Genomic DNA, 57671 nt, shown 5'->3' with positions numbered 1-57671 from the left:
CTTCGGTCCGCGCTGAACCGACGTCCCCCGGACGTCGAGCGCCCCCCAGGGGGAAGGCGGTTATGATTATTCTAAGTGGTTGTCTTCCTTGAGGGTTCGGATGAAGCCCGGCGCTTTAAGCACCTTCGCGATGCTCATGGGGCCATCCTTAGGCATATTGTAATTCGTGCCGCCGGTAATGCTCTTACAAAATGAAAGGAGTCTTTCTGCCGCGCATTTTGCATTCCAGGTAGTCTCGATCGTTTTATAGGCATTTTTCTGAAGGGCACGTTTTTCTTCGGTTGATAGATTTATGAAATCTGTGAGTTTTTTCCTAAGTTCATTCTCATCGCAGTTATCAAAGGTAAGTCCGTTCACGCCGTCCTCTATGAGGTAGGGCACAGCTCCGGCTTCAGAGGATGCAATAACCGCGCAGGCGCTGTTCATCGCTTCATTTACCACTGCTCCCCAGCCCTCGAGATAATTGCTGCCAAAGATGAATACATGGCTTTTTTCCATGATATCACGCACTTTGTCGGGATTGACAGCTCCGTGCAGGGTGATATTTGTCAAAAGCTCTTTTTGCCGTATTTCTTTCGAAAGGGCTATGGCAAGCGGTCCGTCTCCGACCACATCTATATGGAAATCCAGTCCCTTTTCTCGCAGTATTTCTGCAGCTGTTATCGCAAATTCAGGATGCTTTAACTTGATAAGTCTTGATGCAAGGCAGATCCTAAGCTGATCGCCATCCTTATAAAGCATCTCGTCAAGCTCTTCATCCGTATATTGCCTGAGCGGAGGATAATATCCCCATTTATACATCTTCCCGGGATAAGCACCTATAAGGCTAAAGTCTCCCGAGACATACGCTCCTGCGCAGAGCATATATACCTGCGAATTCTTGTATTTTATATGCTCCTCGTATTTTGCTTTTAAACCTCTTGGGGAAATTGCCTTCCATCTTCCCTCGCGGTAGATTCTTTCACTGACGCGAATCACTGGTTTTCCGGAGTCGAGTCTTTCTTTTATAAGTCTCTCCGTAAGGCTCGCCTTGTCTTGACCGGTCCAACCAAGCATAAGTACATCGCAGTTTTTTATAAGCACTGCGCATGCGGCCTCATCCTCGTATATTCTGTGAACATAAGGGATGCTGTCCGTATCAGAATTCCACCCCAGGTTTCGTCGTCCCTCCTCCATGGGCTGTGTCTCTATGAAAGAGAAACCATCGCCTATGCGGGAGTACATCTCATCACAAAGGGGAATCTGGTGGTGGTTTATGAAGTTTGAGATAAAGGCTATTTTTATTCCAACCATACCCTACTCTATACTACTTATTTCTTTATATATCTCCACGAGCCGCTTGAAGTTGGCGGCGGGATCGTGGGTTATCATCGCGTGCTTGCGGGCGTTATCGCCGTACACAGCTGCAATAACAGGCTCTCGGAACATCTGCCTGATACATTTTGCCAGGTCTTCCGGATTTCCTGCTTCAAACAAAAGTCCGTCCACATTTTTCTCGAGCATATCCGGGATTCCGCCGGTATCGGCAGCAACCACGGGCACTCCGAGAAGCATGGCCTCTGCCATGGAATTGGGCGAGTTTTCCAGAATCGAAGGACAAATAAACAGGTTGCACTTAAGAAGCTGCTCCTTCATCTGCTCTGCAGAGAGCTTGCCCAGCATCACAACCTTACCACCGAGTCTGCCTCTTCTTATAAGTCTCTTTAAGTATTTACCATAGGCTGAAATTCTGATAGCCATGGGATACTTGCTCTTTCCCGAGGAATTCTTCTGCTCGTCGGGAATAGTAACTGTCTTCCTTCGTATCTTGCCGATGACACTGTTTCCCGCAACATATATCTTAGTATCAGGAAACTCCTTAAGTATCTCAGGAACCGCTTCCAACACAAAATGAAATCCCTTCAAGGGATAATCTCCCTGTGACAGAAAGATACTGTGCGGAACCGTATTTACAGCTCTCCAAGCATCCTTATAGAAAGTGGGACGCATCGTTTCATTCATCTTGTGATATTTTGCAGTGGGATTTATTTTCGAAGTTGTCTCTTTATCAAAACCGGTTCTCCCCGTGATATGTCCGGTGAGTTTAATGGCTTCTATCTCGTTTTCCGCGCGCTTTGCAAACTTCTCCTTTTGCTGCAAAAGCGAATCATTTTTGTATTTATCGCGGAAAGTCATATCATTGCAGACACTCTCGGGAAGGTTCGCCATATACACCTTTTCTATCTCACTGCAAAGCCCCTGTATCCCAAGAAGCGTCCTCTCAGGCTTGCCAAAAGCTCTGATCGCAGCAAGGCTGTGCGGGAACTCCGTCCCGAACACATGGATAAGATCAGGCTGAAAGCTCTCATATATCTCCTTAAACCTGTCCTCCAGCTTCTCATCATATATCTCAGGCGCATTAAGGTTTTCGGAAAAGCCATAAAAGCTCACATTTTCAATTTTCACAGCATCCCTGCCCATATCCTCTGCGGGAAATGCCACACCCAGTGTGATGTTGCAATTTTCCTTACCCATAAGGATCTTATCGTAGGCACCTGAGAGCCATCCCTCACGGTCCGACCAAGCAAGTCCTTTCGCCTTTGCAAAAGCAGGGAGCATGATGTTACACACCCATAAAACTTTCATATTTTCCTCATTTAATGCCTTTTAAGCTTATATACCAAACTCTTCACCTTGTTATAAGCTCCTGCCGTTTTCGGGTTTTCCGCAATTTTCGTCCTCAGCGGAGCCAGTGTCAGTTTTCTTATAAGATCAAATTTCTGTATCTGCTTCTTCGGAAGGTAGAGATGAATTATCTGCTGCCTCTCCGTCTCCGAAACCTTCCTGTTCTCTCTTGTCTCGGAAAAGCCGCCTCCCTCGTAATCTGCAATAAGCAGATTCATATAAATAGCCAGCGCCTTCTCAACATAAATGCAGCGAAGGAAATGCTCGTAGTCAGCCCTCACCTTCCAAACAGTATCGAAGGCATATCTGTACATAAGTCTCTCATCGTAGAAGCATGCCTGATGCGACGGAACATTTCTGTAGCAGGCAAAATCATTGATCTTTGGCACCGAAGAAACCCTCTGTGAGGTTTTCATCTCATATATATCACCGTAGTAAATTGAAGGAACAATTGTACCTGAATTCTTCTCATCAAGCTTTATCTTACTGTGAACCTTTTGAAGCACCTTGCTGTTTGAAAAAATATCGCCGCAATTAAGGAAATAGATAAAGCCCGGCTCTGTATCCTTCGCCTTATTTCCTGCTTCCTCCTTAACAGCACTGACCGCAATATTCATGGCATCGTAAATGCCGTGATCCTTCCCCTTTATAAAAAGAGCTCTTCCGCACTTTTCATCATCCGAAAGGAACTCCCTGGCCTTCTCATAAGATCCGTCAGTGGAGCCGCCATCCTTAATGACAATGGAGACGTCCTTGAAGGTCTGCATTTTTATGCTCTTAAGAGTCTTTAACAGGTCCTCGCCTGCATTATATGAAACTACAATTATCGTAAAAAATGATTTTTTCATATCAACCAAATCCTCGCTCTGAAAGCGTTGCGGGCAGTTCATGGAAAAAGATAGTCTCATAGGGAAGAATTCTTACTCCATCATTTGCTGCCCCTCTCATATACATTATAAAATAAAGGACGCATCCAATTACCGTAAGAACCTTAAGTATCTGCCCCGCCTTATATCGTTTGTAATCAGGATCTGCCATAAGCATTTTTAGCAGCGCCGGCACGTATAATATCTGTGTCACCATAAAGTAATAGGTAATCCTCGAAACCGTGGGCAAAAAAGAACAGAATACATACAGCAGCAATGCACCTAGATTCGAATAAAAATAGAAGCTCATTTTCTTATCACTTACGATATTCTTCCCAAGCACAAATACAGCTAAAAACAGCACTGCCACGCATCTTGCTATACCTATAGCACTGGTTCCGCCGGATAAATATTCTGTTCCCTCGTAAGAAGGATACAGCTTCGTCGCCACCACCAGATATACATCCTTAAGAAAAATGCAGGAAAAGCAAAGTGCCGAAAGCACTATATACATCCATCTCTTCCACTTCATCGATGCCAGCGGATAAAGCACCAGCACTACTATCAGCGACTTGTGGAAAAGTGCCCCGCACAGAATCAGAATAATAAATCTCGGCCAGTCTCCGTTTAGACAAAAACGAATCGAATACAGCGCCACAGCCAGCGCCAGATAATATCTGACCGTACTTAAGGACTGGAAATAATATCCGAGCAACATAAACATGATAAAGCTCAGAAAAAAATCCTCAGACTGTCTGTACAGCGCAGAAAGGAAAAAGAAAACCGTCGCTGCGGCAAAAATTGCAAACACGGCCACATAGTTTTCAAATCCCGACAGCGTATAGACAAACTTCGTGAGGTAATTAAACCCGGGCTCCGTCGGAACGTAGGCATTACTGAAGGTCCTGTGCATGAATTCCACATAGTTACTGTAGTCATTTCCGACGTTCAGCCTTATTGCAGACACACCTGTTAAAAGCACAAATAGTGAGAAAAGTCCGATTACATTTCTCACTTGCTTTCTGCTGATTCCGCGATATATGTAATTATACTGACCGCTACCTATGACTGCAGGCCTTACATCTCCGCTTTTTATCAGAAATGCGATCGCCAGAGTCACAAGCGTAAGTGACATATAAACTATCATAACCGCTCCAGTCTTCCCTGTCTGATGCCCTTCTTCATAAGTCTGTAGCACTGCCATACAGATTTTTCCCTGCACATCTCATCTCTGTGCACAAGTAAAAAGCGAAGGCTCATAGCTCCCGCAAGCGCTCCGTATAAAAAGTGATAGAGCACTCCTCTGTCAAAGAAAAACTTATCATTAAATCCCGTAAACCAGGTTGATGGTCTGTCGGACTCCTCATGTCCGATTGAAACACCCGTCCTGTAAATCTTTAATCCCTTTTTCAGACAATCGTGAAGGAACAAAGAATCCTCACCGTTGCTGTACTTTGCTCCGCCTCCGAACAAAACGGAAAATTTTACATTAATCCCTTTAAGGGCAGCTGTTCTTGCCGCTATGGCGTAGGCAGGATATCTTCCGTAATTTTTCCAGGTAACCCTTGCAAAGTCTGTGTTGTGATAGGTCTGTCTCCCCTCCACCGCCTTTACATTAAACAAAAGCATATCCGCTTCGGGGTGAGAATCAAACTCGTTCTCCATGAGGGCTGTATAACCATCATCCAGAACAATATCCTCATCAATAAACTGCAAAAGCTCGTGATCCGCATTTTTGAGAGCAAGATTTCGTGAAAGCCCAACACCTCTCTCAGCCTTGTTAATCGTCTTTATCACATGAGATTTACCCAGTCTGTCGGTATAATCATTTTCCTCAGTAAGATCCCTGTCGCACTGATTCACAATTACCGCATCCGACTGAATATTCATTTTTGACGGAAGCTCTTCCGTATCCTGCTGCACGGCAGCCACAAGCAATTGTATTCTCGACATATCAAAGTCCCAGGTATCTGCTCAAAAACTTCATATCGGCATCAACAACAACAATACCGTATATTTTGCATCCGAGCTTATTTAGAAGTGAAATAAGATGCTCTGTCATAGCACCGTTATGTTCTCCCATTTTTACGGGAATAATTACACCGTCCACGTCTGACAGCTTTTCACGCGATTCGTTATCATTCCCGGGAAGAGGCATGGCATTTACAGAGGGCATCTCTCCCGCAAGTCCGTTTCCTATGACCTCGGTCAGCCTCTCTGCTGCTCGCTTTGCATTATCTATTCCATCTTTATCGTCCGCACTTATGAGTGCAATCTTATTATTCGCTTTAAACTTATCCTTAAATACCAGCAGCAGCTCATTTCTGAAAAACGAAGGCTCTTCCTGTCCCTTTGAACTTAGAACACCCAGAACCGGAAGGGAATATCTCCTCTCGGCGTCCTCGGGAACATATACGGTATCATCCATGGATCTTATGATCAAGAGCCCCAGAGTAGCGATAATAAAGCCGATCAGAGCACCGAGAATTACAGCCACTCCCATTCTGTCAGGAATCAGTTCCATTTTGGTTTCTGTTCTTCCGATTAGCTTAATCTGTGTAAAGGCGTCGTTCAGATCACCGTATTTTACAAGAGCCTCACCCGCTGCAGCAGCAATCGCTCCCGAAAGTTCCTTGTCAGGATTGGATACAGTAAGAATCATCACTCTCACATCTGAGGGGATATCTGCATTTAAGGAATCCTTAACAACCTGCCTTGAAACTCCCGGTACCTCATGATAGCCTGCCTTCTCTAGGTTCTCCATTGTCATATCCAGAATGTTATCTTCTGTTTTGATGGGAAGATCGGTATCCTCATCCTTTACCAGAATATTCCAGGTGTAGGCATTGTAGGCATCCACCTCGCTACCCTTGTTTTCATCGTAGGCAAAGTACAGATAAAGAGTTGACTCTGTCACATAGTTCCTTGCAGGTGCATATACCACATTTGCGAGAAAATATATGATTCCGGCTACAACCGCACCGATTACGGCAAAAAGTGGGAGTATCCAGATCTTACGAAGAAGAGTAAGGTAGAATGCTCGAAGGTTTAGTATTTCGTTGTCGTAGTTTTCTCGTTTTGCGGCCATGGTTCCCTCATCCGGCGATTTGCTTTCCCCTCATCCGGCGCTTCGCGCCACCTTCCCCCAAAGGGGGAAGGCTTTATAAGTGTTCTTCCCCCAAGGGGAAGGCAAGTTATTCCGGTTTCTTAAGTGCGGTTGTTTGTGTCTCCTCCACTCCCTCGGTTGCATCGGGAGTAAACAGTATCTTAAGAGTAAGCAGCATGAGCTTGAAATCAAGCCATACTGAGTAATTTTCTATGTAAGCGAGATCGAGCTTTAATTTATCATAAGGTGTCGTATTGTACTTGCCATACACCTGAGCGTAGCCCGCAAGTCCTGCCTTTACCTTCATTCTGAAGGCAAATTCCGGCATAGTCTCCATGTACTGCTCAATTATCTCAGGTCTCTCGGGACGCGGTCCTATGAAGGACATCTCGCCCTTTAAGATGTTGAAGAGCTGTGGAAGTTCATCAATTCTGCAGGCTCTGATAAATTTACCGATAGGAGTTATTCTTGAATCATTCTTGGTCGCAAGCCTTGCAACACCATCTTTTTCGGCATCGACTCTCATACTCCTGAACTTCATGATCTTGAATTCTTTTTGGTTTATTGTGCAGCGAATCTGTTTATACAGCACAGGGCCGTGATCATAAAGCTTTATAACTATAGCTGTTATCAGCATGATAGGCGATGTGAGGATTATCAGGATAAGCGAGCAGATGATATCCACCAGTCTCTTGATGGCACGCTGCTCTACCTTTAAGTAGTACTCTCTAAGAAGCAGTACAGGTGTATCGAACAGATGCATCTGTGTCGATCCCTTAACCAGCACATCAGTAATCTTAGGCATCATATAAACCCTTATAGAATTTGAGTACAAAAACTTAAGCAGTTTATTTCTGTCCTTGGTGGGAATATCCCAGATTACAACGGCATCATATCGCTCAAGGCACTCCCTTTCTATATTCATGAGGCCTTCGCTGATATTCATGCACTTTACAATATTATATTTATCCTGTCTGGAATTGAATTTTCGAAGGATATCATCCACAGGGTATTCACCGCTCACAAGAAGCATTTGCCTTGCCGGGAAAATAGCCCTGTATAACCAGTTGGTACAGACGGCCCACAAAAATGAAATCACCATCTGCACAATCAGTATTTCAAGCATCGGAAACGCCGGCACAAGCCAGTTTCTCATAAGTGATATCTGAAAATAAGAAATTACATTAACCATGAAAAGGGCAAAGATCTGAGACAGGAAAATATCCATGGATTTCAGATATCCTATCTTCAGGCCCCCGTAGGTATTCGAGAAAAACAGCATCAAAACGAAATAGATTGCAATCACAAGCACATGTCCGCGGAAATACAGCTTAAGACCGGCTCCCAGCTGATATCCGTCCGCGCTTATTCTAGGCGCAGATACCAGCGGGTAATAGGTTTTAATCCAGAAATAGCCATAGACAACAGTCTGCATCAAAAGCCCTATAAGCCCCAGGCATAATACAAATACTCTTTTTATAGATTCAATCTGTTTCATACAATTACCCTTACAGCCGGCGAACAGTCGCTCGAACAGCCCACCCGATAAAATAGTACAGGCTGGCGGCAATAGACAATCCGGCTATTTTTCTGTATAGACCCCAAATTCTTCTGATTGCTGTAAATTTATTTGATGAAAGTGATTTAGCAGGTCTTCTGTAGGTCGCAAGAACCTCATCCAGCCCATAAGCAACCGTTCCCCCTTTTAATATAGTCCACCAGGTTGCCGTATCCTCACTTTCAATCTGAGGCATAAATATTTTTTCCTTATGAAGCACATCCATATCTATCATCACGGTTGTAGTGAAAATAACCGTTCTCGAAAGCGCTTCCTTAAAAGTCAGTGTAGCGGGAGCATGAACAATTCTCCCAGTGGGATTCGCATTTTCATCCCCAAATTCATATGACGTAAAAACAAATGCCGCCTTCTTTTCCTTAAGAAATGAAAGCTCCTTCTCAAGCTTATCCGGTTTCCAGATATCATCTGCATCAAGAAACGCAAGATAACGTCCCGTTGCGGCACTTATTCCGGCATTTCTTGCGGAAGCCGCGCCTCCATTGGAAGCTTTTTTTATAAGCTTTATTCTGTCATCACCGACTGCTGCACTCTCTATGAGCGCCGCGCTATTGTCAGAGGAAGCATCATCTACCAGTATAAGTTCATAGTTCTCATAGGTCTGCTGCCCCACCATGGCAATTGTTTCCGAGATATAGCTTTCAGCATTATATACCGGCACCACAATACTTATGCGGTTTTCAAGGCTGCGGTCGTTTCCCATCAGAGTTCTTCCTTAATGATATAAATAGGTCTGTGCTTAACCTCAAGATAAGTCTTGCTCAGATACTGCCCGACTATTCCCAGGCAGAAAAGCTGAACTCCGCTTACCAGTGAAATAATGCACACAAGAGACGGCCAGCCGCTTGTCGGATCTCCGAAAGCTGCCTTTCTGATGATCGTCACAATTATCAGTATTATCGCAAGGAAACAGAACACTACTCCGAGAATCGATGCAAAAGCAAGCGGTACTGTCGAGAACGCAACTATGCCGTCAAGCGCATATAAAAACAGTTTCCAGAAAGACCACTTGGTCTCGCCCTTTTTTCTCTCGATATTTTCAAATTCAAGCCACTTTGTGGAAAAGCCTACCCATCCGAAAAGTCCCTTCGAGAAACGGTTGTACTCCTCCATGGAGAGAATAGCATCCACAAACTGCCTGGTCATCAATCTGTAATCTCTGGCTCCGTCCACGATCTCCGTCTTGGACATTCTGTTTATGAGACTGTAAAATCTTCTTGCAAAAAAGGATCTGATCGGCGGTTCACCTTTTCTGGTAACCCTTCTCGTAGCAACCGAATCGAAGCCCTCATTAACTATGTAGCCATACATCTCGGGCAGCATAGCCGGCGGATCCTGAAGATCACAGTCAAGCATCACGACATAATCTCCCTTGGATTTCTGAAGTCCCGCATATATTGCGGCTTCCTTTCCGAAGTTCCTCGAGAAATTAATCAGATGTACTCTTTCATCTGTCTCTCTAAGCTTTTTAACCTCTGCTACAGTATTGTCCTTAGAGCCGTCATTCACATAAATGATCTCCATCGAAACGTCATTATTCTTGAAGAAGCTCTCTGTCTTCATGAGTTCATCATAGAAATCCTTTACATTTTCCTCTTCATTGTAGCAGGGTACAATTATGCTTATAAGCTTCATTATTATCTCTCCGCCCTCATGGGGTTGTTCAAAAAGTCATCATATGCAAGTCTTATGCCGTCTTCAAGCTCTGTCTTGTAGGTCCAGCCGAGTGAAGCAGCCTTGGATACATCGAGAAGCTTTCTGGGAGTACCGTTGGGCTTTGTGGTATCCCACTCGATTTCTCCCTCGTAGCCCACAACTCTGGCAACCATCTCCGCCAGCTCTTTTATTGTGAGCTCCTTACCTGTTCCGGCATTTACAGTCTCGTTGCCACTGTAATTATTCATAAGGAATACGCAAAGGTTAGCAAGATCGTCAACATACAAAAATTCACGCAGAGGTGAACCGTCACCCCAGCATACAACCTTCTTTTCTCCGGCTTCCTTAGCCTCATGGAATCTTCTGATAAGTGCAGGAAGAACATGGGAATGAGTCGGATGATAGTTATCATTTGGTCCGTAAAGGTTTGTGGGCATTACCGAGATATAATCTGTTCCATACTGCCTGTTCAGGAACTCGCAGTATTTAAGTCCTGAAATCTTGGCAAGGGCATATGCCTCGTTTGTCTTTTCAAGCTCACTTGTAAGAAGACAGCTCTCCTTCATGGGCTGCGGTGCCATCCTGGGATATATACATGATGATCCGAGGAACTCCAGCTTCTTACAGCCATTTCTCCAGGCTGAATTTATAACATTCATCTCAAGGATCATATTGTCATACATGAAATCCGCAAGTGCACTCTGGTTAGCTTCGATTCCGCCAACCTTAGCAGCTGCAAGGAAAACGTACTCCGGCTTTTCCTTTTCAAAAAACTCCTCAACCGCATCCTGTCTTGTAAGATCAAGCTCTTTATGTGTACGGGTTATGATATTTGTATAACCCTGTTTCTCAAGTTCTCTTACAATTGCAGAGCCAACCATTCCGCGATGGCCCGCAACATAAATCTTCGCATTTTTTTCCATCATGTGTTTCTCCTAAAATTCAAACTACAACACTCTATTTTACTATAATATAGAGTTTTTTTCCATTTTAACGCCCTGCCGGTAAAAAGCCATCCGTAATATCGTTTCCCTCAAGTACAAAACCATCGGGAGCAGGTGTCGAAGGAAAGGCATCGTATCCTGTCCTGTCGCCTTCCAGAGGATAATAAATCACAGCATTTCCGATAACTTTCTGTCCTACTTCATACTTATTGTAATCCTGCTGCGAAAGAAGATACTGAGCTCTGAATCTTGGTACATCATCTTTTATCAGCATTCCGCATTTATAGAACATAAAAACCGCAAACAGTGCTATTACTGCTTTATAGATATATTTCTTCTGTGGCGGATTCACTCTGTTATCAAAAAGAATGACAAACCGTCCCGCAAGAATGGTAACCGGAAGCCACAGATAAACGCATCCGTATCTCACAAGAGGCGCGGTAAAGACAAAATATATCAGCGCAACATAAGAAATTCCTTCAATAAACAAAAAGTCCGAAAGCGCCACTGCTTTTCTCTGACTCAACATAAATATCTTCTGCACATTTCCGCCGACACCGTTTTTCTCCTTTTTTGCAGCTGTCATTTTCGAAATAGCATAATAAATGACGCATCCTATGAAAACCGGCAAGCATACCAGATCCATCACAAACATCATTTTGTTAAATAATGACAGAGCAGAAAACCATGCGGGAAACCACTGACCAAAAGGGGCATTATACATGGCCACATCGGTAAAGCCTCGCCCGTAAGCAGCAATCTCATGGGCATCGCTTATGGCGGTTTCAACCGGAACCTTCCAGGCGAAGTTAAACAAATCAACTCCCGTAAAAGGATAAACCAGCCATCCCGTCATAACAACATTCCTTACAAAATAGGGAAGTGCTATAAAAATGCAAAACAAAACGCATAATAAGATAGGCTTTAACCCTGCTTTCTTCTGCTTTTTAATAATCCTTACAATAGGGTAAATCGCAAGCAAGACAAGCGGTGCCGCCGACAGCTTGATGGTAGTCACCCAGACCGCACAGATTGCAAGCAGCGCATGCGGCAAAAAAGCTCTCTCATGCATAGCATACAGATCAAGCCAATGAATTACTATATAGAATACCATTGTCGCCATGAAATAATCCGACGCCGGTGAAACAATCTCATCAAAGATTGTGAAAAGGTAATAAATAGCAATTACCCTCACAAAATCAGATAATACGATGTGTCCTCTTCTTGCTATGCTCTTAAGATCTGCGCACTGCCACGCCAGAAGAAGTGCAAAATATCCTGCCATTGCATGCAGGGATTTCCCTAAGAAAGCACCACTGTACAGGGCTGATAATGCAAAGGACGCGCTGTTATAGCCAAGCCTTAAATGCAAGTTGCCAAGCCCCTTGACCATACCATACTCCTCAATCCATCTGATTGCCTGGGCATGATAAAGATCCGTATCATAATGCATAAGCCCATGGGAAGTTCCATAGGCCATCAAAAGAAAAATCAGCACATAAAGCCAGAAGCTTCCGGATTCTTTTATCTCCCGGATTCCTTCTGTCAGACTCTCTGCTATTTCCTCCCTGTACTGGGCAAATAAAATAAGACATATAAAGATCAGAAGGATATTGGCAGCGAGAGAAACCCTGCCTATGATGCTGAAAAATTCAGCAAGCAGGTTTACCATCAGAATTCCGGCTATAAGTATACTCTCCCTGTATTTATAGCTGTAGGAGAGCTTTTTTTGCCCCTTCGCAGTGGACATGCAACCGATTGATGATATCCCACGCAAAGTGGCAAAGCCGATTATATATGTAGTTATTAACACATAGAGCCAATTAAGTATTACCGCTAGCATCTAATGAGTTATCCTTATCAAAGAATATCCTTTAAATATCTCTCTATTGCTTCATGCCAGTCCGCAAACATGAAATCTGAAGTGAGTTTAAACATGTAGTTCTCAAGTATTGAATAGGCCGGTCTCGGTGCTGCCTGGGGATTTTTAGCGGAATATTCGGCACTTGTGACATGATTTACTTTTGTACTCTTGCCTGCAAGTCTGAAAATCTCCTCTGTAAAATCAGCCCAGTTTGTATCTCCTTCGCAGGTTCCGTGGAAAAGGCCGTAATTTTCTGTCTCAAGAAGGAAATGAATTGCTTTTGCAAGCTCATAGGTACTTGTAGGTGTACCGAGCTGATCGCATACAACACTTACTTCGTCAAGCTTCTCTGAAAGACCGAGCATTGTCTTTACAAAGTTTTTACCATCACCGTAAAGCCATGCTGTACGTATCGTAAAGTATCTTTTAGCAAACTTTTCAACAAACTGCTCACCAGCCAGCTTAGTTATACCATATTTGCTGACCGGTCCTGTCTTATCGAACTCTGTATAGGGTCTGTTTCCGTCTCCGGCAAATACATAGTCAGTTGAGATATGAACAAGCTTTGCATCTGTTTCGGTAGCTGCTATTGAAAGATTTCTGGGTCCGATTGCGTTGATCTTATAAGCAAGGTCCACATCGCTCTCCTGTGCATCTACCGCTGTATATGCAGCACAGTTGATTATCGCATAAGGCTTAACCTGTCTAGCAAGCTTTGTAACAGCATCAACATTTGTAATATCAAGAGGAGTTATACCATCTCCCTCAAAAACATCAGTATTAACAAGTTCATATTCACCTGTTTTGCCGAGCTCGAGATTAACTGCTCTTCCAAGCTGACCGTTACATCCTGTAACAATTATTTTTTTCATTACGATATCCTTCCTTCTCTAATATGAGTTTACGGACGACATAAATGCCGTCCGTCATATAATTCATATTATTCTCCGAGACCATTTTCTATAGCATTGACCAGGGCTTCCATAGCCTCCGTCTCATCAGGTCCCTCACATTTGAATTCAAGTTCATCGCCGCACTTTATACATGCGCCAAGTACACTTAGTACACTCTTGGCATTAGCCGAATTCTCGCCATACATAAATGTTATGTGTGATTTATAATTCATGGCGACCTTACATAAATTTCCTGCAGGGCGAAGATGCAGCCCTGTTGGATTTTTAATAATCACCTTTTTTGTTATCATACTAATTCCCCTATATTTTTAAGCCGTAGTTCCCCTTTTGAATTACAGCATTACATTCTGAATCAGCTCTGCGAGCTTCTTTGCCTCTTCCTCGATTACTTTCTGGTCCTTGCCCTCTATCATTACACGAACAAGGGGTTCTGTTCCGGATGGTCTGATAAGAACCCTGCCGTCGCCGGCAAACTTCTTATCAAGTTCCTCAATGGCTGTTGCAATCTCGGGATATTCCATATAATGATCTTTCTTATGAGTAGGCACTGTCGCATTGCAAAGAGCTTGCGGCATTACATCCATAATCTGTGCCAGCTCTGAAAGCTTCTTCCCGGTTTCCTTCATAACCTTCAGAAGATGAAGTGCTGAGAGAAGTCCGTCTCCTGTGGTGTTGTCATCAAGGAAGATGATGTGTCCAGACTGCTCTCCTCCAAAGTTTGCGCCAATCTCTTTCATGCGCTCAAGAACGTATCTGTCTCCTACCTTGGTCTTTTCAATCTTGATTCCTTCTCGCTCTCCCATCTTGAAGAATCCAAGATTACTCATAACGGTAGCAACAATTGTGTCCCCTTTAAGTTCACCCTTTTCCTTCATGTGCTTACCGATTATGGCCATAATCTCATCGCCGTTAACAAGCTTTCCATTCTCATCAACTGCCAGGAATCTGTCAGCGTCTCCGTCGAAGGCAAGTCCTATATCCGCCTTCTCGGTAACAACCCTTCCCATAAGCTCTTCCATATGGGTTGATCCGCAATTCGAATTAATATTTGTACCGTCCGGGCTTGTATGAATCGCGATAACCTGAGCGCCTGTCTGTCTGATGGTCTCTACGGATGTGTAGGAGCTTGCGCCCTCGGCGCAGTCCATTACAATCTTCATTCCATCGAGTCTTACATCAACACAGTTAAGGCTATGGTTGATATATTCCTCTCTGGCATCTGTACGGTTTTTAATCTTACCCACTCCTGCTCCGGTGGGCATTTTTACGCCCTCGAGGTTATTCCTGATAAGCTCCTCGATCTCATCCTCCATGGAATCCGGAAGTTTAAAACCGTTTCCGTCAAAGAACTTGATCCCGTTGAATTCCATAGGATTGTGGGATGCTGAAATTACAACACCTGCATCCACACGATACTTCTTTGTGAGGTAAGCAACTGCGGGTGTAGGTAAAATACCTACATTAACAACATTGGCGCCTACCGAGCATGCCCCTGCCATAAGTGCGGCAGCAAGCATATCTCCTGAAAGTCTTGTATCACAGCCAACCATAATTGTCGGTCTGTGTTTGTTTTCTTTTGAAAGCACATATGCTCCGGCTTGTCCAAGCTGCATCGCAAGGCTGGGTGTAAGCTCGTCATTGGCTACGCCTCTCACGCCGTCTGTTCCAAATAATCTTGCCATATATTCCTCCACCTTAATTCTCTTCTAATTTCGTAAGCTTAACGGTAACTTCAACCGTATCGGTGGTTGTCACCCCACCCGGTAGTGAAAGCGATACAGCTGTCCTGTAGGTTCCTGCTGCATCTTCGCCACCCTCGCTAATCTGTGATACGTCAATGATACCGGATACATCCTTTTCACTGATGGCATTCACATTCGCCGAAAGTCCGCTTACTGAAAGTGTAAAGGTCTTATTATCGTCAACTATCTGAGCATCATATCCCTCAGGGATATTCATAAGTTCGATCTGACTGTAGGGGATGCTGAGTGCCTTATCGCTCTTCTTATCAATATATGCAATAACAGTTGCAATACCGTTGAAGTCCTCATCACCAAAGCTTACATTGCCGGGAAGATATGCTGACAGATCTATTGTAGTCGTCAAATCTTCCGTACGCCCCGTCAGATCAAGCGAATCATCAGAAACGGTGATCGTATCAATCTTGTTAAGCACTGACATTCTTCCTGCAAGCAGAACACTGTCTGTATCGGTATCAATCTCTCCGGTAGCAACATATCCTTCAGCCGGAACTCCCGATACCTGATATGTTACAGGAACTCTCTTGGTTGCCAGAATTGTTACACTTACACCCACTGAAGTGCTGCTAAGCTTCAGATTATCCTTCGAAACTTCTCCGCCATCAGCATCATAAAGATGAATCTCTGCATTGGTTCCGATATTCGTGGTATAACCGGTTACTTCGACGTTTACAGAAGCTGTCTTTACACTCTGAACGATTGATTCTGCACCTGTAATTCTGATCTGGTTCTGATCAGTAACGACATCACCTATTATATACCCATCAGTCAAGGTACCCGTCGTAGAGGCAGAAATAGGAAGTGTCTTGGAATCTCTTCCTTCTATATTCAGCTTAACGGAATCTATCGTTCCCGTTATGCTCTGAATCTGATTTACATATTTATTTGTGTTAAGCTGAATTGCAACATAGTATGTGCCATCGATATTAGTGGTATTCTCAAGATCGGCTATGGCAACAACATTATCCCTGCTCAGGGAATCAACTATGGATCTGGGTGCATAAACGGTGACCGTGGATATTACATCACTGTCCTCCAAAACCTGATACACCTGATTGTTATCCGTTATACTGTTTGCATTTCTGAATGTGACCGGAACATTGCTGAATCTCACTGAATCAACAGGGTCACTTATGTTTGTAACCAGGAACCAAAGAAGTGCGGCAAATAAAAGCGAAGCAATCTTCAGCCCCAGATTGGCAGTCAAATTTAGCTTCTTCATTTCGCCTTTCCTTTCACCGTTTTGTTACTTATTATTTTTTTCTTTTTGTCCTTCTTTTCTTTCTTATCTTCAGTAGCCTTATTCTGTATCTGCCTCAGTCTCTCTCGCAGGCGCTCACTGTCGACTGCTCTCTCGAGCTCTCCCATGTAAGCAACACTTATTTTTCCTGTCTCTTCGGAAACAATTATGGTAAGTGAATCTGTAACCTCAGAAACACCGACACCTGCACGATGTCTTGTTCCAAGCTCTTTTCCAAGCTCCATATTGTCGGAAAGAGGAAGATAGCAGGTAGCCGATGTTATTCTGTCACCTCTGATAATAACCGCACCGTCATGGAGAGGTGTATTGTGTTCAAAGATGTTGATAAGAAGCTGGCTTGTTACCATTCCATCAATATCAATACCCGTTCTCTCGTATTCATTAAGAGAAGAAAGCTGCTCAATAACAATAAGCGCACCCGTTCTCACCTTGGCCATCTCCACGCAGGCCCTTATAATCTCATTTATTGTCTTATCTGAAAATCTTCCCTCTTCCGTTGTCTCAGTAAAATTTAGGAGTCCATGGAAAAAGTTTCTTCTGCCTATACCTTCGAGCGCCTTTCTCAGTTCCGGCTGCAAAATAACAACCATAGCCGTTACAGCAATTCCAAATACGTTCCTTACTATCCACAGGATGGTCGACATATTGAATGCTGCGGCAATAACTATAAAGACAACAATAACTACGACCCCTTTTAAAAGGGACCATAGTCTCGTGTTTTTGGCCCAAACCAGAATATGGTAGATCAGGAACGCTATGATCAGCATTTCGATGACATCAAGTGCCCTGACTCTTGGCATATGCAGGCTTGTCAGATTGTTTTCAAGAAAAAATACGATCTGTTGCATCTATCTTACTCGCCTCGGTCTTTACCTCTGTAATCCTTGCCCGCACCGGATACATTTATCTTCTTAACCTTCGGTGCAGGAGTGGAAACCGTAACCTTCGGAACGGCCTTTACGTAATAGTAGTACTCATCGTCTTCAAACTGCACCTTCTCAATTCTCGTATAATCGAGATTAAAGGCAAAGAACTGAAGCACCATGAGCAATAAAATTGAAATAATTGTCTGCACGATAACTCCCAGGAAAGAAAGTCCCGTGCTGTAAATCATGTCGCCCACAAGCAGACATATTATATTTGCAAGAGATCCTGCAATAATAGCTATGGTCCATGCATGATCAACCGACATGCGTCTTATGACATAAACAATTGCAAGCGTAATTGCAAAAGCCACAATGAACACCCACATACGCTTATTGGATAAAAGCTCCGAAATGATAGTCCGGAACTGTACTGCAGATTCCTCTATCTGTGATCCTGTCAATGTAGTAGCGTTCCCGGAAATATAATTCACAAGAAATGCAACTATTATTCCAAAGGACATTGAAACAATTGAAGCAGGTGTTCCCATAAGCCCCAGAGCGATAGGCATCACATAAGGAATGCTCAAATAAAAACACATAGGTGTCAACATTACCGCAATTGTATCTTTCGGTGAAAACCTGAAATAAAGCAGAAACATCAAAAGAAAAACAATGAGTGCAACTACTGCGCAAAACAGAGATAATTTATAAAGATGTGCCAAAATAAATCCGGCAGAAATAAGCACCATAAAATTGGAAGGCATTATGGAACACAATAGTGCAGCCATAAGCAATATGGGCAGTTTTGTCAGATTAGCCTGATAACCGATCTTATTACCGATCATGGTAAACGCGATCAGAGAAAGTAAAAACTTCCAGATATATGTTATGTATAACTCATATTTTAAATAAAAATTCTTGATATATTCTCGTATTTCCAGTAAAGACGTCATTTTCCTTATTCCTTTTCATACATTCTGCCAAGCTTCTTAAGGCAGGAGTAATATGCCCTCATATTCTTTCGCATTTTTCCGTATCGGATAGAATAAACGATGTATGAAATCACTGAATATACAGCTACAAGCGCAATGTAGTAGACCAAATATTTCCGTGCGGTTGCAGCAATATCTGTATTGTATACGTCCTGCAGCACATCAGAAAAATGATACATCACATAGGCAGCGACCAGTATCAGATATACCACTGTGGCACTGATAATAGACCTCAGCACCTGGAATCCGACATAGTCGCTGCGAAAATACGAATTTATAGCGTTATTTTCTTTCCCCTCACGCTGCTCGTAGGCAGCCATCCTGGTCATCAGGATAACTCTCTCCTCGTTTAACATTATAGTCCTCAGGTTTTAAGAAATTTCATTCCGGACGTCGAGCTGGGCTGCTGGGCCTGTTTCTTTGCAAGTTCAGCCGCAAGAGCCTGCTGACGCTGTTTAACGGTATCATTAAGCGCATTAGTAACCGTAGCCTTGCACTTAGCACAAAGCCTACCTGTAGCAATACGCGCTCCACAATTCTCACATGTTATCTGAATCGGAGAATTCTCGGTAAACATAAGTCTCTCTTCAAGGATCCACTTCTTAATCTGCTTTGCTGGACAAGAGCAGTCCTCGGCAATCTGCTTGAGACCGCTTCCGGGATTCTCCTGAATGTACTTCTTTACCTCCTGGAATTTCTCCTCAATCTCCTTCTTGCAAACATCACACAACATCTCGCCGGCAATGTAATTAAACATCTTGCCACATCTTGAACAATTACGAATATTACTCATGATATCCTCCTATTAGCAGTGCATATTTTTCACACCACCTGGCCTATTGCAAGCGTAACAAAGAATATCCTTTCCACCCCGTGTCTTCGGAATTCTCTTGCGAGCTCGTCCATAGTACTGCCGGTCGTGTAAATGTCATCAACAAGGATAATACACTTAAATTTTACATCATTTTGGCTTATATTAAAAGCCTTTTTCAAATTCGAGCGGCGCTCGGAGGAGTCAAGCATCTTCATGGGAACCGTGTCTCTGACCCTTCTTACGATATCATTTCTGACAGGTACTCCAATCCTTTTTCCAAGGGCATCCGCAAATACTTCCGCCTGATTATAGCCTCGTTTTCTCTGCTTTTTGTCATACATCGGCACCGGTATTACGGCATCCGCACGCATCGCTTTCATGGCTTTTCCAAGATATTGCATTGCAGCTTCCCCGTAATAATCGGCATATTCTCTTCTTCCCGAATATTTGAACCTGTATATGGATCCGGAAATGGATCTGTATCTGAAAACACCGAACCCCCTGTCAAAATAATGTCTTGTTTTTTCACAGTCGGGACAATACTCCTTATCCGCATCAGATAAAGGTTTACCGCATTTCATGCAGATAATTTTGCCTGCAGGCTTTATCACCCTTTTACACTCCGGATGTATCAGCCCTTCCTTACGTTTTACAATAGTGTCGCAGACCGGACATCTTCTGGGATACAGAATGGAAATGACCCCCTCGAGAAGTTCCTCAGCCTGCATCCGCCACCTCCAGAATTCTTGTCTTTAATCCCGTATAGCGTCTAAGCTGCTCCTCATTTCCTATCATTGTATCAATAGTCTCTGTATTTCCCAGAACCACAACACATTTCTGAGCCCTTGTCACGGCCGTATACAAAAGGTTCCTGTTAAGAAGCATTCTCGGCCCTCCAAGAAGCGGCAAAATAACCGCCGGATACTCGGAGCCCTGAGACTTGTGTATGGTTATCGCATAGGCATGCTCAAGGTCATCAAGTTCGGAAAAGGGATAGGTCACACATTTTCCCTCATCGAATTCAACCGTCATCTCTTTCATAACGATATTGATATCCTTCACAACACCCATATCACCATTAAAAATGCCGAGTCCCTTTTCGATAGCAATCCCGTTTTTTCCGCATATCTCCCACTCAGCCTGATAGTTGTTGTGAATCTGCATCACGCGGTCTCCCACACGGATAACCCTCTCTCCATGCACATATTCTTTCTTCCCGCTGTCGGCCGGATTCAGATAATTCTGCAAAACGCTGTTAAGTGTCTGCGCCCCGAGAGGTCCTCGCTTCATGGGCGTAAGCACCTGAATATCCTCAGATCCGGCATCAACATAGCCAGGGAGTTTATCTCTGATCAGCTCAATCATATGCTTATAAATGACATCCGCGTTATCTCTTTTAAGGAAAAAGAAGTCCTTGCTCTTATTATCCAGCTTTATAGGATCTCCATCCTTTATATGATGTGCATTCATTACAATATCACTCTGCTGCGCCTGTCTGAAAATCTTTTTAAGTGTAATTGTTGTAAAGCATTCACTTTCTATAAGATCGCGCAGCACCTGCCCCGGGCCGACGCTCGGAAGCTGGGAACTGTCGCCCACCAGAATAAGATGTGTTCCCGGTATAACGGCCTTTAAAAGCGATGCAAAAAGATGCATATCAACCATGGACATCTCATCGATAATTATGGCATCAGCCTCAATCGGATTGTCAGCGTTTTTGTCAAAATGGAGCCTTGTCTTCTCTCCCCGGTCCTCCAGCGGCGCTCCGCCGCCCATTCCGAGTAGTCTGTGGATAGTTGAAGCCTGATAGCCCGTTGCCTCGGTCATTCTTTTCGCCGCACGCCCGGTAGGTGCCGCCAGAACTATCTCCATCTGCTCCTCGGCATAATATTCAATAATCGTATTTATAGTTGTAGTCTTACCTGTTCCGGGACCGCCCGTAATGATAACGACACCGTTTCCGGCACTTGAAGCTGCTGCTTTTCTCTGCAGTTCATCCAGCTCAATACCACGCCTTTTCTCAATCCTTTTTATTCTGTCCTCAAGGCTTTTTTCGCTCTCATGTGAGACCTGCAGATTAAGCTCTCGAAGCATAACAGCTATTGCCTGCTCCTCGTAGTAGTAGGATGCAGCATATACTTCATCATCCCCCTTGTAGATGAGTTTTCGCTCCACCATGAGATTATCCATCTGCATTCCTATGCTGTCCTCAGATACTCCGAGAAGCTCCCCGCTCCTTTTTATGAGTTCGCTCTTTGGAAGAAAACTGTGACCGTCCTGCGCTCCCTCGAGCAGCACATAGAGAATTCCGCTTCTTATTCTGTAATCGGAATCTACGCTGATTCCCACCTTGGACGCAATTTCATCGGCGGTTTTAAAGCCGATTCCCTCAATATCATCAGCAAGCTTATAGGGATTCTCCTTCAGAATCCTGTAAACCTGATTGCCATATTTTTCATAAATCCTGACTGACATGTTGCCCGTGATTCCGTATCCGGACATAAAAACAAAGGCATCTCGCATCTCTCTCTTATCCGCAAGCTGAATGGCGATATCTCTTGCTTTTTTCTCACTGATGCCCTTGATCTCTGCAAGCCTCTCCGGCTCATCCTCTATTATCCTGAAGGTATCCTTACCGAATTTCTTTACAATTCGTCTCGCCATAGTCTCGCCGATTCCCTTGATGGCGCCGGAGCCTAGATATCTCTCCATCGACTCCGTATCATCCGGAGCGGCGATCTTATAGCCGGTCACCTTTATCTGTTCACCGTAGACAGGATGTTCTGTCATCTCTCCCGATATCTCAAGAGTATCCCCCTCATCCACATCTATAAAGCTCCCGACACAGGTGATTTCCTCACCGTCGCTGACAAAAACCATAACTCCATAGCTTCTGTCAGGGCTTCTGTATATAAAATGATCTATATATCCCTTTACTTCCATTTTCCTCCCAAAGGACAAAACTATTCCCTCTTCGTTTAAAAAGAGGGAATAAATAATTGCTTATAATTTATAAATCGTAATTTCTCTTCATGTTCTCATACAGCATCTGGGCCAGTCCCACGCTCTGTTTGTCAGCTCCTGTAGCCGCTATATCCTGAATTGTCAAATCCTTGAAATAGTCAACCATTTTCCCCATGGATCCCGACTCATCCTTGCTGAATACCTTGGCTGTCTTCTCATAGCCCTTGTAGATCTGTTCCATGAAGTATGCCTCAAACTGCTTGCAGGCATCCATGAGCTCTTTATCTACCTGAGCCTTATCCTCCTCCGTCTCGATTCGTCTGACTTTGGAGGCCGCCGAGTTTATCTTCTCGGATGCAGCCTGGCTGCTGGCGTACTGTGAAATTCCCGATAAGCTGTTCATTGAATTCATATCAATAGCCATATCTTATACCCTTATTATCTCTTCAGACCGTTTGCTGTCTGCATCATCTCATCAGTTGTGGTAATTGCTGTAGAGTTCATCTCATAAGCTCTCTGCGCTACGATAAGGTTAACCATCTCAGTCGCAACATTTACATTGGAGCCTTCCAGATATCCCTGAACCACCTGGCTTCTTCTGATACCGGCTGTTGTGGCTTCGGGTAGAGCATTACCGCTCGCCATTGTTGCCATAAAGCTTGTATCTCCGACCCTCTCAAGTCCCTCCGGATTTCTGAACTGGAAGAGAGCAATTGTTCCTATATCCTGTCTGTCCTGGTTCGCATCGAGGTAATAAAGATTACCTTCCTGGTCGCAGGTAATATCTGTAGCCTTAACGGTTTCTGCATTAACAACCAGAGGCTGTCCGTCTATTCCGAGAACCGGATTACCTTCAGAGGTTGTAAGCTCCAGCGTATTCTGCTCTGTAAGCGCCCATACAAAGTTACCGTTTCTGGTGTATCTGAGATTAGCGGCATTCAAATCCTGAGCATCTGTCGAATATACGAAGAATCCGTCTCCCTGAATCGCAAATGCCGAACTGGAATCGTTGTCCTGCATATTTCCCTGTGTAAAGAAGGAATTGATGGATGAAACTCTTACACCAAGACCAACGTCCGAATTAACAGGTGAACCTGTGGTCTGTACCGTCTTGGTTTTCAGCTCCTGATAAAGTAAGGATTTGAATTTTGCGCTCTGCGCTTTATAACCCGCGGAATTGACATTCGCGAGATTGTTTGCGATGGTATCAACGTTTGTCTGCTGAGCATTCATTCCGGATGCTGCTGTCCATAAGCTTCTTACCATATAATACCTCCTGGCAATTTAGAAAAATAACCTTCATCTTGTAATATAGCCATATTCTGCCAATTAATTTATCGACATTTTATCAGGCATACTTAACCTTTATTAAGTAATTCTTCCAAGCTGATTCACTGCTATATCAAGAGTGTCATCCTCTGCCTGCATTGCCTTGGCATTGGTATCGTAATTTCTCTGAATGGTGATAATATTGGTCATCTCATTGACCACACTGATATTGGATGACTCCAGATATCCCTGATTAACCGTAGCATTAGCTGCCTCGGCAGTTGTGGATACCACCTGAGCTCCGCCGTCACCGATGATAAAAGCATTATCCTGATATCTCTGTAAAAACTGCGGAGAGTCAAAGCTTGCCACCTGAACCGTAGCAACGACATTCTGATTCTGGATAATTCTGCCGTCCTGTAAAATTGTAGTATCCGCCAGGGGATCAATCTGAATAGGATTATTGTTGACATCCAGGACATTATTACCCTCGCTGGTGACAAGGTAGCCATCCACTGTAAGGGTAAAATTACCGTCTCTGGTATATTTGATAAGCTGTCCGCCTCCATCCGGATCATCGGAGGCAAAGGAAGTAGCAAAAAATGCATTACCGCCGGCGGTCATGTTGTCATTAACCTGATCGGCATCAACATTCGGAAGCCCGTTATTAAGAGCGAGATCAAATTTCTGCTCAGTATGTCTTAAGGCTCCCTGTTCAAAATTGGTATAGGCCCCGGCAAGTTTAACGCCGGGATTCATAAGGCCGAGTCTCCGCGCTGTCCAGGGTGCATCGGAGTAATCCTTGATCTTCAATCCCAGAAGATCACGGAATGAACGGCTTACCGTACGTTCCTCCTTGAAACCGGTGGAGTTCACATTGGCAAGATTATTGGTCTCGATATCCATGCGACTCTGCTCGTTGATCATACCTGTATACGCGGTGTACAGACCTTTTACCATATTTACCTCACTAAGTGATTACTTGTTAGCCTTCGCGATATCCTGCAAGGAACTCAACATAGCGTCCTGTTCCTATTGCAACCGCAGTCATGGGATCCTCTGCTGTCACGGTATTGATACCTGTCTTGGATGCAATCAGGTCATCAAGTCCGCGAAGAAGGCTGCCGCCACCTGTAAGAACAATTCCTCTGTCTGCGATATCTGCAGCAAGTTCCGGAGGAGTCTTCTCCAATACGCTGTGGATAGCTTCCACGATCTGGGCTGTGGTCTCTCTCAAGGCCTCTTCAGTTTCTTCTGAGGACACCTTAACAGTCTTCGGAAGACCTGTTACAAGGTTACGTCCTCTAACATCCATATAATCAGCTTCTGCTCTGGGATATGCTGCACCAATCTTGATCTTGATATCCTCGGCTGTTCTCTCACCGATAAGAAGATTGTGCTTTTTACGCATATATCTGACAATAGCTTCATCAAAATCGTCGCCCGCAATCTTTACAGATGTGCTGACAACAGTTCCGCCAAGGGAAATAACCGCGATATCGGAAGTACCACCACCTATATCAACGATCATGTTGCCGCAAGGCTTTGTAATATCTATTCCTGCGCCGATTGCTGCTGCAATGGGCTCCTCAATGATACGAACATCTCTGGCACCTGCCATAAGAGTTGCATCCTCAACCGCTTTACGCTCAACCTCTGTAACCCCACTGGGTACACATACTGCTATAAGAGGCTTTCTGAAGGTTCTGTGTCCGATTGCCTTGGTGATGAAGTACTTCATCATCTGCTCGGTAACTTTATAATCTGAAATAACACCCTGTCTGAGCGGTCTTACCGCAACGATATTGCCGGGTGTACGTCCAAGCATCAGTCTCGCATCCTCACCGATAGCCTTGATCTTCTCGGTATCTCTGTCATACGCTACAACCGAGGGTTCCTTCAAAACTACACCCTTACCACGGATGTAAACAAGGATACTTGCTGTTCCTAAATCGATTCCTATATCTGTATACTGCATGTAATCTATTACCCCTTTCTGGAAATAAGGCTCAGAGCGCATAGTCGCTCACAATAACTTTAATAATGATATAATTCATCTGCCATTATAAACCAATGGGGCAAGTTTTTAAACATCTAATCGTATTTTTTATTACTATGTAGTATTTACACACATGGAATAACGCAGTAAAACACCTACACCTAATCAGTATTTTTATCGGCAATACTTTATAAAAACTTTATACTTTTATATAAAAAATTTTTATTTTTTCTCGAGCATCTTTTTGATATAGGCACCTGTATAGGACTGCTTACACTTCGCCACCTGCTCAGGTGTACCCGAAACCACAACGGTTCCGCCGCCGGAGCCGCCCTCGGGGCCCATATCTATGATATAATCTCCGGTTTTGATGACATCAAGGTTGTGTTCAATGACGATAACCGTATTGCCCGCTTCCACCAGCTCATGAAGAATTTTCACAAGTTTTTGTACATCCGCAAAATGAAGTCCTGTCGTAGGCTCATCCAGAATGTAGATGGTCTTACCTGTACTTGCTCTGGAAAGTTCTGTTGCAAGCTTTATTCTCTGAGCCTCACCTCCAGAGAGCTCCGTGGAGGGCTGTCCCAGTTTGACATAGCCAAGTCCCACATCATACAAGGTTTTGATTTTTCTTCTTATGGTCTTTATGTTTTCAAAGAAAGGCAGCGCCTCTTCAACTGTCATATCAAGAACATCGTAGATATTCTTTCCTTTATAATGTACCTCCAGCGTCTCTCTGTTATAGCGCTTTCCACCGCAGACCTCGCAGGGAACATATACATCCGGAAGGAAATGCATCTCGATCTTGATGATTCCGTCTCCTCCGCAAGCTTCGCATCGTCCGCCCTTAACATTGAAGGAAAATCTTCCCTTCTTATAGCCTCGTGTCTTGGCGTCGGGAGTACCCGCAAAGAGATCTCTTATCATATCAAACACACCTGTATAGGTGGCAGGATTGGATCTGGGCGTCCTTCCTATGGGTGACTGGTCAATTGCGATGACCTTATCAAGCTGTTCTATACCCTCGATTCCCTTATGTTTACCCGGAATACATCTTGCTCTGTTAAGGTCTCTCTCCAGGTGCTTATACAGAATCTCATTTACAAGCGAGCTCTTGCCCGATCCGGATACACCGGTAACAATAGTCAGAACGCCGAGAGGAAACTTCACATCTATATTCTTAAGATTGTTCTCCTCTGCACCCTTGACCTTGATCCAACCGGTCGGTTTCCTTCTGTGATCCGGAACCTCTATCTTAAGCTTACCCGAGAGGTACTGTCCTGTGATGGACTCCTTAACCTGCATGATCTCTTCGGCTGTTCCGGCAGCAACAATCTCACCGCCATGCGAGCCCGCACCAGGCCCCACATCCACGATGTAATCAGCTGCCCTCATGGTATCCTCGTCATGTTCGACCACAATGAGAGTATTTCCGAGATCCCTGAGATTCTTAAGTGTATTCAAAAGTTTGTCATTATCTCGCTGGTGAAGACCAATACTGGGCTCATCAAGGATATAGCATACTCCACAAAGCCCTGAACCTATCTGCGTCGCAAGTCTTATGCGCTGTGCCTCCCCACCCGACAGAGTTCCGGTTGCTCTTGAGAGCGACAGATAATCGAGTCCCACATCTATAAGGAATCCGACTCTGGCTCTAATCTCTTTCAAAACCTGAGCTCCTATAAGCTCCTGCTGCTTTGTAAGCTTTAAATTCTCAAGATATTCATGGAGCTCTCCGATTGACATTGAGGTAATCTCAAAAATATTTTTATCGTCAATCGTAACAGCCAGCGAATCAGCCTTAAGTCTCTGACCCTTACATGCAGGGCAGGGAGTGATGCGCATATACTGTTCATACTCCGCCTTCTGATTTTCCGAGTAAGTTTCGCGATATCTCTGCTCCACATTTTTAATGAGTCCGTCAAAGGTGATGGGATATCTTCCCTCACCTCTCTGTCCGGTGTACTCGACCAAAACCTCCCTGTCTGCACCGTGAACCAGCATGTCTCTTACTTTCGCAGGCAGTTTCTCATAGGGTGTATCAAGGCTGAACTTGTAGGACTTTGCCAGTGCTCTAAGCATAGCATTGGTAAAGCTTCCCTCCTTACCCGAGGACTGCCATCCCATAACCTGAAAACAACCTTCGCTTATGGAAAGCGACTTATCGGGAATCATGAGATCCTCATCAAATTCCATCCTGTAACCAAGTCCCGTACACTCGGGACAGGCACCGAAGGGATTATTAAAGGAAAAGCTTCTGGGTTCGATCTCGGAAATACTGATGCCACAGTCCGGGCACGCGAAGCTCTGGCTGAAGTTCATAGGCTTTCCGTCTATGACATCAACCGTAAGAAGCCCCTCCGCAAGATTCAGAGCGCTTTCTATAGAGTCCGTAAGCCTGCCTCTAAGCTCCTCGTTATCAGCTCTTATAACCAGTCTGTCGACTATTATCTCAATATTGTGCTTAATATTTTTATCAAGCTTGATCTCTTCCGAAAGGTCGTACTGGCTGTCATCAATTCTCACACGGACAAAGCCCGCTCTCTTCGCTCTGTCCAGAACCTTGGCATGCTCACCCTTCCTGCCTCGAACGACAGGGGCGAGTATCTGGAATCTTGTACCCTCCTCCAGGGACAATATCTGGTCAGCCATCTCATCGACGGTCTGCCTTCTGATCTCTCTGCCGCAGTTAGGGCAGTGCGGTATACCTATACGGGCATAGAGAAGTCTGAAATGATCGTATATCTCAGTCACCGTACCAACTGTGGATCTCGGGTTCCTGTTTGTTGACTTCTGATCTATGGATATAGTGGGCGAGAGACCCTCTATTTTCTCAACGTCAGGCTTATCCATCTGTCCCAGAAACATTCTCGCATAGGAAGACAGAGACTCCATATATCTTCTCTGCCCTTCCGCAAAAATAGTATCAAAGGCCAGGGAGGATTTTCCCGATCCCGACAGTCCCGTAAATACAGTAAGAGTCTCCCTGGGGATGTTGACCTCCAGGTGCTTTAGGTTGTGTTCGTTTGCTCCGCGAACACGTATGTAGTCGTGTATATCTTCTGATAGTATCTTTTTCGCCATTTTATGCCCTCATCCGGCGCTACGCGCCACCTTCCCCCAGGGGGAAGGCTTTATTTTGTCACCTCTAATAGATGCTTCTTCAGATCAATCATCTGGTCACGCAGCATCGCAGCAGTCTCGAAATCAAGATCGACAGCCGCCTTCTTCATGCGCTTCTCAACATCCTTGATAACCTTCTCGAGTTCCTTCTTATCCATGGACTCGGGATCCTTCTCAAACTGTACCTCCTGCTTCGCAACAGCCTTGGTAACACTGATGAGATCTCTGACTGCCTTCCTGATGGTCTGCGGTGTGATGCCGTGCTCTTCATTGTACTCCTGCTGGATTTTCCTTCTGCGCTCTGTGATCTCTATCGCATTCTTCATGGAATCCGTCATATTATCGGCGTACATAATGACACGTCCGTCCGCATTTCTTGCTGCACGTCCGATGGTCTGTATAAGAGATGTTTCTGAGCGAAGGAATCCCTCCTTATCGGCATCTATGATAGCCACAAGCGCTATCTCCGGAATATCAAGACCCTCCCTAAGCAGGTTGATTCCCACAAGAACATCGAATACATCAAGTCTCATATCCCTGATAATCTCAGACCTCTCCAAAGTATCTATATCAGAGTGCATGTATCTCACCCTGATGCCTGTATCTGCCAGGTACTCTGTGAGATCCTCCGCCATCTTCTTGGTAAGGGTCGTTATAAGCACCTTATTGTTTCTGGCAGTCTCCTTATTGATCTCCGTAATCAGGTCATCAATCTGTCCCTCGACAGGTCTCACCGAGATCTCCGGATCAAGAAGTCCCGTAGGTCTGATAATCTGCTCGGCGCGCAGTAGCTCATGCTCCGCCTCGTAAGGGCCGGGCGTAGCCGAACAGAACAGCATCTGATCAATATGTGTTTCAAACTCCTCGAAATTCAGCGGTCTGTTATCAAGAGCCGAAGGCAGTCTGAAGCCATAGTCCACCAGCGTGGTCTTCCTTGATCTGTCCCCATGGTACATAGCGCCTATCTGCGGAATAGTCATATGGGACTCATCGACAATTATCAAAAACTCTCCATCAAAGAAGTCCATAAGCGTAAGCGGCGGTTCACCCGGCTTTGCAAAATTTAGATGCCTCGAATAATTCTCGATGCCTGAACAAAAACCGGTCTCTCTCATCATCTCAACATCAAAATTCGTTCTCTCAGCGATTCTCTGAGCCTCGATCAGCTTATCCTCGCTCTTGAAAAACTTCACCTGCTCATCAAGCTCGGCTTCGATATTCTGACAGGCCAGATTTATCTTCTCCTGAGGAACTACATAGTGCGATGCGGGATAGATCATAACGTGAGTCAGCTCATTTCTCACAGTGCCCGTCACAGGCTCAACCTCACAGATTCTGTCTATCTCATCTCCGAAAAGCTCAATCCTTATAAGATAATCATCCGCCTGGGCAGGGAAAATCTCTATGGTATCGCCTCTTACTCTGAAATTACATCTGTTAAGATCAAGGTCATTCCTTGTATACTGGATTGCCACCAGGTCCTTGAGTATCTGTTCTCTGCTTCTCTCCATCCCGGGACGAAGCGAAATAGACATCCCCTTGAATTCATCGGGACTTCCAAGACCGTAGATACAGGACACGCTGGCAACAACTATGACATCCTTCCTCTCCGAAAGTGATGCCGTAGCCGAAAGCCTGAGCTTATCAATCTCATCATTTATCGAGGAGTCCTTGGCAATGTAGGTATCCGTCTGAGGAACATAGGCCTCGGGCTGGTAATAATCGTAGTAGGATACAAAATATTCGACCGCGTTATTTGGGAAAAACTCCTTGAATTCACCGTAGAGCTGCCCCGCCAGAGTCTTGTTATGACTTATCACAAGAGTCGGCTTATTCAGTGCCTGAATTACATTTGCCATCGCAAAGGTCTTACCGGATCCGGTAACTCCCTGAAGAGTTTCGAACTGATTCCCCGCTTTAAATCCGTTTACCAGAGCCTCTATCGCCTGCGGCTGATCTCCGGTCGGCTTATATTCTGATTTAAGTTCAAAATGATCCATGATATTACCTCAAGTATTCTTCCGAACACATTTTCGATATATCGCTTATTCTATCATATCATTTATAAAAACTCAATCGTATCAAATGTTCTTACAATATCTACAAAAAGCTCGGGTTCATGCGGCTTTTGAGTAAAATACCCCTCACCTTTTCCGGGCTTTTCCCTGCCAAAAAGCTTCACCAAAATACTCTTCTTTTTCTTCCGGGTTTTTATCATCAGAAGATCTGCCGGTATATCACTGACTCTTGAATATCTTTCGCCGGCAACAGGCGCGCAGCACCTTTTAATTACTCGGCACATCTCATCTCTGAAGGCATCAGATGCATTTGACCTGGAAAGCAAAACCTCCATAGTTCTTCCAAGCTGATAGATATCTGTTGCAAAGCACTCCGGTGAAAGGCCTCCGTATTGCTCGGGCGCTGCGTACCCTTTTGTACCCGCACCTGTAATACTGCTGTTTTCCATAGCCCCTTCTCTCTTATAACCCGCGTAAATCGTCGCTGTTCCGAAATCAATAAGGTAAAGCTTGCCCTCCTTAGAGGTCATGATATTCGAAGGTTTTATATCCCTGTGAATGACAGGTGTCCTAAGTTCATGAAGAGCACCCGTAATTTTGCAGATATCTGTGAAAAGTGCCTTTAACTCATCTTCACTGCTTTCTCCAAGGTCCGCATGTTCAAGCGTAAAACCACCCAGATACTCCATAACCATCTCTCTTTCTGAAAATGATAAAGGCTCTGGGGAATACTTATATCCCGCATTTTTAAGATACCTAAGGACCCGCCATTCATTTTCAAGCTGAAGCAGCGCATTTTTCCCTCTGATTGCCCTTTTGACAACGCAGAATTTGCTTTCTCCCTGCAGAACCCCGAGGTAAACCTCAGAATTACCGCCTCTTCCTATACGCTTTTTTGCTACTACTTCACACATACCGCCGCTGCCGTGACAGGTCTCTTCTCTCCTCTGCTCCATAGCTGGCTCCTTAAGTACTCAATATTTTTTTGCATCTCGTTATTGCCAACGCACATCTGCGGGCAAAGTCTCCTATGAATTTCTGTATCTCTCTGCCTTTCAAAAAATGCACTGTTTGCAGCTATCAAAGTGCTTCCTTCGGGAAGCCTCCCCTCGAGATAATAGTATTGTCCATGCATAATTCCATCATCTTCCTCGAAAAGATCGGTCGCACCAAGCCTTCCGATGCGCATAACCCTGTTGCATCCTCTGTTCATAGCATAGTAATTTATTCCCTTCATCACCAGCACCGTAATGTCGGGCGTACTCTTTCCAAACAGAAAGCCACTATGGCCAAACTTCTTAAACAGCCTCTGAAGAAGTGCCGGTACATCCTTATCATAGCCTTTATGTATCAGCTTTTCGGCATTTCTTATAATCCTGTCGCTTAGTTTCTTATTGGCTCCACAGGAGCTGAGCACCATTACCACCAGATCCGACCTGTCTTTTAAATGTATTCCCTTTATCAAAAGTCCGTCATTATTAAGTTTTTCTCCCGGCTCACGAAGCGTGGCCGCATAGTAATCCATTTACCACACACCCTTTCATAGTTAATTTATTAAAGAATGGAAAATATATCCGCGAATCCGGATACGACTTAGAATTTTAAAAACAGAAGAAACTATATCGCAAAAAAATTTTTTTGTAAAGAATTTTTTTGAACAAAATAAAAAGCGCCCCTGCCCAAATTGGCAGAAGCGCAGTAACATAACGCCAATATAAAATTTTTACGCTGCATCATCAAGTGCAGAGCTCTTGATTTCCTTCTTAATGATCTCAATAGCCTTGTTCAGCTGATTGTCCGTACCATCCTTGTTGTACTTTTCATAATCAAGCGCAATCTCCACATCGGGAGTAATTCCGACACCATTAATATCTGTGCCCTTGGGTGTGAAATAATTACTGATCGTAAGCTTAACGGCAGTCCCGTCGGTGAAGGGGAAAATCCTCTGTACCACACCTTTTCCATAGGTGGTCTCGCCAACGATAGTGCCCTTGCCATAGTCCTTAATAGCTCCGGACAAAATCTCCGATGCACTGGCAGAATAACCGTTTACCATCACAACCAAGGGGATGTCGATTTCATTCTTTCCATCGCACTCATAATCTTCTCTGTTGCCATCTCTATCCACCGTATATACAATATCACCCTGAGGCAGAATCTGTCTTGCGATCTGGCATACAGCGGAAAGACTTCCGCCGGGATTGGAACGAAGATCAAGAATAAGCGCCTTCATTCCTTTTGATCTAAGCTCAGTCATACCCTCTGTAAACTGTCCCGGAGTCACGGAGTCGAATTCCGTAATGCCGAGATATCCTATATCGTCTTCAAGCATCGTGGTATTAACCGTCTGGGTCTCAAGCTTATCTCTTTCAACCTCGAATTCCAGATAATCCGGCTCTCCTTCGCGGTAAATGGTAATCTTTACCTTGGTGCCGATCTCGCCGCGTATAAGCTGTACTACTTCATTCAGAGTCAGTCCCTGTACGTTCTCTCCGGCAACCTTATAGATTACATCATTTGCTTTTATGCCGATCTTTTCGGCAGGTGAATCCTTAATTGTTCCTGTTACTCTCGGAAGATTGGTGTCCTTGTCCATGCTGACATAGGCACCTATACCATAATAAATACCCTCTGTATCCGACATCAGGTCCTCGTACTCGGAAGTGGTATAGTACTCGGAATACGGATCCTGCAGTGACGCAACGACCCCCTTGTAAATAGCATCCGCTTCAGCGGCCCGGTCAACCTCGGTCTTGTAATAGTAATTATTTATTGTATCCTCTATGACCTTAACCTTATTGATGGTATCATCGCTCATAGCGGTATTGGTACTATCCTTTTTCGAACCGAAAATCGAAAAGCCCTTCGCCCTTATCACAGACAGTCCTGCAACTATCAGCACAGCAGACAGAAGAAAACCTGCTGCAAGTCCAATAAAAAGCAGACTGATCTTATTTTCCTTTGGTTCCATAGTGGTACTTCCTTTCAGTCTCAGTCAGCTCCCATCAGAGGAGTGGCTGAATAAAAATGTATCATTTCAGATAATTCCACGGGCTTACATAACTTCCGTTAAGTCTTACTCCGAAATGAAGGTGCGGTCCCGTAGATCTGCCGGTCGAACCGACAGAGCCGATTCTCTGGCCCTTAGTCACCTCAGCTCCTGTTGAAACGCTGAGCGAGGATGCATGCATATAAATCGTATACAGTCCGCTTCCATGGGATATCATAACATAGTTTCCCATTGTCGAATTATAAGCAGCCGCCACAACCTTGCCGTCATAAGCCGCAAGTATAGCAGAACCGCTTGCTGCAGCGAGATCGATGCCGTTATGCATCTTCTGGATTCCCAGTGTGGGATGCATTCTCATACCATAGTTATCCGATATTCTTGTATATGAAGGACAGGGAAAAGTGAACATTCCTCCGTCATACTTTCTTGCATTCTGAGCCGCAAGCTCAGCCTTTTCTGCCTCAACAGCCTTCTCAAGAGCTGCGATTGTGGCATTTTCTTCCGCAATCTGTTTCTCATACTCCGCGATGGCAGCCTCTTTATCCTGAATGTTTGCGGAAAGCTTGGTTACTTCCGTATTCTTCTCAGCGATAAGAGTCTGAAGATTGCCTTCCTCTATGACAACCTCTGCCTTGGCTTCATCAAGAGTTTTCTTTTCCTCCTCAAGGGCCTCTTTTGTAAGAGTGGTGAGTTCTGTCTGTGCTATATACTCATCGAGCTTACCCTTGTCATAGGCTGACAGTTCCTCTATATACTCTACCTTATTAAGCATATCTGAAAAGGTCCCCGTCTCCAGTAAAAGCTGGAAGTAAAGTGTATCTCCCCTCTCATACATGAAACGGATTCGCTTTTTCATAGCTTCATACTGCTCGTTCTGGATTCTGATATCCTCCTCGAGCTCAGCCGTTGTCTCTTCTATATCTTTTTCTTTCTGTTCAATCTTATCACCGAGATCCTGTATCTTCTTCTGAATGTCATCAAGGCTTGCATCCAGCTTGGTGATATAGGAATTCAGATCCGACTTCTCTTTTTCAAGAGATTTCTTAACAGACTGCAAATCGGTGAGAGAGCTCTTCATGGAATCCCTCTCCTTCTTCGCGTCTTTGATCTGTCCCTCTTTTTCCTTTATACTCTCCGCAGTTACAGCGGCGCGCACAGGTGTCCCCGCAAAAGAAACTGTGCCTGCAAGCAGGCACAGAACCAGAACTGACCCTGTTATTCTTTTCCCAAATGTCGTACTAATCAAAATCCGGCAGCCTCCCCATAAACTCCGTTGCTCTTATACATGAAGGTGTTTGCGTACAGTTGTAACACTTCCAAGAAAACCGATCCCCACTCCTATAAGAATTGAAATAGGTGTAAGAGCTTCAAAAATCTTTCCTACCGGAAGAATATCCAGTATTGAATTAAGCATTGAAAATCTGATTGCCAGGAATTCTTTTGCCTTATTGTAGATAAAATAAATTATCACAAGCGGGAAAAGTGAACCTATAAGTCCGATAATAATACCCTCTATGACAAAGGGCGCACGTACGAAAAAGTCCGTGGCACCGATGTACTTCATGATATTTATCTCTTCTTTTCTGACCGAAATTCCTATCGTAACCGTGTTGCTGATAAGGAAAATTGAAACCAGTAAAAGGATTCCGATTATTCCGAGTGATACATATGCTATCAGGCTATTGATTCCGCTCAGCGTGGAAGCCGTAACCTCAGATCTGTTGACCATCCTTACGCATTCTATCGATTCGAGATAGGTTACCAGCGCAGGCTGCATGGACACATCATTTAAGTAAATCTGAAGGTTCGCAGAATCCTCCAGCGGGTTCTCCGTAAAGCCGTCCGCATACTCTCCAAGGTAATCGGTTTTAAATCCCTCCCAGGCATCCAGAGCAGAAATATACTCAACTCTGCTGACCTCAGGTCTCTTTTCAATCAGAGATTTGGTCGCAAGGATTATATCCTCCGTCGTTCCCTCATTGAAAAATACCGTAACGGAAACTCCCTCCTCAGCTGTCTGAACCACATGCTGAAAATTGGTTACTATCGAATAAAATATACCAAAAAGGAACAGGCAGGCACTGATTGTTGCAATTGATGCAAGCGTATACCATCTGTTACGACCAAGGTTCCTAAAGCCCTGTCCTATTGTATAGAAAAAACTACTCATCCTCATCGTGATACTCACCCTCTTCTTCGTCGTGAATCACGACGCCTTTTTTCATAGTAATAACGCGCTTATGCATCGCGTTAACAATCTCCCTGTTGTGTGTAACAACAATTACCGTAGTCCCGTTAAGGTTGATCTGCTCCATGAGTTTCATGATCTCCCAGGTATTACCGGGATCGAGGTTACCCGTAGGCTCATCCGCAAGAAGTATCTCCGGCTTATTTACAATAGCTCTTGCAAGGGCAACTCTCTGCTGCTCTCCGCCTGCAAGCTGAGTTACCTTACTCTTGTATTTTCCTGCAAGTCCCACCATTGCGAGAACCGAAGGAACATTTCTCTTGATATCTCTGTTGGACTTCTGGATTATTCTCTGGGCAAAAGCGACATTTTCATAGACATTTCTGTCCTTCAGAAGTCGGAAATCCTGGAATACTATTCCAAGCTTTCTTCTGAACTTCGGGATGTTTCTGTGTCTCATTCTGCCAAGGTCCTGTCCCATAACGGTGATAGTTCCGTCAGAAGGAACAAGCTCCCTCAGAAGCAGCTTTATCAGGGTGGATTTACCCGATCCGCTGTCTCCTACTATAAAAACAAATTCACCCTTCTTTATGTGAAGGGTGACTCCATTTAAAGCTGGTGCTCCCGTAGAATAAGATTTTGTCACGTTATCGAGCGTGATGATCTCATCCTCCGAAACCGGTCCGGCGGCACGTTTTCTTCTGTAAACTTTTTCCATACTTATTACTCCTACTACTTAACTGTATCGCGATCCTACGGATTCTTAGTATCGCTCCATGTATTTCATGTATCGTACAACCATCAGTGCAATCTTGAATGTGATGGCGTCATCGAAAACACGAAGATCAAGACCTGTGCTCTTTTGGAGCTTATCAAGTCTGTAAACCAGAGTGTTTCTGTGAATAAACAGCTGTCTGGAAGTCTCTGAAACATTAAGGTTATTTTCAAAGAACTTATCAATCGTCGCAAGTGTCTCCTGATCGAATCCATCGGGATTTTTACCGCCGAATATCTCACGGATAAACATCTTGCAAAGCGGGATGGGCAGCTGATATATAAGTCGTCCGATGCCAAGCTCCCCATAGCTTATAACCTTGCGCTCATCAAAGAAAATTCTTCCTACGTCAAGCGCCATCTTGGCCTCTTTATATGAACGGCTGACTTCCTTAATCTCTCCTACAACAGTACCGATGGCAATATGAACATTGGTTATGCCAAGGGACTCAAGATGCTCCTGGAGCTCTCCCGCAGACTTTGAAATCTCTTCGGGTTTGCTGTATTCGGACACATCCTTAACGACAATAACATTGTCCTCATCCACTTCTGTCACAAAATCCCCGCCGTTACCGGTGCCATGAGTTCTTATAAGCTCAAGCACATTGTTCTCACGAACCTTATCCGCGGAAACAATCATGGTTACACGCTTGGAATCGGACGGAATGTGAAGTTTCTTAGCTCTACTATATATATCCACCAGAAGAAGGTTGTCAAGGAGCAGGTTCTTGATGAAATTGTCCTTATCAAACCTCTCTTTGTAAGCAACAAGCAGTCCCTGGATCTGATATGCGATCATCTTGCCAATAGTATAGGTGCTCTCACCGCTTCCCGCAGCGATCAGTATATACTCGAGCTGCTGCTCATCATATACTTTGAAAAACTGATAGCCCTGCACTTCCTGAGAATCAGCAGGTGATCTGACAAAATCACGAACAGAATCACCCATGTTTGTAAAGTCGGGTCTTGTTGCGGCAACCTCGTTTCCATCTACGTCAAGTACGCATAAATCCACATGTGCTATGCCTTTTAAGCCGTCTATGGTATTTTGAAGGATCTGATTTGAAATCATAATTAATCTCCCAAAATTAATTTTTCATTGTTCTTATTTTATTCTACTCGATAAATGCATAAAAATCCACAAATTTTATCTGTTTTTTTGTTGATTTTCCATAATAGTTTTTGAGGGTGTTTTTTCCGATATAAGAAATGGATAAGGATACATGTGCAGTGGTGTGATTTTACACCAAAGCAGTACCCAAAAATGCCTAAGGAGGTGCCTATGGACATACCTGAATTATCAATGGCATTATCGGCAAGCAAGCTTCAATCTGACTGGGGAACAGCTATGCTCTCCAAGAATCTTGACGCTCTGCAGGATGTCGGCAACACCATTGAAGAAATGATCGATGTGTCCGCCCTCGAAAGGTCAGTCAACCCGAACCTGGGTGGCACAATCGACATCCGGCTGTAAATTCAGCCACGAACGGACACCCCACACATATCATATTATTGTTTCAGCCTCGTTACGCAGAGCGTATAATCGGCTGAAAAATAACACGATATGTGTGGGGTGTCCTGTTTCTTACCTTTATTATCCCCTCATCCTTATCTCATCTGTGCCAATCTCGATTCTGCCTTCCTTGAGGAGGTGGCCGATGGCGCGTTTGAATTCGTTCTTGCTCATGGACATTTCGTCGCGGATGAGTTGGGGGTCGGCTTTGTCGGTGAAAGGAAGGCGGCCGCCGTTTTCCTGCATGGCTTCGAGGATAGCCTCCGCATCAGAGCCGATCTGAAGATATGCTTTCTCGCGAACACTGAGAGTGAGCTTTCCGTCGTCGCGAACCTCTACCACTCTGGCGGTTATCTCATCGCCGATCTTGATATCTCCGTACAGCTCCTTCTTGGGAATGAGAGCTGAGAAAATATCGTCAACAGCCACGAAAACTCCGAAGTTTGAACTGGTCTCATAGACTGTTCCGCGAACTCTGTCATCCTTGTGATAAGGGCTGTCGGTTCTAAGGAACTCATATACATTCATAGTAACCGCAAGTCTTCCGGATTTATCCACATAAAGGGCACAGAGAACACTCTCGCCCTTCTTCACTTTTCTGGTCTGCTCTCTGAAGGGAAGAAGCACGTCCTTCTCAAGCCCCCAATCCATAAATGCTCCGATTTTTCCTACATCGGTGACAGTGAGCATATTGACGTCGCCCAGCATGAGCTTGGGAGTCTTGGTCGTGGCGATAAGTCTGTCATCCGAATCCTTGTAAAGGAAAACGGTAAGCTTATCTCCTATCTCGGAGCCCTCGGGCACCTGCTTTTTTGGCAAAAGCACTTTGTCCTCGTCGCCCTGCTTCTCTGCAAGGTAAACTCCGAAATCCACCTGTTTAATAATTATCAGTTCCTGTTTTTCTCCGATTCTTAACATTTCTATAATCCTTTTATTTCTATTATTGCATATGGTTTGCCGGCATCATCGTTTATATACGTGAGATAGCTGTCTTCCCCCACATAAACCACCGGTTGTACCTCATCTCCCAGATGCGCCTGCTGCCTGTACTCCGCTCTTATCTGGATCTTTTCCCTACTCTTGGCGAGTTTACGAAGCTTATCAAGATCATTTTTCTCCGCCACATAATCGAAAGCCTGAAGCGCAATACGTATGTACTGCCCGTTGTTCACATGAAGGTTTGAATCAAGATGATGCATCCCGATTATCTTAGAAGGCGCCTTGAATATCTCTGCACCCTCCACCGGGCGGATCTTTCTTGAAGCGTAGTCCATGGGGAGCTTCTCATCAAGAGGATAGGTAGCAATTATATCATCGTCTATCCTAACCGGTGTCCCTTTTTCCATATTGATCAGTGTCCACACGGAATTCGCAACCGCAAGCCTCTCGCCATCCTCGGTATCCATATAAAAATTTCTGAGTCCGAAAAATCCGTTAAGCTCATAGGGTACGGTACCCGTCACAACCCTTTCGCCAAGCCCCGGCAATCTGTTCACCACCACCTGCCAGCTGTTTAAAACCCAGGCCGTTCCCTTTTTTGCCATCTCCTCTATGGTCGCAGGGCCTTCCTGTGTCTGAAAAGTCGAGCAGTCCTGGAAATAATCTATAAGCGATTCAAATGTAAGATAATTTTCTATATCCGTTTCCGAATACCGTATTCTTGAATTAAATGAGTACATTTTTTTAAATCCTCTTCTTAATTATCATAGCACAAATCGCTGCCGTTAGCGGCATAAGCATCACGACGCAGTATTCGTACCTAAAGTCCACCACCGGAGCTGCTATAAGGAGCGTAAGCACAAGCGCTGCCTGCAGTATCACAAATACCGAAAGCTTTCCGCCCATAGTCTTTTTCTTCCAGAGCATCATAAAAAGAACAAAAACCACAAGCCATGTGTAAGCTCCGGCGCACCACAGCATCCCGTAAAGCGGCACAAAGCTTCCGAGCTTGATAAGAATTTCCTTTCCCTTTACAACCGCTTTTCCTCCTATAAGAGGCGTAGGCACAAGCCCATAGGAATTGCCCATTATGCCGTCGATATTCCCCACATCATAGGAAACATCAGGATACACGTATCCGCCCTCAAGGTCAAACCAGGCTCTTATATAATGCACGGGATGCGCCAGTCCAAGCCGCATCCACAGCCCAAGATAGGCACCTTTGTTATTCTCGATAACCTCGGGATGCCCTGCCCTTACAAGTTCCTTGATATTATCCGCAAAATCCGGAGCGTAAAGCTCATGGATATAGGTAGTGTCTATGACCGCCTCCACCAGTTCCCTGTCACCGGAAGATAATTCCTCATCCTCCACCAGAACTCTCGCCACCTGCTGAAGAGGCAGTGATAGCGATTCCGTAAAATCTGGCTGCACGATGCCCACAGCATTCATAACAGGTCCCTTTATCAAAAGGGCAATCACCACTGCGGCTATTACAGAGATAAGCGCCTGCCTCATATTTTTCCTGAAACCATAGATGAAAAACGGCGCACATACCAAAAATGCATACCAACCGTTCGATCTGAAAACAGACATCAAAACCGAAAGAACTGCAAAACCGGCGAAATCCATGGCTCCCGGATTTTCCTTAAAGCTCATCTCACAGAGCCTGCATCCAAGCAGCATAACTATCCCCGCAAATGGAATGTCCTTCCAGATGGTAACTGAAAACACCGCATTAAACGGTACCAGGGCAAAGAATGCAAGAGATAAAAAAGCAGGGACAGCTTTTCCCGTAATCCTTTTTACCTGCACCACAACTCTCGAACAGCAACAAGCAAAAAAGATCATCTGCGCCACTGTATAGAAGCTTATCGCTTTATTTACATCACCCGTGACCGACATGCCAAGCTTATAAAACAGTGCTATCAGCATCGTATGCGCAATCGGATGATGATTGGAAAGTGGATTCACTCCGATAACCTGCTCATATTGCACAATGGAATCTGCGGTCATGATCCCGGGGTATTCATATAGAAAGTATGGGAGCCAGCACAGAAAGCAAATCGCTGCGGCCAAAAAGAAAACTGCTGTGTCACTAAGAGTATTTACCCCGGCACCTGCCTTTTCAACAATCTCATCATCACCCTTTGCAGAGCCCTCTTTCGGAATAGGAAACGGATTCCCAACCTTCAAAACCAGCTGAAACACCCTGAAATACGAAAGGAAAATTCCCACCAGCATAATGGCAATTCCAAGAAGCCTGAACAGGGCACTGTCAAAACGAGCCACCGCTCTTTTCCCGTACAAAAGTATCACTGCGGCCGTCAATATCGCGGACATCGCATATATAGGCAAAAAGAGCTTCCGCTTTCTGTTTTTCCTCGCCTTCTCCCCCATCGCACAAAACAGCGCAAAAAAGACAAGTGTCAGCGGATTTCTGACTGTGATCCCCAGCATGAGCTGAAGTCCCCATGTACACAAAAATGCCACAAGAGCATTATTCAATTCTTTTTTCTCCAAAACTTCCATATCTGTTATAATCCTTGTAGAAATAGCGGGCCGAAAGGAACTACATTATCGCATGAACAGTCAAAACTTACCATCAGACAACACAATAAAAGTCCATGAGCTTATTTACTACATATATTTCCTTTTGCTTTTTGGCGCAAGAGCCATCGGACTCTACGACGGACAGCCCGTTTACAACGCCTGCCTTGTACTTGGCATGCTCGCTTTTATCATTAAAATCGCGGCCACAAGGCACACACTTTACGAATACATCGCAGGAGTTGCCTTTCTGGGAACCGGCGCACTGACCTACCTCTGCTCCGGGGAAAAAGGTCTCCTTATCTACTTTACCATGATGCTCGGCATGAAGGGTATACGTGAAAAAAAGGTTGCAAAGCTGGGGCTCATCATCCTTTCCGTCTCCTACTTTGTCCTCTACCTGCTCTCCGTCACCGGCATCATCACCGAGTTAAATCACATAAACAAGCGCAGCGGCTACGGATTTCTCCTCCGTCATTCTCTGGGATACCCTTATCCCAATACTGCGCATACAACGCTTTTAATACTGATTATCTTATTTTTCTATCTCTATGAAGCCAAAAATCTCAGAAGCCTCCTTAAGGCTTCTGTTATTGCTATGCTCCTTAACCTGTATGTGTATCTTTATACCGTAAGCCTCACCGGACTCATATCCATCAGCTTATATCTTATTATAAACATATATTTACAGCTTAGAAAAAATCGCACCAAAGCAGAAAATGCACTTATTTTACTTCTCTTTCCCGCGATAGTTATCTTCTCGATAGCAGGACCTCTCCTTGCAACCGGAAGCGCTTTCGAATTCATGAACAAACTCCTTCACAAGCGCTATGAATTCGCTCTGTATTTTCTGACCACTGAAAAGATAACACCCTTCGGTTCATATTTTAAAGCACCGCCCACCAACTGGTATATGCTCGACAACTCCTTCCTGTATCTGTTTTTGCAGCTTGGAGTGGTACCTTTCGCTCTGGTCTGCGCTCTCTATATTATGTGGATCGGAAATCTCGTAAAGGAAAACAAAACCCGGGAGCTGGCAGTCATCATCACCTTCTGCTTTATCGGAATGAGTGATCCCTTCCTGTTTAACCTAAGCTTCAAGAATCTGACCTTCATATTCCTTGGCGCTTACCTTTATGATTCTCTGAAAAAAATGGAGAACACGCTTCCCGCCGCACTGAGCAAGGAAATAATTATCCTTCCGTTTGGCGAAAAAGAAATATCTGCTTTCAAAAGCAGATTTGCTTTTCCCGGAAAAATCCTGTCAAAAAGCTTTTATGAAATCAGCATACACCTCGTAAGGTATGCGCTCATTTTCGCAGTAATCGGGCTTATCGGGTGCGCTTTTTATACAAAAACTCACACTGAGCCCAAGGTTCTGTATGTTGAAACCGAAATCGCAGATCCTTATTTCAATCACAAGAACATCGAAATGACTCAGGCCGACGTCGATGCCGCTCTTGCAGCCGGTGACCTCGTCGTAGGATATGACAGTGAAGATCCCACTATGTATGTGTTCAAGAAAAGTGCTCCGCATATGGAATATATACGAAGCACTCTGACCTTCGGTATCTGGGCCGGTCTTATTGCGGCTCTGATAATATCAATTATCGGATCCGCCCGCAAACGATGAGATTTCTCTTACATACTCATCGTAGTCTCTAATGTATTCACTTGCGTCATAGTGCTCGCTTGCAAGGACAAGCAGCACGGAATCGGCGCTAAAATCGTACATCTCCTTCCAAACCATGTTCGGAAGATATATTCCGGTATTCGGTCTGTTCAGGCAGAAAATCGTCTCATTTCCCGCTCCGTCCATAACCTTGACCTTACTGGTTCCCGCCACATTTATAAGCACAAACTCAGTCCTCTTATTCGCGTGCTGACCGCGAACAACGGTTGCGTCACTTCCATACATATAGAAGGCTCTCTTTATATCGAAAGGGATATCCTTCCCACCTTCCACGATGACAAGCTGACCTCTCTCATCACCCATGTCCTTGAATTCTATCATCTTTACGCGGTCCATATGATTAAGCATAACTAAACTCCCACACGTCAATAATTGAACGAAACTTAATACTTTTTTAATTGAAAGACTCTTTATATAAGACTAAAATTATAAAAGAGGCTACGTTACATTATAAATTAAGATTGGGGGTTTGTGCAATTTAAGCACAAAGGACAGACATGAATTTCTTCAAAAAATGCATGAACCAGAAATGGTTTCCTTACACAGTGGCATCCTGTTCCGCAGTACTTGTTTATCTGGGCGTGTCACACATTAACCTGCTGTTTAAAGGAATCGCTGTACTCGGGAAATATTTTTCACCGGTAATAACGGGACTGATCCTTGCATATGTTCTGCATCCGCTTGTTGCCTTTTTTGAAAGGACTATCCTTTCAGGAATAAAACAAAACGGAATAAGAAGGTCTCTGGCAATACTTCTCTCTGTCATGGTTGTACTGTTGTTTATCGCGATACTGATGATTGCCCTGATTCCTCAGCTTGTAGACAGTATTACGACTTTTGTGTCAAACCTGGACAGCTATGCACGTTCGCTGGAAAACCTGCTCAATAACTTAAATGTCCAGGCAGGTAACTTCCACATCAACCTTTCCGGAATCATAGGCAAGATCAATACCTTCCTGTCGCAGTTTGCACAGAAGCTCCCTCAGGCCATGTCCCAGATAATAAATGTATCTGCCGGCATAGGTAAGGGGTTCTTTAATTTTATCCTTGGCTCTATCCTCGCCCTATACTTTCTTGCAGGCATGGAAAAACTGCAGGCCGGAAGTGTCAGGCTTATGAAGGCATTTATTCCTGACAGCTTTTATCAGAGAATGAGCACATTCTGGAGCACCTGCAACGATATCCTGAAGCGCTACATCGCAGGAGATCTTCTGGATGGACTCATCGTCGGAATAGTAAACTGGTTCTTCATGACAGTGACCGGCATGTCCTACTCAGTGCTGATCTCACTGTTTGTCGGAGTAACCAATCTCGCACCTACCTTCGGACCCATAGTCGGTGCCATTATAGGTGCTTTCATCTTGGTTTTGGTAAATCCTATACATGCACTTATCTTCCTCATCTTCACGATAGTGCTGCAGACAGTTGACGGATATATTATCAAACCCAAACTTTTCGGAAATACACTTGGCGTCTCAGCCGTTTGGATACTTGTTACTTTGGTAGTCGGCGGGCGCATGTTCGGCGTTGCCGGAATCATGCTTGCCATTCCGTTTGCCGCTATCTTTAACTTTACATATCAGAATTGGATTCAGAAAAGAGAGGCTGCTCTTGCCGATAAAGCAGAACCCCCTGAAGAGGAATAATTATGAAGGTAGAGGAGTACACTTATCAGGAACTTAAGCACATGCTCGATTACATGAAGCGGATGTACGATACCGTCCGCCTCGTTGACCCTGTCGAATGCCGTGTGATCAGTGTGGACACCTCAGGAGAACTCCACTACGAAAAGGAGTGTTATTCCGCATGGAATGCCGCTTCCCGCTGTTCCAACTGCACCAGCTACAGAGCGGTTATGAGCAATCAGCGCCAGACCAAGGAAGAGGTGTATGACGGTCACAGGTTCTTAGTACAGTCTATTCCGATAAAACTGGTACTCCCGGACAGAAATAATTTTTCCTGCGTAATGGAACTGATCACTGTCGATGACAAGGAAGGTGAGACATTACCGCCTACTCATCAGATATTAACCGGTGAGGATGAAAAACAGGTCTCCCAGGGCATGACTGAGACCGATTATCTCGTTACTCACGACCTTCTCACAAGACTCAATAACCTTGACGGAATCTGCCGCGAGGTCAGAAGAATTCTTGTGGAGGATCCGGATACCAGAAGAGTTCTTATCACGGGAGATATCCGTCACTTCCGCACCCTCAATGAACGCTACGGTGTTCAGAGAGGCAATGAAGTCCTGATCGCCATCGCGGATATGCTACGAAGAAACTGCGGCGAGGATACTGTTTACGGCAGGACCCACGCAGATCACTTTGTTCTATGCATGCCCGAAGAGCGTTTCGATGAGGGCGTTTTTATGAACGCTGTGGAAGAAATAGGACAGATGATAGACACAGAGAATTATCACCTGTTTTTCCATCTCGGAGTTTTCAGGATTGATGATCCCGACATCCCGGTAACCGTTATGATAGAGCGTGCAGACCTTGCTCTTAAGTCTCTTCACGGCCGAAGAGAAAACGTTCTGACCTTCTATACCAATAAGCTCCTTAAACAGGCTGAAAATGAAATAGAATTCCTGAACGCCTTTCCCAAAAATCTTGAGGACGGTCAGTTCCATATTTTCCTTCAGCCGATTTTCGATCAGCAGCAGCGTGTGACAGGAGCCGAGGCTCTGACCAGATGGATAAAGCCCGATGGCTCAATTACTCCTTCGGATAAATATATTCATATTCTTGAGAAGAATGATAATATAGCAAAACTCGACTGCGAGAACTGGGAGCGCGTTATGAAGCAGCTTCGCTCCTGGCAGGCCACGGTGAGAGACCACCTTGTTATCTCGGTGAATGTATCTCCGAAAGATCTCTTCTACATGGATGCGCTCAAAAAGGTCAAGGAACTGGTACATGCTTACAGCGTTGATCCTAACAAGCTTATCCTTGAGTTTTCAGAGAGAGATCTTATGAATGACACAGAGCTTCGACTTGAGATTCTGGACAAGTTCAGGGCAGAAGGCTTTAAGGTAGCGATAGACAATTTCGGCGCAGGTGATTTCTCCATAAATATGTTAAAAGAGCTCCAAGCCGACTATGTAAAACTGGACAAGTCCTTCATCGACGATGCCTTAGCGGATCCCCGGAGCAAGATCGTACTTGAAGCCTGTGTAAAGCTTATCCATCAGCTTGGCATGAAAGTTGTGGCAGAGGGTGTTGAAACCCAGATGCAGTTCGATTACCTGAAATCCATCGACTGCGATCGCTTCCAGGGTTACTACTTTACGCCCGCCATTCCAATCCAGGAATTCGAAGAAAAATATTGATGAAAAAATACGCCTCGTGCACTGCACGGGGCGTTAGTTTTATCTCAAAGAAATACGCGCTACATCATAAATGATCAGGGGTAGGTGCTGGTACATCATGAAGAGGATGTGCACCGTAATGGGTACGTATATGTTTCTGGTCCAGAAGAATGCTACTGCGTAGGGAAGGGCAAGCACCATGGCTTCCACAACACCAAGGGGCAGATAAGCATAACTGAAACCGCAAAGTATAAGTCCCAGTGAAAAGCTCACAAGAGCTGATGTACAGGAATCAAAATTCATTATTGCTTTTCTGAAGAACAGTTCCTCTGAAATAGGACAGAGAAAAAGAATTGTTATGGCATACAGGAATTCTCCGATATAGCTGTTTTCCCAGGTAATATCATAGGTTCCGTCCAGCGCTCCGATGAAACTGGGCTGGATGAGACGGAACTTTATCATGTAGCAAGCCTGCGCTGCTAAGACAGTAAGTGCAACGGGTATCCAGAATTTCTTGATACTCTTAAAATTTTGCGTATACTCTCTGATCGAAAAATCTCTGGCGAAATAAACAGCCAGTACCAGATAGAACACAAAAAATATGTAAAGCGTCTTAAACGGCTTTATTATACAAAATATGATAAAAAGCACTTCCCATATAATCGGAAAGGCCAGATTCTTAATCTGAGATTTCACAACCCACCTCTAAGTGTATAATATCTGATTGATTATACCACATTACTCCGAAGTCTGCTCAAATACGGTAAAAAAAATCCTCAGAGGAACTCTCTGAGGAAAAACTGGGCTAGTAGGATTCGAACCTACGAAATGACGGAGTCAGAGTCCGTTGCCTTACCGCTTGGCGATAGCCCACCGACAAGATTGTATTATACGTATGTTTATCCATTAATGCAAGCACTTTTTTTAAATTTTTATAATTTTATTTTCCGGTTTCCTAAAACACTATTCTATAAGCCAATTTCCGCATTATTTTCAAAAAAGGTGTTTGAAATTTAATTATACATGTATTATTATAATCCAGACGAGGACGTCAATTTTGACGCCCTCGTTTTTTGTTTTTTCAGGAAAGGGTGATTCTTATGTTACGCGAAGCAAAATATGTAAATGCAATTTATAAAAGCGGAAGCTTTTCAAAGGCTGCTGCGGCTCTGTTTATTTCCCAACCCTCTCTCAGCGCCACTATAAGGAGGCTGGAAAATGAACTTGGGACCACATTGTTTAACAGGTCCACAAATCCTATCTCTCTAACCGATGCGGGAAGGCAGTATCTTTTATATGCCGAGAAATTCATGGCTCTGGAAAATGAGGCGCAGAATTATTTTGAAAGCCTGAAAAATTCCGACCAGGGACATCTCAATTTCGGAGCCACCAGCTTTTATTGCTGCTATTCACTTCCGATACATCTCAATCCATTCCGCAGCAAGTATCCCAACATAAGTATCAACCTGAATGAAAATACCAGCAGTGAAGAGATGATCAAAACACTCCGCCTGGGCCAGATTGATTTTGCTTTGAGCAGTAATCCTGTAGGCTTTGAAGAATTCAAAAAACTCTTCTTTCTTAAGGAACAGCTTATTCTCGCTGTACCGGGTGCCTGGGAGGTAAATGACAGCCTTATAGACTATCAGCTTTCCTTCAAGGATGTCCTTAACGGAAGACAGCGAAGCCAGACCTGTCCCAAGGTATCTCTTGAGCGCTTTAAGAATCTTCCCTTTTTATCACTAAGGGAGGGCAACGATCTTTACACAAGAAGTAAAGAACTCTTCGACCATGTAGGCAGCGTTCCCACAGTATATATGTATCTGGATCAGATTCCCACCACCTATCACCTTGTCACCTATGGTTACGGCTTTACAATTATCCGCGACACCACACTGCACATAGTTCCGTCTCCTCCAAAGCAAAATAAAAACCAGGTCGTCTTCTATAAAATCGATGATGATCTGGCACTCAGAAATATATATTTTTATTATCAGAATTCCTTAACCATAACACCTGCACAGGATGCTTTCATTCGATACACAAGATATAACTGCGGAACCGAAGAGGCATTTTCATAGAGGAGCAGCGCCCACCGAAGTGAGCGCTGCTATATTTTTTATTCTGCCTTTTTTCTTGTATATCTCGGAATGATATATCCGCTTGTGCTATAGGTATACTCATACTCTGTATTTACAAGTGTTACCGATGAGGGCTGATAGAGTGGACATATGATAGCCTGCTCTTCCATAATCTCTTCCATTCTCATCTGAGCTGCAAGTCTCTCTGCTTCCTTATCACTTGTTGCAAGTTCGCCGATTACCTTGTTATACAGCTCCATGTACTCATCATCATGGAATCTCTCATAGTTAAGTCCCGAACCATCGATCCACATATCAAGGAAGGTTGCCGCATCCTGATAGTCACCGTACCATCTTGTGATACCAAAGTCGTAATCACCGTTGCCCATATCCTGGAGTCTCTGGTTATAAGAAGTACTTCTCAAAGTGATAACCAATCCGGGAAGCTTCTCCTGAAGTTCAGCCTGGATATCGGCTGCAATAGCTGCAAGGTTACTGTCATCGTTATATAGGAATTCAAGTTCAATGGTATCCGTTCCAAGTTCACTCTTTGCTGCTTCAAAGTACTCAGTTGCCTTATCCGGATCGTATTCGTTAAAAGTAGGATTACCTGCATAATCACGGTAATAGGTTCCGTCAGAGGTAGCTGCAAAGCTTGCGGGAATAATGTAATCTGCTGCAACAGACTGATCACAGAGGATGTTATTTACAATGGGCTCCTTGTTGATCGCAGTACTGATTGCAAGTCTGAGATTCTGATTTGAAAGGTACTCATTTTCTGTGTTAAATGCTATGAAGAACAGTCCTCCGAGGAGCTGTACCTGCATTGACTCATCGCCTTCATACTTTGCAATGTAGTCGCCGGTAAGGGTTACGCTGTCAAGTTCTCCGCTCTCCCATGCCAGTACTTTCTGCTGTGCATCAGTTAAAAGTGAATAATGAATTGTTGATACTTCAATTTCATCTGCTGCGTAATAATCAGGGTTTCTTGAAAGTGTATAGGTTGTTCCGCCAACTTCCCACTCACTCATTACGAATGGTCCGCAGTATATGGAATGCTCTTTATCAAGCATGAACTGGTCTCCGGCTTCTTCAGCAAACTTCTGATCTATCGGCATGAAATATGAGCCTGCTGCCAAAATGGAATCGAAGTAAGATTTAGCTGCTGTAAGCTTAACCACAAAGGTGCTGTCATCAGGAGCACTGATACCGAGATCTTCGGGAGTATATCCATCTGCCCCGCTTATTACTTCCTGGGCATTCTCAATACCTGCGGTAACAAGCATATATGAATAAACACAGCCCATATCAGGATCTGCAAGACGTCTCCAGCTGTAAAGGAAGTCATTTGCCGTTACCTTATCTCCGTTTGACCAATATGCGTCGTCGCGGATATGGAAGGTATAGATCAGACCATCTTCGCTTATGTCCACCTTATCAGCAAGTCCGTAAGAAATCTTGCCGTCCTTATCATATTTGTAAAGACCCTCATTTGTGTTGGTTATCATTCCCATCGATGTTGCCGAATAGTTCAGATTGGGGTCCAGTGAATTCAATTCTTCTGTAAGTGCATACTTAAGGTTAATTCCCTCTGCTGCAGATGCGGTTGTTCCGCCGACACCGCTTGCGGATTTTGCACCCGAGCCTCCGCAGCCGGTAACACTGATTGCCAGTGACATTGTCATCGTAACTGCCGTAGTCAAACCAATTACTCTCTTCAATAGATCTTTTTTCATAAGCCTCTCCTCTCTCCGCTGTTAAACTGCCATCCAGCGGGCAACCTCCTCGTCAGTTCCAAGAACCATGTGATTTTCAGATAGATAATATGCTGTCCCTTTGCTGTAATCCACCTTCTCCTTAGCTTTGTCGTAGGTGACAAGCTTCTTGGTGGGCTCTGTCAGCGGATTTGGTTCCGGAATCGCCGACAACAGGGATTTTGTATATGGATGTACAGGATGCTCAAATATCTCCTCCTTTGTACCCATTTCAACGAAGTGTCCCAGATGGATAACCCCGATGTAATCCGAAATATATTTCACCATCGCAAGATCGTGTGCTATGAAAAGATAGGTAAGTCCCCTCTCTTTCTGGAGATCCTTCATGATATTTACAACCTGCGCCTGAATAGATACATCCAGAGCACTTATGCACTCATCCGCGATAATAAGTTCCGGCTCCATGATCATCGCTCTTGCAATGCCGATTCTCTGTCTCTGACCACCTGAGAACATGTGGGGATATCTTCCTGCCTGCTCGTGGTTTAGTCCTACTCTCTCGAGCATTGCGTATACCTTTTCTTCTCTCTCCTTCTTTGACTTGCAAAGATGATTGGAATCAAGTCCCTCGGCAACGATATCAATTACCTTCTTCCTGGGATTAAGACTTGCCATGGGATCCTGAAAAATCATCTGCATCTTGCTTGTGAGATACTTTTTCTTTTCGGCTGTCATCTTTCCGGACACTTCCTTGCCGCCCAGAATGACCTTTCCTTCCGTGGGATCATAGAGCCTTATAATGGCACGTCCTATAGTTGATTTTCCGCTTCCGGATTCTCCCACCAGCCCGAAGGTCGAGCCCTTCTTAATCTTAAAAGAGACATCATCCACGGCCTTGACTGTAGTCTTACCGCTTTTAAAATATTGCTTTAGATTTTTAACTTCCAAAAGAGTAGTATTTTCCATGATGTTCTCCTTTCTCAGCTGGCTGCATAGGTTTCTTCCGGTGCTTCCACAGCTGCCTTATCAATCATCACTTCTATTCGTTCCTGAAGTTCTGCCGGAATCTCAACAACCGGTGCCTGAGGATTTTCGAGCCAGGATCTTACCACATGGGTCTCGGAAATCTGGTATTCCGGCGGCTCCTCCTCGTAGTCAATATTCAGAGCGTATCTGTTTCTCGGAGCAAATGCATCGCCCACGATTTTCTTAAGAAGGTTAGGCGGTGTTCCCGGAATCGCATACAGCCTGTCCGATGTTGTCTCCAATGTCGGAAGTGCCAGAAGAAGCCCCCAGGTATACGGGTGTCTCGGCTTTAGATAAATCTCCTCCGCCGTACCTCTTTCCACGATTTTTCCTGCATACATTACACAGACATAATCTGCAACCTTAGCAACAACTCCAAGATCATGCGTGATGAAGATTACGGAAATTCCTCTCTTTTCCTGCATCGTCTTGATAAGATCAAGGATTCTGGCCTGAATTGTCACATCCAGCGCCGTTGTAGGCTCGTCGCAAATGAGAATGTCCGGATTACAGGAAAGAGCAATTGCTATAACAACTCTCTGTCTCATACCGCCTGACAGCTGGTGCGGATAATTCTCCATACAAAGCTTAGGATTCGGTATACCGACCTCATCAAGCAACTCTACTCCTCTCTCCCATGCATCCTTTTTACTCATCTTCAGATGCCTGATCATGCCCTCTGTAAGCTGATCACCTATTGAAAGAAGCGGATTCAGCGCAGTCATGGGATCCTGGAAGATCATCGCTATTTTTTGTCCGTTGAACTTTGCAATCTTTTCTCTTCTTGAAAACTTCAGAAGATCCACTGTTTTCTTCATTCCGTTTTCAATAAATGTATAAAGAATCTCTCCGTCGTTAATCTTCTGATTGGAACTTTCTATTCCCACAACAGACTTTACTGTTATGGATTTACCGCTTCCGGACTCCCCGACGATCGCCACCGTCTCTCCCTTATGAAGTGTGAAGCTCACGCCTCTAATAGCGTTGAGATTACCTGAAGATGTCCGAAACGAAATAGACAGATTTTTCACTTCGAGAATAGGTTCTCTGTAATTGATTTCTTTCATAACAGTCTCCTCTCCGGTTTAACCCATAATCCGTTAAACCCTTTTCTGCTTCGGATCAAGTGCATCTCGAAGTCCGTCTCCGATGAGATTAAGTGACAACATGAGCACTGCGAAGAACACTGCAGGTATTGCCAACTGATACGGATAGGTGAGCATATGATTGTATCCGTCATTTATGAGACTTCCAAGGGATGCCTGCGGTGCAGGAATTCCAAGACCAATAAAGGAAAGGAAGGATTCCATGAAAATCGCATTCGGAACCGACATCATAGCCATTACGATTACCGAGCTTAGAAGGTTCGGGAATATTTCTCTGAAAAGAATTGTTAAGGTTCCGGTTCCCAGTGTTCTGGATGCCATGATATGTTCACTCTGCTTAAGTCTTAATGTGTTTGCTCGAACCAGTCGGCTCATTCCGGTCCAGCCTGAAATTGTCATGGATACGATGATGGATGTAAGTCCGGGCTTTAAAACAACTACCAGGAGTGAAACGACAACCAGTGAAGGTATACCGTTAATTATCTCTATCACTCTCATCATTCCCGTATCCACTTTTCCTCCGTAATATCCGGCTATAAGTCCGTAGCCGACACCGATAAGGATATCAAGAACAGCGCTTATGGCTGCGATTATCAGTGAAATTCTTGTGCCCTGACAGAATCTTGTAAAAAGATCTCTTCCCAGGGTATCTGTACCAAACCAGTGATATACTCCGTCATTTCCTGTGAACTCGTACATATCCACGCCCTTGACGGTGCCGTTAAAGATTCCGAAATTTTCAAAAGCTGCTATTCTCGGCGGAAGATTCTGTGCATCCACATTTACCTCATCATAGGTGTAGGCTGTCATCATCGGTCCGAACACCGCCAGAAGAATCATGAATACAAGAAATACTGTTCCGAAGACGGCGCCTTTATTCTGTGCAAAAATGTGCAGTGATTCTTTCCAGGATGCCTGTACTGCATAGGCATCATCTCTGTAAATCCCATCCCTGTTTGCAAATGCATACCTTTGTACATCAGCGTGTGCTACCATATCAATCACCTCCTGCCAGGCGAATTCTGGGATCGATCAGACCATACAGAATATCTATTACCAAAAGTGTAACTATGTACATTGCACTGAAGATAAATGCCAGTGTAATAACAACGTTGTAATCATTTGTTTCTATTGCCGTGATGAATAGTGATCCGATACCAGGTATTGAAAAAATCTGCTCAGCTACCGTGGAGCCTGTCATCATTCCCATCAGCATGGGTCCCATTACCGTTACCAGCGGAACCATCGCATTTTTAAGTCCGTGTACACCCACTACTCTCCATCTCGGCATGCCCTTTGTTTCAGCAAGCTGTATGTAATCCGAATCCATAACCTCTATCATCTCGTTTCTCGTAAATCTCGCCGTCATCGCCATGGGTGCGATTGAAAGAGCAAGTGTCGGAAGAATCGATGATAAAAACGGATGCTCCGACGAATAGGTAAGAGGGAAAAGCCCTGCTTTATATGCCAGGAAGTATACCAGCCCGAGTGCTACAACGTAGGATGGAATACTTGAACCGAGCATCGAAAATACCGTTGTTCCCGTATCCAGTGCTCCGTTGTGGTGAAGTGCTGCAATGATTCCGAGAATCAGTCCGAATATCACTCCTACCACGAAGGCCTGAACTCCGATTCGTATCGTTATGGGGAATCTGGTGGATAAAAGACTTGCCACCGGATAATTTTGCTGAATGTTATAAGATACACCGAAGTTTCCTGTCAGCATGTTTTTCACATATAGCACTATCTGTACCGGTACCGGCTTATCCAGTCCGTACTTTTCATACAGAACCTGAAGCTGAGTTTCTGTAAGTCTCTCATTATTAAATGGAGATCCCGGCATCAGCTGAAGCAGGAAGAAAAGTATGATGATGATGACCAGTGTTGTGCCGACTGCCATCAATGCTCTTTTTAAAATATACTTAGCCATATAGCTCCTCCTTCCCCGTTATGCATTCTTTGAAAATGTAAAGAGATTGCTCTCTGATGCCTTGGCCGGATAAACAACATCCTCACCGAACTTAAGAACCAGGTAATCCTTTATTGTTTCAACACATTTATCCTCGCCAACCCTCGCCATGTTGAAGGTCATATCGTAGTTGACGGGATTGGTCCAGTAATTTCCGTCAGTGTAATACTCGTAATACTTAGCTCTGTATTTATCAGTCTTTTCTATGAGCTTTGCTGCTTCTTCCTCATCAACATGCATCCTCTTTGTTATGCGCTCCAGACAATAAGCTCTGGGAGCTTCCACATAGAAGGAAGCAACATTGTCATAATTCTTTAATACAAAATCCGCACATTTTCCTATGATGATGCAGGATTCCGTATCAGCCAGATTCCTGATGATATCGCACTGGGCTCTGAAAATCTCTTCATCCGATTCAAATTTCTTCTGAACCGCTTTGGGTTCTGTGGTTCTCGGAAGCTTTCGAAGAAGAGCATTTATGGATCCTTTTCTAAGCTTTTCATCTATCTCTATGAGCTCTGCCGTTTCCTTTCCTGTCATCTTGGATGCAAGTGCCAGAATTGTATTTTCATAGCAGCTGATCCCCAGCTCATCCGCCAGCCTCATCCCCAGCGCTTTTCCTCCGGATCCAAAGCCTCTTGCTATGGTAACCACGAAGTTCTTTTTCATATTCCTCACCTCTCCTTCAGGAGTGTTTCTTATGCCGTTGCCTTTAGTGCATGCATTATCTCCGCAAGATACATAATGAATCTCTCACAGTCCTCCATATATGAGACGGAGACTCTGTTCATGCCTGCCTGAGCAGATATGAAGATTCCTTTCTCCATCATCCTGTACTGGACTTCAACCGGATCCACATGAGCATTGAAGAAAATGAAATTCGTCTGGGAATCATATACATCACATCCAAGAGCCTTCATTTCTTTTGCGAGATAATCGCGCCCCCTTACTACCTGCTCATGTACATAAGCTCCATGCTCCTTATCCTTGATTGCTGCAGCAGCTGCTGCCTGTGAGGTCTTTGATACGCCAAACTGTGTTCCGCACTTTGCAAGCCATGTACTGATCTCAGGCTGAGCCAGTGCATATCCTACTCTCACACCTGCCATACCATAGAACTTTGAAAAAGTCTTAAGTGCGATAATCGGTTTCTCCGGCAATTCCTTCATACACTCCACTATGCTCTGGCAATCCGGAGCATCCGAAAATTCGATGTAGGCTTCGTCGTATACCTGGATCACATCATCGGGGCAGCTTTCCGCAAATTTTCTTAGTTCATCTATTCCGATGTATGTTCCGGTGGGGTTATTCGGGTTGCAGATGTAAACCATCTTGGTCTTTTCGGTTATTTCAAGGAGCATCTTTGCAAGATCAAACTTGAGATCATCCTTCATCTGAATTATCTTCACTGTTGCCCCATGCATCTGTGCGGTATCAATGATTGCAGGGAAAGTAGGCATGCACAGCATAAGTTCATCCCCGGGATCAAGAAAGGCTGTTCCCATAGCATCTATCATTGCGCTTGATCCGCATCCTGTTGTGACATATTCAGTTGTAAGTCCGAAGTTTTCGGCGATTGCTTCCTTAAGATCCTTCTGAGTCCAGTCTGCATAAAGATTGGAAACCGGACTCGCCTCGCTGATTGCTTCCAGCGCCTTGGGCGACATGCCGAATACATTTTCATTGAGTCCCATGTGTCTTAACTTGGCAAAATCGATATTTCCCATCTTTCTGCTGGCACGCAGTGTCTCGGGCTTCTCCCTGAGGGCCTTACATAATAAACTCTTAACTTCTGTAGTATTCATAATTGTCTCCTCCTTGTGATTGTTTTCCTCTCATCCGGTCCTTCGGACCACCTTCCCCCCCAAGGGGAAGGCTTGTATATTCAGGCCACTACGCTTGTGGGGTGACCTTCCTTCCAGTTGAGGAAGTTTTCGCCGGCAATTTTTATGCTTCTGATCTTGGCTTCGATTGGCATCCAGGCGATATGCTCCGTAATTCTAGTGTTCTGACATTTCATCAGTTCACAGGGTTCTGAGAGGGGTTCGCCTGCTACGACGTCAAGTCCTGCTGCGTAGATCTTTCCGCTGTCGAGTGCTTCCTTTAATGCAGCCTCATCGATGATTGCACCTCTTGCTGTATTTATAAGAATTACTCCGTCCTTCATCTTTGCTATCGCTGCTGCATCGATGAGACCCTTTGTCTCAGGTGTAAGCGGACAGTGAATTGAAATCACATCACTCCGTTCAAGGACTTCCTCCAGACTCACCTGCTCTATTCCTTCGTATTCGGGGCCGGTCTTTACATGTCTGCTGTTGGCTACAACCTTCATTCCAAAGCCTTTTGCCATCTTCGCTGCGCAAAGTCCGATATTACCAAGTCCAACTATTCCGAAGGTCTTATTGTAGAGCTCAATCTGTCTTGTGAACTGTCTCTTTCCTTCATTTCCGGGTTCCCACTGGGTTACCCTGTAGAAATAATCGTTTTTACTTATGTTGTGGCAGATATCCATCAGAAGTGCCCAGGCATATTCTGCAATTGTGGTATCTCCGTACACTGTATTGGTAACCGTGCAGTGATGCTTATGACAGGCATCCTCATCGATTTCTCCAAAGCCGTGTGCCAGTGTGGATACATATTTAAGTCTGGGGTGCTCCGTAAGAAGCTTTTCGGATATCATTCCATCCTGGATCCAGGCTCCTATTACCGCGTCGTAATCGGAAACAGTCTCGTCAAAATTTCTAAGCTTCATGAAATCTATCCATTCAACTTCATCCGAGGGCTCCAGCTTTTCGATAAGCGACTTTTCCCAAAGCCTCTCAAAAAATGCTTCGTCATATCCCGGACCGTAAGTCGATTCCATTGATCTTTGTTTTACAATTGCTATTTTCATAATGCTCCTCCTTCTGTCAGATATTTATGACGCAGCAGCTGCCTTCTTATCAGGCATTGACGATACGCTCGCCTTAACAACTGCTTTTGTCTCCCATTTATGACCATGAAATCTGATCGTATTCATCACAGCTCTGAAAGCCCAGTCTATTGTCATTGCTATCCAGACTCCGAGGACTCCCATTCCAAGGCCCTTTGCGATTATGTATGCAAATCCGATTCTGAAAATCCACATTGAAACTATACTTG

53 protein-coding genes and 1 tRNA gene (1 of these 54 only partly in view) are annotated in these 57671 nt (G+C 44.5%); 5 read left to right on the top strand and 49 right to left on the bottom strand.

What is annotated here, in order from left to right:
• Positions 1-66: 66 nt before the first annotated feature.
• From BMW61_RS04690 to BMW61_RS04525, 34 genes are all read right to left on the bottom strand, one after another.
• Complete coding sequence (locus BMW61_RS04690; RefSeq protein WP_242876620.1) at positions 67-1293, bottom strand: glycosyltransferase family 4 protein; 1227 nt, start codon at positions 1291-1293, stop codon at positions 67-69.
• A gap of 3 nt (positions 1294-1296) precedes the next feature.
• Positions 1297-2625, bottom strand: coding sequence for a glycosyltransferase family 4 protein (locus BMW61_RS04685; RefSeq protein WP_091820062.1), 1329 nt, complete (start codon positions 2623-2625; stop codon positions 1297-1299).
• An 11-nt stretch (positions 2626-2636) separates the two neighbouring features.
• Positions 2637-3512 (bottom strand): glycosyltransferase, encoded by an 876-nt coding sequence (locus tag BMW61_RS04680; protein WP_170832694.1) that lies wholly within the window; start codon positions 3510-3512, stop codon positions 2637-2639.
• 1 nt (position 3513) lies between these two features.
• Positions 3514-4734 carry an EpsG family protein gene (locus tag BMW61_RS04675; protein WP_242876619.1) on the bottom strand — a complete coding sequence of 407 codons (1221 nt, stop codon included), beginning with the start codon at positions 4732-4734 and terminating at the stop codon, positions 3514-3516.
• Positions 4674-5483, bottom strand: coding sequence for a glycosyltransferase family A protein (locus tag BMW61_RS04670; protein ID WP_022760311.1), 810 nt, complete (start codon positions 5481-5483; stop codon positions 4674-4676). Before BMW61_RS04670 ends, BMW61_RS04675 begins: the two co-directional genes overlap by 61 nt.
• Position 5484: 1 nt before the next feature.
• Positions 5485-6618, bottom strand: coding sequence for a YveK family protein (locus BMW61_RS04665; RefSeq protein WP_091820057.1), 1134 nt, complete (start codon positions 6616-6618; stop codon positions 5485-5487).
• A gap of 106 nt (positions 6619-6724) precedes the next feature.
• Entirely contained in the window at positions 6725-8134 is a 1410-nt protein-coding gene (locus tag BMW61_RS04660; protein ID WP_022760313.1) for an exopolysaccharide biosynthesis polyprenyl glycosylphosphotransferase, read from the bottom strand.
• Positions 8135-8144: 10 nt separating this feature from the next.
• Positions 8145-8915: a glycosyltransferase family 2 protein gene (locus BMW61_RS04655; protein WP_091820056.1), complete on the bottom strand. Its 771-nt coding sequence runs from the start codon at positions 8913-8915 to the stop codon at positions 8145-8147.
• On the bottom strand, positions 8915-9847 hold the full coding sequence (locus BMW61_RS04650; RefSeq protein ID WP_091820054.1) for a glycosyltransferase family 2 protein: 933 nt from the start codon (positions 9845-9847) through the stop codon (positions 8915-8917). Before BMW61_RS04650 ends, BMW61_RS04655 begins: the two co-directional genes overlap by 1 nt.
• 2 nt (positions 9848-9849) lie before the next feature.
• Complete coding sequence (locus BMW61_RS04645) at positions 9850-10791, bottom strand: GDP-L-fucose synthase family protein (RefSeq protein WP_334292847.1); 942 nt, start codon at positions 10789-10791, stop codon at positions 9850-9852.
• Positions 10792-10858: 67 nt separating this feature from the next.
• Positions 10859-12655 (bottom strand): LIC_10190 family membrane protein, encoded by a 1797-nt coding sequence (locus BMW61_RS04640; RefSeq protein ID WP_091820051.1) that lies wholly within the window; start codon positions 12653-12655, stop codon positions 10859-10861.
• A 17-nt stretch (positions 12656-12672) separates the two neighbouring features.
• Positions 12673-13548 carry a dTDP-4-dehydrorhamnose reductase gene (gene rfbD / locus BMW61_RS04635; protein ID WP_026498317.1) on the bottom strand — a complete coding sequence of 292 codons (876 nt, stop codon included), beginning with the start codon at positions 13546-13548 and terminating at the stop codon, positions 12673-12675.
• A 68-nt stretch (positions 13549-13616) separates the two neighbouring features.
• The gene (locus BMW61_RS04630) at positions 13617-13880 is read right to left on the bottom strand and encodes an HPr family phosphocarrier protein (RefSeq protein ID WP_022760319.1); all 264 of its coding nucleotides are present in this window, start codon (positions 13878-13880) and stop codon (positions 13617-13619) included.
• Between the two features lie 42 nt (positions 13881-13922).
• Positions 13923-15272 (bottom strand): phosphoglucosamine mutase, encoded by a 1350-nt coding sequence (gene glmM / locus BMW61_RS04625; protein ID WP_022760320.1) that lies wholly within the window; start codon positions 15270-15272, stop codon positions 13923-13925.
• 13 nt (positions 15273-15285) lie between these two features.
• Positions 15286-16572, bottom strand: coding sequence for a CdaR family protein (locus BMW61_RS04620; protein WP_091820049.1), 1287 nt, complete (start codon positions 16570-16572; stop codon positions 15286-15288).
• Entirely contained in the window at positions 16569-17459 is an 891-nt protein-coding gene (gene cdaA, locus BMW61_RS04615; RefSeq protein ID WP_022760322.1) for a diadenylate cyclase CdaA, read from the bottom strand. The genes BMW61_RS04620 and cdaA overlap by 4 nt, the downstream gene beginning before the upstream one ends.
• A 5-nt stretch (positions 17460-17464) precedes the next feature.
• On the bottom strand, positions 17465-18430 hold the full coding sequence (locus BMW61_RS04610; protein WP_022760323.1) for a hypothetical protein: 966 nt from the start codon (positions 18428-18430) through the stop codon (positions 17465-17467).
• A gap of 5 nt (positions 18431-18435) precedes the next feature.
• Positions 18436-18825 (bottom strand): hypothetical protein, encoded by a 390-nt coding sequence (locus tag BMW61_RS04605; RefSeq protein WP_022760324.1) that lies wholly within the window; start codon positions 18823-18825, stop codon positions 18436-18438.
• A gap of 8 nt (positions 18826-18833) precedes the next feature.
• Complete coding sequence (locus BMW61_RS04600; RefSeq protein WP_022760325.1) at positions 18834-19262, bottom strand: flagellar protein; 429 nt, start codon at positions 19260-19262, stop codon at positions 18834-18836.
• 29 nt (positions 19263-19291) lie between these two features.
• Entirely contained in the window at positions 19292-20011 is a 720-nt protein-coding gene (locus tag BMW61_RS04595) for a ComF family protein (RefSeq protein ID WP_091820048.1), read from the bottom strand.
• The gene (recD2, locus tag BMW61_RS04590; protein ID WP_091820046.1) at positions 20001-22226 is read right to left on the bottom strand and encodes an SF1B family DNA helicase RecD2; all 2226 of its coding nucleotides are present in this window, start codon (positions 22224-22226) and stop codon (positions 20001-20003) included. Before recD2 ends, BMW61_RS04595 begins: the two co-directional genes overlap by 11 nt.
• Positions 22227-22293: 67 nt before the next feature.
• Positions 22294-22671: a rod-binding protein gene (locus tag BMW61_RS04585; RefSeq protein WP_022760328.1), complete on the bottom strand. Its 378-nt coding sequence runs from the start codon at positions 22669-22671 to the stop codon at positions 22294-22296.
• 14 nt (positions 22672-22685) lie between these two features.
• Complete coding sequence (locus tag BMW61_RS04580; protein ID WP_022760329.1) at positions 22686-23513, bottom strand: flagellar hook-basal body protein; 828 nt, start codon at positions 23511-23513, stop codon at positions 22686-22688.
• A 102-nt stretch (positions 23514-23615) separates the two neighbouring features.
• On the bottom strand, positions 23616-24476 hold the full coding sequence (locus BMW61_RS04575) for a flagellar hook-basal body protein (protein WP_091820045.1): 861 nt from the start codon (positions 24474-24476) through the stop codon (positions 23616-23618).
• 25 nt (positions 24477-24501) lie between these two features.
• A complete protein-coding gene (locus BMW61_RS04570; RefSeq protein WP_022760331.1) occupies positions 24502-25494 on the bottom strand; it encodes a rod shape-determining protein in 993 nt (330 codons plus the stop codon).
• Between the two features lie 243 nt (positions 25495-25737).
• A complete protein-coding gene (gene uvrA, locus BMW61_RS04565; protein ID WP_022760332.1) occupies positions 25738-28599 on the bottom strand; it encodes an excinuclease ABC subunit UvrA in 2862 nt (953 codons plus the stop codon).
• A 50-nt stretch (positions 28600-28649) separates the two neighbouring features.
• On the bottom strand, positions 28650-30638 hold the full coding sequence (gene uvrB, locus BMW61_RS04560; protein WP_026498322.1) for an excinuclease ABC subunit UvrB: 1989 nt from the start codon (positions 30636-30638) through the stop codon (positions 28650-28652).
• A 62-nt stretch (positions 30639-30700) separates the two neighbouring features.
• Complete coding sequence (locus tag BMW61_RS04555; RefSeq protein WP_091820043.1) at positions 30701-31612, bottom strand: serine/threonine protein kinase; 912 nt, start codon at positions 31610-31612, stop codon at positions 30701-30703.
• Complete coding sequence (locus tag BMW61_RS04550; protein ID WP_091820042.1) at positions 31558-32181, bottom strand: hypothetical protein; 624 nt, start codon at positions 32179-32181, stop codon at positions 31558-31560. The genes BMW61_RS04555 and BMW61_RS04550 overlap by 55 nt, the downstream gene beginning before the upstream one ends.
• Before the next feature lie 198 nt (positions 32182-32379).
• Positions 32380-33627 (bottom strand): S41 family peptidase, encoded by a 1248-nt coding sequence (locus BMW61_RS04545; protein ID WP_091820040.1) that lies wholly within the window; start codon positions 33625-33627, stop codon positions 32380-32382.
• 61 nt (positions 33628-33688) lie between these two features.
• Positions 33689-34912 carry a murein hydrolase activator EnvC family protein gene (locus BMW61_RS04540; protein WP_022760337.1) on the bottom strand — a complete coding sequence of 408 codons (1224 nt, stop codon included), beginning with the start codon at positions 34910-34912 and terminating at the stop codon, positions 33689-33691.
• Positions 34913-34945: 33 nt separating this feature from the next.
• Positions 34946-35842: a permease-like cell division protein FtsX gene (gene ftsX, locus BMW61_RS04535; protein ID WP_022760338.1), complete on the bottom strand. Its 897-nt coding sequence runs from the start codon at positions 35840-35842 to the stop codon at positions 34946-34948.
• Positions 35829-36518: a cell division ATP-binding protein FtsE gene (gene ftsE, locus BMW61_RS04530; RefSeq protein ID WP_026498326.1), complete on the bottom strand. Its 690-nt coding sequence runs from the start codon at positions 36516-36518 to the stop codon at positions 35829-35831. Before ftsE ends, ftsX begins: the two co-directional genes overlap by 14 nt.
• 99 nt (positions 36519-36617) lie before the next feature.
• Entirely contained in the window at positions 36618-37700 is a 1083-nt protein-coding gene (locus BMW61_RS04525; protein ID WP_022760340.1) for a PucR family transcriptional regulator, read from the bottom strand.
• A 210-nt stretch (positions 37701-37910) separates the two neighbouring features.
• On the opposite strand from BMW61_RS04525, the gene BMW61_RS04520 reads away from it, so the two are divergent.
• Positions 37911-38102 (top strand): YjfB family protein, encoded by a 192-nt coding sequence (locus BMW61_RS04520; RefSeq protein ID WP_022760341.1) that lies wholly within the window; start codon positions 37911-37913, stop codon positions 38100-38102.
• Between the two features lie 120 nt (positions 38103-38222).
• On the opposite strand, the gene BMW61_RS04515 is transcribed toward BMW61_RS04520, so the two are convergent.
• From BMW61_RS04515 to BMW61_RS04505, 3 genes are read right to left on the bottom strand one after another with little or no spacing between them, the layout of a single operon-like run.
• Positions 38223-39059 (bottom strand): CvfB family protein, encoded by an 837-nt coding sequence (locus tag BMW61_RS04515; protein ID WP_022760342.1) that lies wholly within the window; start codon positions 39057-39059, stop codon positions 38223-38225.
• Positions 39060-39061: 2 nt separating this feature from the next.
• A complete protein-coding gene (locus BMW61_RS04510) occupies positions 39062-39820 on the bottom strand; it encodes an acyl-[acyl-carrier-protein] thioesterase (RefSeq protein WP_022760343.1) in 759 nt (252 codons plus the stop codon).
• Positions 39821-39824: 4 nt separating this feature from the next.
• The gene (locus tag BMW61_RS04505) at positions 39825-41612 is read right to left on the bottom strand and encodes a DUF6020 family protein (RefSeq protein WP_091820038.1); all 1788 of its coding nucleotides are present in this window, start codon (positions 41610-41612) and stop codon (positions 39825-39827) included.
• Between the two features lie 52 nt (positions 41613-41664).
• Between BMW61_RS04505 and BMW61_RS04500 the strand changes: the two genes are divergently transcribed.
• Positions 41665-43263 (top strand): hypothetical protein, encoded by a 1599-nt coding sequence (locus BMW61_RS04500; RefSeq protein ID WP_091820037.1) that lies wholly within the window; start codon positions 41665-41667, stop codon positions 43261-43263.
• Here BMW61_RS04500 and BMW61_RS04495 read toward each other — a convergent pair.
• Complete coding sequence (locus tag BMW61_RS04495) at positions 43234-43671, bottom strand: sugar 3,4-ketoisomerase (protein WP_242876618.1); 438 nt, start codon at positions 43669-43671, stop codon at positions 43234-43236. The two genes, BMW61_RS04500 and BMW61_RS04495, sit on opposite strands and share 30 nt — an antisense overlap.
• Before the next feature lie 149 nt (positions 43672-43820).
• On the opposite strand from BMW61_RS04495, the gene BMW61_RS04490 reads away from it, so the two are divergent.
• On the top strand, positions 43821-44969 hold the full coding sequence (locus BMW61_RS04490) for an AI-2E family transporter (protein WP_091820036.1): 1149 nt from the start codon (positions 43821-43823) through the stop codon (positions 44967-44969).
• 2 nt (positions 44970-44971) lie between these two features.
• Positions 44972-46654 (top strand): EAL domain-containing protein, encoded by a 1683-nt coding sequence (locus tag BMW61_RS04485; protein ID WP_091820035.1) that lies wholly within the window; start codon positions 44972-44974, stop codon positions 46652-46654.
• Between the two features lie 39 nt (positions 46655-46693).
• Here the strand turns inward: BMW61_RS04485 and BMW61_RS04480 are convergent, their stop codons facing one another.
• Both BMW61_RS04480 and BMW61_RS04475 read right to left on the bottom strand, forming a co-directional pair.
• Positions 46694-47329 carry a CPBP family intramembrane glutamic endopeptidase gene (locus BMW61_RS04480; protein WP_091820034.1) on the bottom strand — a complete coding sequence of 212 codons (636 nt, stop codon included), beginning with the start codon at positions 47327-47329 and terminating at the stop codon, positions 46694-46696.
• Between the two features lie 104 nt (positions 47330-47433).
• Positions 47434-47506 (bottom strand) — tRNA-Gln (locus BMW61_RS04475).
• Positions 47507-47733: 227 nt separating this feature from the next.
• On the opposite strand from BMW61_RS04475, the gene BMW61_RS04470 reads away from it, so the two are divergent.
• Positions 47734-48714 carry a LysR family transcriptional regulator gene (locus BMW61_RS04470; RefSeq protein WP_091820033.1) on the top strand — a complete coding sequence of 327 codons (981 nt, stop codon included), beginning with the start codon at positions 47734-47736 and terminating at the stop codon, positions 48712-48714.
• Positions 48715-48752: 38 nt separating this feature from the next.
• On the opposite strand, the gene BMW61_RS04465 is transcribed toward BMW61_RS04470, so the two are convergent.
• From BMW61_RS04465 to BMW61_RS04425, 9 genes are all read right to left on the bottom strand, one after another.
• Positions 48753-50450 carry a peptide ABC transporter substrate-binding protein gene (locus BMW61_RS04465; protein WP_091820032.1) on the bottom strand — a complete coding sequence of 566 codons (1698 nt, stop codon included), beginning with the start codon at positions 50448-50450 and terminating at the stop codon, positions 48753-48755.
• Between the two features lie 21 nt (positions 50451-50471).
• Positions 50472-51395, bottom strand: a complete 924-nt coding sequence (locus BMW61_RS04460) for an ABC transporter ATP-binding protein (protein WP_091820030.1) — start codon at positions 51393-51395, stop codon at positions 50472-50474.
• Between the two features lie 14 nt (positions 51396-51409).
• On the bottom strand, positions 51410-52522 hold the full coding sequence (locus BMW61_RS04455; protein WP_175475099.1) for an ABC transporter ATP-binding protein: 1113 nt from the start codon (positions 52520-52522) through the stop codon (positions 51410-51412).
• A gap of 33 nt (positions 52523-52555) precedes the next feature.
• Positions 52556-53557: an ABC transporter permease gene (locus tag BMW61_RS04450; RefSeq protein WP_091820028.1), complete on the bottom strand. Its 1002-nt coding sequence runs from the start codon at positions 53555-53557 to the stop codon at positions 52556-52558.
• Between the two features lies 1 nt (position 53558).
• Positions 53559-54491 (bottom strand): ABC transporter permease, encoded by a 933-nt coding sequence (locus BMW61_RS04445; protein ID WP_091820026.1) that lies wholly within the window; start codon positions 54489-54491, stop codon positions 53559-53561.
• Between the two features lie 18 nt (positions 54492-54509).
• Positions 54510-55199, bottom strand: coding sequence for a cytidylate kinase-like family protein (locus tag BMW61_RS04440; protein WP_091820024.1), 690 nt, complete (start codon positions 55197-55199; stop codon positions 54510-54512).
• 29 nt (positions 55200-55228) lie between these two features.
• Complete coding sequence (locus tag BMW61_RS04435) at positions 55229-56335, bottom strand: pyridoxal phosphate-dependent aminotransferase (RefSeq protein ID WP_091820021.1); 1107 nt, start codon at positions 56333-56335, stop codon at positions 55229-55231.
• Positions 56336-56415: 80 nt separating this feature from the next.
• Complete coding sequence (locus BMW61_RS04430) at positions 56416-57423, bottom strand: 2-hydroxyacid dehydrogenase (RefSeq protein WP_091820019.1); 1008 nt, start codon at positions 57421-57423, stop codon at positions 56416-56418.
• A 24-nt stretch (positions 57424-57447) separates the two neighbouring features.
• A protein-coding gene (locus BMW61_RS04425) for an MATE family efflux transporter (RefSeq protein ID WP_091820017.1) crosses the window boundary here: on the bottom strand, positions 57448-57671 show its 3' portion. The gene runs 1150 nt beyond the window's last position; the window shows 224 of its 1374 coding nt (coding positions 1151-1374); its start codon lies beyond the right edge, outside the window; it ends in the stop codon at positions 57448-57450.

The organism is Butyrivibrio sp. ob235 (assembly GCF_900109475.1).
Taxonomy (GTDB): domain Bacteria; phylum Bacillota; class Clostridia; order Lachnospirales; family Lachnospiraceae; genus Butyrivibrio.
Note: the sequence above shows the minus strand (reverse complement) of the source record. Positions and strands in the feature narration are given on the sequence as shown.

Bases quoted from the DNA above. Each gene is read 5' to 3' on its own strand.
- BMW61_RS04585 (WP_022760328.1), bottom strand. From the start codon at position 22,671: ATGGCTATTGATATGAATTCAATGAACAGCTTATCGGGAATTTCACAG.
- BMW61_RS04630 (WP_022760319.1), bottom strand. From the start codon at position 13,880: ATGATAACAAAAAAGGTGATTATTAAAAATCCAACAGGGCTGCATCTT.
- BMW61_RS04495 (WP_242876618.1), bottom strand. From the start codon at position 43,671: ATGCTTAATCATATGGACCGCGTAAAGATGATAGAATTCAAGGACATG.
- BMW61_RS04595 (WP_091820048.1), bottom strand. From the start codon at position 20,011: ATGCAGGCTGAGGAACTTCTCGAGGGGGTCATTTCCATTCTGTATCCC.
- BMW61_RS04570 (WP_022760331.1), bottom strand. From the start codon at position 25,494: ATGCAGTATACAGATATAGGAATCGATTTAGGAACAGCAAGTATCCTT.
- BMW61_RS04580 (WP_022760329.1), bottom strand. From the start codon at position 23,513: ATGGTAAGAAGCTTATGGACAGCAGCATCCGGAATGAATGCTCAGCAG.
- cdaA (WP_022760322.1), bottom strand. From the start codon at position 17,459: ATGCAACAGATCGTATTTTTTCTTGAAAACAATCTGACAAGCCTGCAT.
- BMW61_RS04430 (WP_091820019.1), bottom strand. From the start codon at position 57,423: ATGAAAATAGCAATTGTAAAACAAAGATCAATGGAATCGACTTACGGT.
- BMW61_RS04500 (WP_091820037.1), top strand. From the start codon at position 41,665: ATGAACAGTCAAAACTTACCATCAGACAACACAATAAAAGTCCATGAG.
- BMW61_RS04550 (WP_091820042.1), bottom strand. From the start codon at position 32,181: ATGGATTACTATGCGGCCACGCTTCGTGAGCCGGGAGAAAAACTTAAT.
- BMW61_RS04465 (WP_091820032.1), bottom strand. From the start codon at position 50,450: ATGAAAAAAGATCTATTGAAGAGAGTAATTGGTTTGACTACGGCAGTT.
- BMW61_RS04450 (WP_091820028.1), bottom strand. From the start codon at position 53,557: ATGGTAGCACACGCTGATGTACAAAGGTATGCATTTGCAAACAGGGAT.
- BMW61_RS04435 (WP_091820021.1), bottom strand. From the start codon at position 56,335: ATGAATACTACAGAAGTTAAGAGTTTATTATGTAAGGCCCTCAGGGAG.
- BMW61_RS04690 (WP_242876620.1), bottom strand. From the start codon at position 1,293: ATGGTTGGAATAAAAATAGCCTTTATCTCAAACTTCATAAACCACCAC.
- BMW61_RS04685 (WP_091820062.1), bottom strand. From the start codon at position 2,625: ATGAAAGTTTTATGGGTGTGTAACATCATGCTCCCTGCTTTTGCAAAG.
- BMW61_RS04440 (WP_091820024.1), bottom strand. From the start codon at position 55,199: ATGAAAAAGAACTTCGTGGTTACCATAGCAAGAGGCTTTGGATCCGGA.
- BMW61_RS04610 (WP_022760323.1), bottom strand. From the start codon at position 18,430: ATGACGTCTTTACTGGAAATACGAGAATATATCAAGAATTTTTATTTA.
- BMW61_RS04620 (WP_091820049.1), bottom strand. From the start codon at position 16,572: ATGAAGAAGCTAAATTTGACTGCCAATCTGGGGCTGAAGATTGCTTCG.
- BMW61_RS04520 (WP_022760341.1), top strand. From the start codon at position 37,911: ATGGACATACCTGAATTATCAATGGCATTATCGGCAAGCAAGCTTCAA.
- rfbD (WP_026498317.1), bottom strand. From the start codon at position 13,548: ATGAAAAAAATAATTGTTACAGGATGTAACGGTCAGCTTGGAAGAGCA.
- BMW61_RS04485 (WP_091820035.1), top strand. From the start codon at position 44,972: ATGAAGGTAGAGGAGTACACTTATCAGGAACTTAAGCACATGCTCGAT.
- BMW61_RS04460 (WP_091820030.1), bottom strand. From the start codon at position 51,395: ATGGAAAATACTACTCTTTTGGAAGTTAAAAATCTAAAGCAATATTTT.
- BMW61_RS04455 (WP_175475099.1), bottom strand. From the start codon at position 52,522: ATGAAAGAAATCAATTACAGAGAACCTATTCTCGAAGTGAAAAATCTG.
- BMW61_RS04525 (WP_022760340.1), bottom strand. From the start codon at position 37,700: ATGATTTCAAATCAGATCCTTCAAAATACCATAGACGGCTTAAAAGGC.
- BMW61_RS04665 (WP_091820057.1), bottom strand. From the start codon at position 6,618: ATGGCCGCAAAACGAGAAAACTACGACAACGAAATACTAAACCTTCGA.
- uvrA (WP_022760332.1), bottom strand. From the start codon at position 28,599: ATGGCGAAAAAGATACTATCAGAAGATATACACGACTACATACGTGTT.
- glmM (WP_022760320.1), bottom strand. From the start codon at position 15,272: ATGGCAAGATTATTTGGAACAGACGGCGTGAGAGGCGTAGCCAATGAC.
- BMW61_RS04470 (WP_091820033.1), top strand. From the start codon at position 47,734: ATGTTACGCGAAGCAAAATATGTAAATGCAATTTATAAAAGCGGAAGC.
- BMW61_RS04660 (WP_022760313.1), bottom strand. From the start codon at position 8,134: ATGAAACAGATTGAATCTATAAAAAGAGTATTTGTATTATGCCTGGGG.
- BMW61_RS04545 (WP_091820040.1), bottom strand. From the start codon at position 33,627: ATGGAACCAAAGGAAAATAAGATCAGTCTGCTTTTTATTGGACTTGCA.
- BMW61_RS04640 (WP_091820051.1), bottom strand. From the start codon at position 12,655: ATGCTAGCGGTAATACTTAATTGGCTCTATGTGTTAATAACTACATAT.
- BMW61_RS04555 (WP_091820043.1), bottom strand. From the start codon at position 31,612: ATGGAGCAGAGGAGAGAAGAGACCTGTCACGGCAGCGGCGGTATGTGT.
- BMW61_RS04515 (WP_022760342.1), bottom strand. From the start codon at position 39,059: ATGTTAAGAATCGGAGAAAAACAGGAACTGATAATTATTAAACAGGTG.
- BMW61_RS04445 (WP_091820026.1), bottom strand. From the start codon at position 54,491: ATGGCTAAGTATATTTTAAAAAGAGCATTGATGGCAGTCGGCACAACA.
- BMW61_RS04575 (WP_091820045.1), bottom strand. From the start codon at position 24,476: ATGGTAAAAGGTCTGTACACCGCGTATACAGGTATGATCAACGAGCAG.
- uvrB (WP_026498322.1), bottom strand. From the start codon at position 30,638: ATGGATCATTTTGAACTTAAATCAGAATATAAGCCGACCGGAGATCAG.
- BMW61_RS04490 (WP_091820036.1), top strand. From the start codon at position 43,821: ATGAATTTCTTCAAAAAATGCATGAACCAGAAATGGTTTCCTTACACA.
- ftsX (WP_022760338.1), bottom strand. From the start codon at position 35,842: ATGAGGATGAGTAGTTTTTTCTATACAATAGGACAGGGCTTTAGGAAC.
- recD2 (WP_091820046.1), bottom strand. From the start codon at position 22,226: ATGGAAGTAAAGGGATATATAGATCATTTTATATACAGAAGCCCTGAC.
- BMW61_RS04505 (WP_091820038.1), bottom strand. From the start codon at position 41,612: ATGGAAGTTTTGGAGAAAAAAGAATTGAATAATGCTCTTGTGGCATTT.
- BMW61_RS04645 (WP_334292847.1), bottom strand. From the start codon at position 10,791: ATGGAAAAAAATGCGAAGATTTATGTTGCGGGCCATCGCGGAATGGTT.
- BMW61_RS04510 (WP_022760343.1), bottom strand. From the start codon at position 39,820: ATGTACTCATTTAATTCAAGAATACGGTATTCGGAAACGGATATAGAA.
- BMW61_RS04675 (WP_242876619.1), bottom strand. From the start codon at position 4,734: ATGGCAGTGCTACAGACTTATGAAGAAGGGCATCAGACAGGGAAGACT.
- BMW61_RS04600 (WP_022760325.1), bottom strand. From the start codon at position 19,262: ATGAGTAATATTCGTAATTGTTCAAGATGTGGCAAGATGTTTAATTAC.
- BMW61_RS04670 (WP_022760311.1), bottom strand. From the start codon at position 5,483: ATGTCGAGAATACAATTGCTTGTGGCTGCCGTGCAGCAGGATACGGAA.
- BMW61_RS04605 (WP_022760324.1), bottom strand. From the start codon at position 18,825: ATGTTAAACGAGGAGAGAGTTATCCTGATGACCAGGATGGCTGCCTAC.
- BMW61_RS04680 (WP_170832694.1), bottom strand. From the start codon at position 3,512: ATGAAAAAATCATTTTTTACGATAATTGTAGTTTCATATAATGCAGGC.
- BMW61_RS04650 (WP_091820054.1), bottom strand. From the start codon at position 9,847: ATGAAGCTTATAAGCATAATTGTACCCTGCTACAATGAAGAGGAAAAT.
- BMW61_RS04655 (WP_091820056.1), bottom strand. From the start codon at position 8,915: ATGGGAAACGACCGCAGCCTTGAAAACCGCATAAGTATTGTGGTGCCG.